This is a genomic window from Pseudomonas rustica, assembly GCF_049959085.1.
Classification (GTDB): domain Bacteria; phylum Pseudomonadota; class Gammaproteobacteria; order Pseudomonadales; family Pseudomonadaceae; genus Aquipseudomonas; species Aquipseudomonas rustica.
Genome location: NZ_CP188200.1, coordinates 3066909 through 3122386 on the forward strand (window position 1 = coordinate 3066909; position 55478 = coordinate 3122386).

A 55478-nucleotide genomic window follows, 5' to 3' on the forward strand; every position below is an offset into this window, starting at 1 on the left:
TTTTTCATCGAATACCACCTGTGCTGCCTCGGCATCCGCAGGAACCGACCGGTGATTGCCGAATTGTTTGATTCGAATCCACCGCTGACCTGATCAGCATTGACCCTTGAAACCGCCTACCTCATTGCCGAGGGACGGCCCACGCTTACCCGAAAACGGAGATTTGACCATGCAGTACAAAAACCCGACTCACCTGCAAGCCGCGATCCTTGACTGGGCCGGCACCGTTGTCGATTTCGGCTCGTTCGCGCCGACGCAGATTTTTGTCGAGGCCTTTGCCGAGTTCGGCGTCGCGGTATCGCTGGAAGAAGCGCGCGGCCCGATGGGCATGGGCAAGTGGGATCACATCCGCACGTTGTGCAACCTGCCGCAGATCGCCGAGCGCTATCGCGCCGCGTTCGATCGTTTGCCGAGTGACGAAGATGTGACGGCGATCTACGAGCGTTTCATGCCGTTGCAGATCGAGAAAATCGCCCTGCATTCGGCGGTGATTCCCGGTGCGCTCGAAGCGATTGCGGCGTTGCGCGACAAGGGTTTGAAGATTGGTTCGTGCTCCGGGTATCCGGCGGTGGTAATGGCCAAGGTTGTCGAGCTGGCGCGAGAGAATGGTTATGTCGCTGACCATGTCGTCGCCACCGATGAAGTGCCCAATGGCCGGCCGTATCCGGCGCAGTCGTTGGCCAACGTGATTGCCTTGGGCATCGATGACGTGGCCGCGTGCGTCAAGGTTGATGACACCTGGCCGGGGATTCTCGAAGGGCGTAGCGCGGGGATGTGGACGGTGGCGTTGACCTGCTCGGGGAATGCACTGGGATTGACCTACGAACAGTTCAAAGCGTTGCCGTCGGATCGTCTCGCGGAAGAACATGAGCGCATCGGCAAGATGTTCGCGCCTTCGCGTCCGCATTACTTGATCGACACGATTGCCGATTTGCCTGAGGTCATTGAGGACATCAACGCGCGCCTGGCCCGAGGTGAAACCCCACAAGCCTGCTAATACACGCCCCTGACCTGCTGATCGTTCCCACGCTCTGCGTGGGAATGCAGCCCGTGACGCTCCGCGTCACTGGACGCAGAGCGTCCCTAGAGGCATTCCCACGCGGAGCATGGGAACGATCGGTGGCCTCGCTCAAATCGCAGGCAAAAAAAAGCTGCCAAAACTGGCAGCAGAAACTTCAAGAACACGCGATGTATTGACCCCAGCATAGACGCTGAATAATGACAGTGTCATGACAGCGACAAATTCACTGAACCGCCCCTGCCCCGTCATCAGGATGTCATCAACGCAACGGCAGAATCCTCGCAAACCGTCTTGAGCCTTCCGGCGGATATTCAGCAAGGATTCCCATGAAACCAGACGCCCCGCTGTTTGCCGCCATCGACCTGGGTTCGAATGCCTTTCGTTTGATGATCGGCCAGTCGCTGCGCAGTCGCAAAGGCTTGCTGATTCAGGAAGTGAAAACCCTGCGCGAACCGGTGCGCCTCGCCGAAGGTTTTGACGGCGGCGCGCTGGATGCGTTGGCACTGGATCGAGGCTGGCAGGCGTTGGCGCGATTCGGCAAGAAATTGCGCGGTTTCGAGGCCGGTCGGGTTCGCGCAGTGGCCACCAGTGCGGTTCGTGAGGCGGACAATGCGCAGTTGTTTCTGGCCAGTGCCGAGCGGCATCTGGGGTTTCCCATTGATGTGATTTCCGGACAAGAAGAAGCGCGACTGGTCTACGCCGGTGTGGCGCATGCCCTGCCGGGTGCTGAAGACATGCGTCTGGTGGTGGATATAGGCGGCGGTTCCACCGAGCTGATTCTCGGCCAGGGCTCGCAAGCGTTGCTGACTGAAAGCATCGCGATTGGCAGCGGCACGCTGAGTACGCGGTTCTTTCGCGGCGGCGAAATTTCTGCTGGTGCCCTGCAAGAAGCCGAACGTTTCGCCATCCTGCAATTTGAACGGGTTGCCCGGCGTTATCGGAGTCAGGGTTGGCAGCAGACCATCGGCTCGTCGGGTACCGCGCGCATGCTGGCCAAAGTGCTCAAGGCCAATCACCTCAATGACTTCGGTAAGGACGGCATCACCTACGCCGGCTTGTTGCGCCTGGCCCTGCTTCTGCTGAAAGTGAGCAATGTGCAACAGCTGCACCTCGCCGGCCTGCAACCGCACCGCCAAAGCATCCTGCCCGGCGGATTGGTATTGATGCTCGCGGCGTTCAAAGTATTCGGCATCTCGCAAATGGCCCCCTCCGAACCCGGCCTGCGCCTCGGCGTCCTGCACGGCCTGATGAGCAAGCACTGACCCCTTGTAGGAGCCGAGCTTGCTCGCGAAGAGGCCTTTACATTCAAAGCTGATGTTGAATGTGCTGACGCCTTCGCGAGCAAGCTCGGCTCCTACAGGTTTTGTGTACATCCAGCCTCAAAACCAGTGCCTGACAAATCGCTATCGCGAGCAGGCTCACTCCTACCGTGGCGGTGTTCGCCATTAGGCCGAGTGTCAGCTCGCCTGCTTTTGATCTTGATTCACAGGCCCCATCGGCAGGCTGAGTGGAGGGATATATCCGGGAGTGGGAGCGCAGCGACCGTTTGGCGCAGCCAAATGCATCGAGAGGAGGTGCAGCGAAGCAAACCGGAGGCGATGCGCCCGGATGGATCCCGGAGCGAAGGAACCCCGAGCCCCAGCGAGCGGGCCGAACGCTGGGGCAAGCCTTTTGGGTTACCTTTTCGGCGTTTGGAAAAGGTGACCCGCCGTAAGGGCGGAACCCTAAGCCGCCGTTACCCCAGGAATGGATATTTACGCAGTCAGAAAGAACCCCACCACCTGAAAAACAACCTTCGCGAGCAGGCTCACTCCCACAAGGATTTGTGCTAATCCGCGGTTCCGTGATCAACACCAATCCTTGTAGGAGCCGGGCTTGCCCGCGAAGAGGCCGGTACATTCAAAGCTGATGCTGAATGTGCTGACGCCTTCGCGAGCAAGCTCGGCTCCTACAGGTTTTGCTCTTTGTGCGTCAGGCCAATTCTTTGCGCAGTTGCCGGGCAGCGGTGACCATGTGCACCAGCGCCGCTTCGGTCTCTAGCCAGCCACGGGTTTTCAGGCCGCAGTCGGGGTTGACCCACAAGCGCTCCGCCGGGATACGCTTGGCCGCTTTACGCAACAGATTGGCCATTTCCGACGCATCCGGCACCCGTGGCGAGTGGATGTCGTAGACGCCCGGGCCGATTTCGTTCGGGTAGGCGAAAGCTTCGAAAGCCTCCAACAATTCCATGTCCGAGCGCGAAGTTTCGATGGTGATCACGTCGGCATCCATCGCCGCGATGGACTCGATCACATCGTTGAATTCGCTGTAGCACATGTGCGTGTGGATCTGCGTTTCATCGCGCACACCCGAGGCGCACAAACGGAATACTTCAGTCGCCCAATCCAGATAATGCTGCCACTGCGCCTGACGCAACGGCAGACCTTCACGGAACGCCGCTTCGTCGATCTGCACGATCTTGATGCCGGCGGCTTCCAGATCCACCACTTCATCACGGATCGCCAGCGCCAGTTGCCGCGCCTGCACTTCACGGGTGACATCCTCACGCGGGAACGACCACATCAGCATGGTCACCGGGCCAGTCAGCATGCCTTTCATGACCTTGCGGGTCAGGCCCTGGGCGTAGCGAATCCATTCAACGGTCATGGCTTTCGGACGGCTCAGATCACCAAAAATCACCGCCGGTTTCACACAACGCGAACCATAACTCTGCACCCAGCCAAAGCGGGTGAACACGTAGCCATCGAGTTGCTCGGCAAAGTACTCGACCATGTCGTTACGCTCGGCTTCACCGTGCACCAACACATCAAGGCCCAAACGCTCCTGAATCTCCACCGCGTGACGGATTTCGCTGTGCATCGCCTCGGTGTATTCGGCTTCGCTGAGCTTGCCTTGCTTGAACGACTGGCGAGCCAGACGAATCGATGCGGTTTGCGGGAACGAACCAATTGTCGTGGTCGGAAACAGCGGCAGATCTAGCCCGGCACGCTGCTTGGCGATACGCTGGGCAAACAACGATTGACGCTGACTGTCCTGGGCAGTGATCGCCGCCACACGCGCCTGAACCGCCGGTTTGTGAATGCGTGGCGATGCAGCACGCGCAGCCTGCACCGAACGGCTCTGGGTCAATGCCCGCAGCACGCGCGGCGCTTCCGGTTCATTAACCGCCTGAGCCAGAACAGCCACTTCCTCGCACTTCTGCACGGAGAAGGCGAGCCAGCTTTTCAGTTCGGCATCCAGCTTGTCTTCACGGCCCAGATCCACCGGGCTGTGCAACAGCGAGCAGGACGGCGCCACCCACAAGCGATCACCCAAACGCTCATGCGCATGCTGCAAAGTCGCGAGGGCATTTTCCAGATCGCAGCGCCAGACGTTACGGCCGTTGACTACACCCAGCGACAACACTTTATACGCCGGCAGACGATCAAGAATCGTCGGGTACTGTTCCGGCGCACGCACCAGATCAATGTGCAAACCGTCGACCGGCAGATTCGCCGCCAGACCAAGGTTTTCTTCCAGGCCACCAAAGTACGTGGCCAACAGTTTCTTCAGTGGATCGCGCTGGATCTGGTTGTAGGCGCGCTCGAATGCGTTCTTCCATTCCTGAGGTAGATCGAGCACCAGAATCGGCTCGTCAATCTGCACCCACTCCACACCCAGAGCAGCGAGGCGCGAGAAGATCTGCCCGTACAGCGGCAACAAACGATCGAGCAAATCGAGCTTGTCGAACTCAGCGCCTTTGGCCTTGCCCAGCCACAGATAGGTCAGCGGGCCGATGATCACCGGTTTGACGTTGTGCCCCAGCGCGCGGGCTTCTTCGACTTCTTCGAACAACTGTTCCCAACCCAACTGGAACTGTTGATCCGCGCTGAATTCCGGGACGAGATAGTGGTAGTTGGTGTCGAACCACTTGGTCATTTCCTGGGCGTGGGCACCGCCGCAGCAACTGTCGCTGACGCCACGCGCCATGCCGAACAGGGTGTGCAGACTGGCTTTGCCGTCGTGCGGACGGAAGCGCTCCGGGATCACACCGAACATCAGCGAGTGCGTTAGCACCTGGTCGTACCAGGCGAAATCGCCGACCGGCAACAGCTCGATACCGGCGTTTTTCTGCAGATCCCAATGGGCTTTGCGCAGTTCACGCCCGACGTCACGCAGGCCCGCTTCGTTCAGTTCTCCTTTCCAGAACGCCTCTTGCGCTTTTTTCAGTTCGCGGTCGCGACCGATGCGCGGAAATCCAAGGGAATGGGCCAGTGCCATAACAAACAACTCCAATGTCTTGTTGATGGCGGGCATTGTCGGCATCGGTCGCAAGTGAATCAAACTCAATATAATCCTGATCATCACAAGAAATCCTCATGATCCCTTGCTCCCCTGTAGGAGTTGCGGAACGCTGCGATCTTTTGATCTCGCCCTTCAAAAACCAACATCAAAAGATCGCAGCGTTCCGCAGTTCCTACGGGGATCGGGGTTGCGAGAGGTGCCAACCGGGCCTATGTTGCTTGCGAGCATCTTCTGCGCGAATGGAACGCGATCAATCACCAACACCGAGGTGAAGACATGTCAAAGGAATCCCGCCCTGCCGTACTTGGGCTGATTGGCAACACTCCGCTGGTGCAAGTGACCCGCTTTGATACCGGGCCCTGCACGCTGTTTCTCAAACTCGAATCGCAAAACCCCGGCGGCTCGATCAAGGATCGTATCGGCCTGGCGATGATCGACGCCGCCGAACGCGATGGCCGTCTGCAACTGGGTGGCACCATCGTCGAAGCGACGGCCGGAAACACCGGTCTGGGCCTGGCACTGGTGGGACGCGCCAAAGGCTATCGGGTGGTTTTGGTGGTGCCGGACAAAATGTCCACTGAGAAAGTCCTGCATTTGAAAGCCATGGGCGCCGAGGTGCACATCACCCGCTCCGATGTCGGCAAGGGTCATCCCGAGTATTACCAGGACGTCGCCGCACGCTTGGCGAAAGACATTCCCGGCGCGTTTTTCGCCGACCAGTTCAACAACCCCGCCAACCCGCTGGCCCACGAATGCAGCACCGCGCCGGAGATCTGGGCGCAGACCGAACATGATCTGGACGCGATTGTGGTCGGCGTTGGCTCGGCCGGCACGCTGACCGGTTTGACCCGATTCTTCAAACGCGTGCAACCGGATCTGGAAATGGTATTGGCCGATCCGGTCGGCTCGGTCATGGCGCAATACAGCCGCGACGGCAGCCTGCCGACGCCCGGTTCATGGGCGGTGGAAGGCATCGGCGAAGACTTCATTCCGTCGATCACCGACCTCTCCAGCGTGCGCCACGCCTACTCGATCAGCGACGAAGAAAGCTTCGATCATGCCCGTCAATTACTCAAGGCCGAGGGCATTCTCGGCGGCTCCTCCACCGGCACCCTCCTCGCCGCCGCGCTGCGTTATTGCCGCGAACAGACTGAGCCGAAGCGCGTAGTCAGTTTCGTCTGCGACACCGGCACGCGCTATCTGTCGAAGGTTTACAACGATCAATGGATGACCGATCAGGGCCTGCTCAAACGCAAAGGTTATGGCGACTTGCGCGACCTGGTTGCCCGTCGTTTTGAAGATGGCCGGGTGATCAGCGTCGGCCCCGACGACACCCTGCTGACCGCGTTCCAGCGCATGCGACTGGCCGACGTTTCGCAGTTGCCGGTGTTGATCGACGGCAAGCAATTGGTCGGTGTGATCGATGAGTCGGACATCCTGCTCGGCGTCCATGAAGACGCCGCGCACTTCCGCAAACCGGTGACCAGCGCCATGACCGACAAGCTGCAAACCCTCGCGCCGAACGCCGATCTGGCCGAGCTGGAAAGCGTGCTCAGCCGTGGCCTCGTCGCCATCATCGCTGACGCTTCGGGCTTCCATGGCCTGATCACCCGCGTCGACATGCTCAACCAATTACGGAGATCCCTCGCATGAGTCAGCACGACGATAAATCCCAAGGCTTCGCGACCCGGGTGATCCACGCCGGGCAGGAACCGGATCCGAGCACCGGCGCGCTGATGCCGCCGATCTACGCCAACTCCACCTACCTGCAAGACAGCCCCGGCGTGCACAAAGGTTTCGATTACGGCCGCTCGCACAACCCGACGCGGTTTGCGCTGGAGCGTTGCGTGGCGGATCTTGAAGGTGGCACGCGGGCGTTTGCGTTTGCTTCAGGATTGGCGACGATTTCGACGGTGCTGGAATTACTCGATGCCGGTTCGCACATTGTCTCCGGCAACGATCTGTACGGTGGAACGTTCCGTCTATTCGACAAGGTGCGTCAGCGCAGCGCCGGGCATCGTTTCAGCTTCGTTGATCTGGCGGATCTGTCGGCGTTCGAAGCGTCATTGCAGGACGACACGCGGATGGTCATGGTCGAGACGCCGACCAACCCGCTGCTGAGCCTGTCGGATCTGGCCGCGATTGCGCGTATCTGCCGCGCACGCGGGATCATTTGCGTGGCCGACAACACCTTCGCCAGCCCCTATATCCAGCGGCCGCTGGAGTTGGGTTTCGACATCGTGCTGCACTCGACCACCAAGTATTTGAACGGCCACTCCGATGTGATTGGTGGGATTGCCGTGGTTGGGCAAAACGCTGAACTGGCGGAGAAACTGGGTTTTCTGCAAAACGCTGTGGGGGCGATTGCCGGGCCGTTCGATGCGTTTCTGACCTTGCGCGGAGTGAAGACATTGGCGCTGCGCATGGAGCGTCATTGCAGCAATGCGCTGGAGCTGGCGCAGTGGCTGGAGCAGCAGCCGCAGGTTAAACGTGTCTACTATCCGGGGCTGCCGTCGCATCCGCAGCATGAGTTGGCCAAGCGGCAGATGCGTGGTTTTGGCGGGATGATTTCGGTTGATCTGAACAGTGATCTGGCCGGTGCGCGGCGGTTTTTGGAGAACGTGAAGATCTTTGCGTTGGCGGAAAGTCTGGGCGGCGTGGAGAGTTTGATCGAGCATCCGGCGATCATGACGCATGCGACGATTCCGGCTGAGACGCGGGCCAGACTCGGGATTGGTGACGGGTTGGTGCGGCTGTCGGTGGGGGTTGAGGATGTTGAGGATTTGCGGGGGGATTTGTTGCAGGCTTTGGCTGGGATGTAGTCTGGAGGCCTGGGGGGCTGCTTTGCAGCCCAACGGGGATGAATCCCCTCGCCACAAGGTACGTGGGAGTTTATAGAGAAAGACAAAGCCCGCACGGGGCGGGCTTTGGTGTTTGAGTAGGCGGCCAGTGCTGGTCTCTGGCTTACAAGGTTTATCGGGAGTCTCACAGTACTGGACCAAGGGTGAAAGTAACGGTCTCAGCTGCTTCACACGGCATAAGGGCTGGATCTCAGCGCGGAGATCTTTCTAACCGTGTACCCTTCGGAACGCGCCCCACGTCTCCTTGCTATCCGATTGCGCATCAGTCTGCGTCTTCGCCTACCTGTTTTAGCCTAGCAAAGCCTGCGCAAACCGGTTCAGTGTTTTTAGACGGATTTCTTTTTTGCGCGTGGCTGCAAGGAAGCGAAACGACTATCCCCTCACCCTTCGTCCTTCCGGCCAATGGCGGGCAAATGCCCATCTATACTGGTTCAGTTGCCTTTGCGGAGCCGTTCAAATCGTCGACACCCGTGCATCTCGATGGTGCGCCCGTGCCAATCGCCAATTAGCTAGACCCAAGCCAGTGAGCCGGACGCCTGTGATCGAATGGCAGGCATTGCTCAACTGCGTTGTGGCTGACGGGTCGTGGAGAAGATCATGAATCACAAGCTTTTGTCAGGCGTTATATTCGCAGTAGCGGCAACGATGGTCGCGCCCGGAGTCTGGGCCGGACAGCCGCAAGCGGTGGCGGCGGATGGGTCGGATCATGTTGGGGCGGGTGCGGTTGCTGCGGACGGTTCTGATCATGTCGGCGCGGGTGCTGTGGCTGCTGACGGCTCTGATCATGTCGGCGCGGGTGCTGTGGCTGCTGACGGCTCTGATCATGTCGGCGCGAATGCGGTGGCTGCTGACGGCGCAGATCACGTCGGCGCGGGTGCTGTGGCTGCTGACGGCTCTGATCATGTCGGCGCGGGTGCTGTGGCTGCTGACGGCTCTGATCATGTCGGCGCGGGTGCTGTGGCTGCTGACGGCTCTGATCATGTCGGCGCGGGTGCTGTGGCTGCTGACGGCTCTGATCATGTCGGCGCGGGTGCCGTGGCATCCGACGGCGCAGATCGCTTAAACGCCAACCGTCTCGCCTATTCTCGCGTTGGCGTGGGTTCTGATCGCGTTGCGTCGGCATTGATGACTGGCAGCTACTCCGACCAGTTCAACAGCCCCCAGTAACACAACAATCCTGTAGGAGCCGAGCTTGCTCGCGAAGGCGTTGGCACATTCAAAACCATCGTGACAGACACACCGCTTTCGCGAGCAAGCTCAGCTCCTACAATGATTTGTGGTGTGCCAGGGATTTTGTATACGACGCAAAACCCTGTAGGAGCCGAGCTTGCTCGCGAAGGCGTCGGTACATTCAAAATCATCATGGCAGACACACCGCTTTCGCGAGCAAGCTCGGCGCCTACAAGGATTCGTGCGTTCGGGCGTGAGGTGTCAGCTCACGGATCCACCTGTGCCATCAACTCCGGCACCGACTCCGGTCGTTTTGCATAACGCTGCGCCAACACCGCACAGACCATCAACTGAATCTGATGGAACAGCATCAGCGGCAGAATCAACACGCCAATCGTGCTGCCGGCAAACAACACTTGCGCCATTGGCACCCCGGTGGCCAGGCTCTTTTTCGAGCCGCAGAACAGGATGGTGATGCGGTCCTCCTGATTGAAGCCAAACGCCTTGCCCAACAGCGTCGAAGCCACCAGCACCAGCGCCAGCAAAATGCAGCAAACCACCACCAGTCCCAGCAACTCGATCAGCGGAATCTGATGCCAGATGCCTTCATTGACCGCCTCGCTGAACGCGCCGTACACCACCAGCAGAATCGAGCCCTGATCAACGAATTTCAACCAGCTCTTGTTGCGGCCGACCCACGCGCCGATCCAGCGGCGGGCAATCTGACCGGCAATAAACGGCAGGAGCAATTGCACGCTGATCTTGAGGATCGCATCCAGCGTCGAGCCGCCGTCACCGTGGACGTTGAGCAACAGCGTCACCAGCAATGGTGTGAGGAAAATGCCGAAGAGGCTCGATGCCGCCGCGCTGCAAATCGCCGCCGGAATATTGCCCCGCGCCAGCGAGGTGAAGGCAATCGCCGACTGCACCGTGGCCGGCAAGGCGCAGAGGTACAACATGCCCATGTACAGCTTGTCGCCGATCAGCGGTGAGAGCAGCGGTTTCAGCGCCAGACCCAATAGCGGGAACAGCGCGAAGGTCAGGCCGAACACCAACAGATGCAAACGCCAATGACCGGCGCCGGCGATGATTGATTCGCGAGAGAGCTTGGCGCCATGCAGGAAAAACAGCAGCGCAATGGCGATGTTGGTCAGCCAGCCAAAACCGACCGCGACCTGGCCGCTGGCCGGCAGAAAACTGGCGAGCAGCACAACACCGATCAGCGTCAGGGTGAAGTTATCGGGCAAAAATCTTGGGCGAGTCATGGTGTTTTTATCCGGGGGTTGCCAGTGCGTGCCGACGACTCTAACGTGACTGCAAATTACCGACTAACGCCGAAGAGCCTTGAGATGCCGCCTAAAGGACATGACAAAAGCATCCGCCGCAGCATTCCCGGGCTGCCCAGCCTGCCGCGTCCGCTGTATGGACGCACGGAATCACTGCCCAATCGCGCACTGACCCGGCGCCATAGTCACCCGTGGGTGCAGTTGTCGTACGCGATTCAAGGTGTGCTCGAAGTGCAGACCAGCGCCGGCCGCTTTGTCGCGCCACCGGAGCGCGCGGTGTGGATTCCGGCCGGTGTGCCGCATCGGGTATTCAGCTCGCCGCACACCGAAATGCGCAGCCTCTACATCGATTGCAGTGTGGCGGGCTGGGCGGTTGAGCATTGTCATGTGCTCGGCGTCAGTGATTTGCTTCGCGAACTGATCCGCGCGTTCAGTCAGGTGCCGGTGGAATACGACCAGAGCGGCCCGCACGGGCGCATGGCGCAGGTGATCCTCGATCAACTGGCCGATGCGCCGCAGATCGATCTGATGCTACCGCTGCCGCAGGACGCGCGCTTAAAACAAATCTACCAAAGCCTGGAGCAACACCCGGAGCAGCAGACCACGCTGAGTCACTGGAGCGAAAAATTTGGCATCACCGAAAAGACACTCACCCGCCTGTTCTTGCGCGACACCGGCCTGACCTTCCGCGCCTGGCGCCAACGCCTGCGCCTGCTCGGGGCACTGACGCCGCTGGAGAAAGGCGAGCGCGTCACCGATGTGGCGCTGGCCTGTGGTTATGATTCGACGTCAGCATTTATTGCGGCGTTTCGCTCACAGTTCGGGGAAACACCGGGGGAGTTCTTTCGTTGATCAGCGATCCGCCAACTCTTCCAGCAAATCAGCCGACGGCACGAAATACAGGCTCCCGGTAACTGCAGTGCTGAAATCCAGCAACTTGTCATAGTTACCCACTGGTTTGCCGACAAACATGTTCTCCAGCATCTGCTCCATCGGTTCAGGCGAACGCGCATAGCCAATAAAGAACGTACCAAACTCCCCCGCTCCCGGTCGGCCAAACGGCATGTTGTCGCGCAGGATCTTCACCTCCTCGCCCGCGGCGGTGGTGATCGTCGTCAGTGCACTGTGTGAATTGGAAGGTTTGACCGAGTCGTCCAGTTCGATGTCGGAGAGTTTCTTGCGGCCGATCACTTGCTCCTGCGCCTCAACGCTCAGCGAATTCCACGCCGTCATGTTGTGCAGGTATTTCTGCACCAGCACGTAGCTGCCGCCACTGAAGTCCGGATCTTCATCACCGACGATGGTGAAATTCACCGCTTTGCGCCCGACCGGGTTTTCCGTGCCGTCGACAAAACCGATGATGCTGCGCATGTCGAAATAACGGAAACCCTGCACCTCGTCGACCACGGTGACGGCATCGCCCAGCACGGCCATGATTTGCGTCGCCAGTTCAAAACACAGATCCATCTGATCGGCGCGAATGTGCAGCAGCAGATCGCCGGGAGTTGACGGCGCGTGTCGCCCTTCCCCGCCAAATTCGCGGAACGCGTGCAGGGACGCCGGTCGCGGGCCGCCGAATAAACGATCCCAGGCGTTCGAGGAAAAGCCGCAGATGCAGGTCAGATTGCCTGACGGCACACGCTTGCCGACCGAGCGCACCAGCCCGGCGACGTCGCCGCACCAGCCTTTCACGGTTGCGGCGGCGTCGGCGCCTTCATTGAGTGTCGCGACGATAAAAATCGCGCTGCGGGTGATCGGGCTGCACACGGCTTGCGGTTCGAGGATGTCGGTTTGCATGGCTGAAAGTGCCGCCCTGTAGGGGTAACACCAAAGGTGCGACCCGAAATTCGAGGATGAGTCGGACTGCCTTGTTGGCCCGACACTTCGTTTTTATCGAACTCTACCGCAGAAATAAACGATTTTTCTTTCGCGCAAACTCGTCGCTAGCATGGCCACGTCTGACGCTAATCGAATAAAAGACAGGGAGCGTGCCATGCCTTCAACCAATATCAATATCGGCGAACCGTGGATGTGGGGCGCCTTCGTCGTCTTCGTGCTGGCGATGCTCGCATTGGATCTCTTTGTGTTCGGTGGGCGCAAGGCGCACCGCGTCTCAGTGCGCGAAGCGTTGTCCTGGGTGATTGCCTGGTGCTTGTTGGCACTGAGTTTCGCCGCGCTGTTGTGGTGGTATTTGCACGGCGAATTCGGCGCTGATATCGCCCGGCAGAAGACCCTGGAATTTCTCACCGGTTATCTGATCGAGCAATCGCTGTCGATCGACAACATGTTCATCTTCGTGATGATTTTCACCTACTTCGCGGTGCCGCCGGAGTTGCAACGCCGCGTGCTGCTGTACGGCGTGCTCGGGGCGATTGTGATGCGCGCGGTGATGATTTTCGCCGGCGTGTGGCTGGTATCGCAGTTCGAATGGCTGCTGTACGCGTTCGGCGTGTTCCTGATCATCACCGGGATCAAGATGCTGGTATTTGCTGACCAGCAACCGGATCTCGACAAGAATCCGCTGCTGCGCTGGGTGCGTGGTCATATGCGCATCACCAGTGGCTTTCATGGCGAACGGTTTTTCGTTCTGCAAAACGGTGTGCGCTGGGCGACGCCGATGTTTCTGGTGCTGGTATTGATCGAGGCCAGTGATTTGATGTTCGCGGTCGACAGCATCCCGGCGATCTTCGCCGTAACGACTGACCCGTTCATTGTGTTCACCTCGAACATCTTCGCGATCATGGGCTTGCGCGCGCTGTACTTCCTGCTGGCGGACATGGCTGACCGCTTTCATTTGCTCAAGTACGGGCTGGCAATTGTGCTGGTGTTTATCGGCGGAAAAATGGTGCTGATGCCATGGTTTCACATGCCGGTGGAGTGGTCGCTGCTGGTGGTGGGCGGGGTGATTTTTGGTTCGGTGTTGCTGAGTCTGGTCATCACCCGAAAACAAAACCAAACCGAAGCCCTGTAGGAGCTGCCGCAGGCTGCGATCTTTTGACTTTGATTTTTAAAAACAAGATCAAAAGATCGCAGCCTGCGGTAGCTCCTACAGGGGAATTTCGTCTGGACGGAGACTATTTATCGGACTTGATGCTGGTCCAGACGCGGGTGCGTACGCGTTCGAGTTTCTGCGGCAATGGCTGGACGACGTAGAGGTTTTTCAGCGCCTCCGGGGTCGGTGTCAGGTTCGGGTTGTCGGTGATCTCTTTGTTGATCAGCGGGATCGAATCCTTGTTCGCATTCGGGTAGCCGAGGAAGTCACTGATGGGCGCGATGACTTTCGGATCGAGCAAGTTGTTGAGGAATTCGTGGGCCTCTTCGACGTTCTTCGCGCTCTTCGGAATCGCGAAAGTGTCGAACCAGATCGGCGCGCCTTCCTTCGGCAAGCGCCAGTCGACCACGACACCGTTTTTTGCCTCTTTGGCGCGGTTGCCAAACTGGTAGAAGCTACCCGAATAACCGATGGCCACGCAGATGTCGCCATTGGCGATGTCAGTCATGTACTTGGCCGAGTTGAAGTAGGTGACGTACGGACGAACCTTGAGCATCAGCTCTTTGGCTTTTTCATAGTCGGCAGGGTTTTGGCTGTTCGGGTCGAGCCCCAGATAGTGCAGGGCCAGCGGCAGAATTTCTGTCGGCGAATCGAGCATCGCAACGCCGCAGGATTTGAGTTTTTCCATGTTCTCCGGTTTGAACACCAGATCCCAACTGTCCACCGGCGCGTTGTCGCCCAGTGCAGCTTTGACCTTGGCCGGGTTGAAGCCGATCAGCACGGTACCGACCATGTAAGGCACGCCGTACTGGTTACCGGGGTCGTTCTTGCCCAGCAGTTTCAACAGCTCCGGATCCTGGTGGCTCCAGTTTGGCAATTTCGACTTGTCGAGTTTCTGGAACACGCCGGCCTTGATCTGCGTTTCGAGGAACTGGTTCGACGGCACGACGAGGTCGTAACCGGAGTTGCCGGTGAGCAGTTTGGCTTCCAGGGATTCGTTGGTGTCGAAGGTGTCCCAGATCACTTTGATACCGCTTTTTGCAGCGAAATCCTTGGGCACGGACGGCAGAATGTAATCCGCCCAGTTGTACACCCGCAGTTCGCGTTGCTCGGCCTGGACGGCGCTGGCCAACAGCGTCAGCCCACACACGGCGGCACCCAGAATGCGTTTCATCGTGACCATGGTTGTTTCCCCAAAATGCGGCGTGAGTTCGATGGTTTTTATGTTCTGTACACGGCAGCGGCTTTAAAGGTAGCCGAGGGTAAAAAAGGTCTAGCGTTTCGTTGTGGTTTTGATTCTTGCTGACAGCGTAGACGGATCACAGTGGGGGATGGGCCAAAAGGGGATCGATGTGGCCAATATGAATGACCACCGGGATGCGTGAGCATCCCGCAAGTCAATTGTGGTGAGGGGACATCACCAGAGAAATCGGTTAGGGGCGATAGCTCAGTTTTGCCACCCTGCTCTGCTGCGCCTGCCCACGTGTCGCCAGGCAGTAATACAACGGCACAGTGACCACCAGCCCGACCAGCCACGACAGATCCGCACCCTCCACCAGATTGGCGTACGGCCCGACATACAGCGAAGTATTGGCGAACGGCAGCTGCACAATGATGCCGATGAAGTACGCAACGATCGCGTGCAGATTGAAGCGTCCGTAAATCCCGCCGTCAGCGCGGAAGATCGAGGTGATGTCGTAGTTGCCGCGTTTGATCAGGTAGAAGTCGATCAGGTTGATCGACGCCCACGGCACCAGAACCAGCAACAGCGCCAGAATCAGCCCGATAAACTCGGAGATGAAATCCGCCGAAGCCCCCAGCGCCACCACGCAGCAACCCGCCAACACGACACTCGATAACACCACGCGCACCTTGATGCTCGGCGTCCATTGGCTGGCGAAGGTCTGAATCGAGGTGATGATCGACAGCACCGCGCCATACAGATTCAGGGCGTTATGGCTGATGATATTGAGCAAAAACAACACCATCAAAATCGGCCCCAGCCAGCCCGTCGACTGCTTGACCGCCGCCATCGCCTCGGTGCCTTCCGGAGTCGCCAACACCGCCACTGCGCCGAAGCTGAACGACAGAATTGTGCCCAGCGTCGCGCCCAGATACGTCGCCCAAAATGGCTTGGCGATGCCGATATCCGCCGGCAAATAACGCGAATAGTCGGACACGTACGGCGAGAAGCTGATCTGCCAGATGATCCCCAACGACACCGTCGCCAGCCAACCGGACAGGTTGAAGCTGCCGCGCGTGAGGAAATCCGCCGGCAAGTCATGGGCGAAGATGTAGATGAAGCCGGCGAGCAGCGCGCTGCCCATCACCCAGGTGCCAATACGGTTCAGCGTGTGAATGAAGTTGTAGCCGATCACGCCAATGGCCGTGGCCGCCAGCGCACCAATCAAAATGCTCAGCGGAACCGGCACCGACGGCGCAAGGCCGACGATGGATTTACCTGCCAGCACGATGTTGGAAATGAAGAAGCCGATGTAGATGATCGCCGCAAAAAACACGATCAACAGCGCGCCATAACGCCCGAACTGACCACGGCTCTGCACCATCTGCGGAATGCCCATGCGCGGGCCTTGCGCCGAGGCCAGCGCAATCACCACGCCGCCAATCATGTGCCCCAGCGCAATCGCCAGCAGGCCCCAGAGCAAATCGAGATGGAACACCTGAACCACCATGGCGCCGGTGACGATGGGCAGTGGCGCAATGTTGGTGCTGAACCAAAGAGTGAATAGGTCACGGGCCTTGCCGTGGCGTTCCGCGAGAGGGACGTAGTCGACCGTATGATTCTCGATCAACGGATCTTGCCTGGACATCTGGGGCATAGGAATGAACTCGAGTTTGTCTGTTCTTATCTTTGTATGAAGCCAAACCGGGGGGACTCTCTGGCCGCCCCTCAGATGCAGACCATATTATGGTATTCCAAACTTTTCACAAGACTGATCCGTAGTTCACAGCGCTAACTGATACGTCATCCTCCCTGAAACCGTGGCTCACAGGCCAGCCGCAAGCCCAATAAACGTTGAGTTTCCGACGAAAGCACCACGTTAATCGGTTCAGCTTAAAAGCCCTTGCAAAGTAAAATTACTGGTATACCATCAGACCAACAAATACATAAAAATCGCGTCACAACACCCGAGGACCGTCCAATGATCGATGCAGCCATCTACAAACAAGTCATGGGCTCGTTTCCGTCCGGCGTCACTGTCATCACCACGCTGGATGATGACGGGCAGATCGTCGGCCTGACCGCCAGCGCCTTCAGCTCGCTGTCGATGGATCCTGCGCTGGTGCTGTTCTGCCCCAACTACAGCTCCGACTCCTACCCTGTGCTGATCAAGAACAAACGCTTCGCGATTCATGTTCTGTCCGGCGGCCAGCAAAGCGAGGCCTACGCTTTCGCTCGTAAAGGCAAGGATAAGGCGCACGGCATCGAGTGGACGCTGAGCGAACTGGGTAACCCGATTCTGGCCAATGCGACGGCTGTCATCGAGTGTGAACTGTGGCGCGAATACGAAGGCGGCGATCACGCCATCATGGTCGGCGCGGTGAAGAACCTGATCGTCCCCGAGCAGCACAGCGGCCCGCTGGTGTACTGCCACGGCAAAATGGGCGCCCTGCCCGTCCTGGCCTGAATAGATCAATGCAGGAGCTGCCGCAGGCTGCGATCTTTTGTTTTTGCTTTAAAAACCAGATCAAAAGATCGCAGCCTTCGGCAGCTCCTACAGAGTTCAGCGTAAGCAGGCGAAGGCCTACAAGTTTTTGCCTCAACAACAAAAGATCCGAGGAAGCGTGATGAAATTTTCCCTGTTCGTACACATGGAGCGCTGGGACGAAAGCGTCAGCCACCGCCAACTGTTCGAAGACCTGACCGAACTCACCCTGATGGCCGAGGCCGGCGGTTTCAGCACCGTGTGGATCGGCGAACACCACGCGATGGAATACACCATCTCGCCAAGCCCGATGCCGCTGCTGGCCTACCTCGCGGCGAAAACCACAACCATCCACCTCGGCGCCGGCACCATCATCGCGCCGTTCTGGCACCCGTTGCGGGTGGCCGGTGAATGCGCTCTGCTCGACGTGATCAGCAACGGTCGCATGGAAGTCGGGCTGGCCCGTGGCGCCTATCAGGTTGAATTCGATCGCATGGTCGGCGGCATGCCTGCCTCAAGCGGCGGCCAGGCGCTGCGCGAAATGGTTCCGGTGGTGCGCGCCCTGTGGAAAGGCGATTACGCCCACGACGGTGACATCTGGAAATTCCCCACTTCGACCAGCGTACCGAAGCCGATTCAGCAGCCGAACCCGCCGATGTGGATCGCCGCCCGCGATCCGGATTCGCACAACTTCGCCGTGGCCAACGGCTGCAACGTGATGGTTACGCCGTTGATGAAAGGCGACGAAGAAGTTCTCGACCTGAAGAACAAATTCCAGACCGCACTGGACAACAACCCCGACGTACCGCGCCCACAATTGATGGTGTTGCGTCATACCCACGTACACACCGCAGACGATCCGGACGGCTGGAAAGTCGGCGCCAAAGCGATCTCGCGCTTCTACCGCACCTTCGACGCGTGGTTCGGCAACAAGCAAACCCCGGTCAACGGCTTCCTCGACCCAAGCCCGGAAGAGAAGTTTGCCGGGCGTCCTGAGTTCGAACTGGAAAGCCTGCACAAAACCGCAATGATCGGCACGCCGGAAGAGATTATTCCGCGCATCAAGTACTACCAGGAACTGGGCGTCGATGAGTTCAGCTTCTGGTGCGACAACAGCTTGCCGCATGCCGAGAAAAAGAAATCGCTGGAGCTGTTTATCAAGCACGTGGTGCCGGCGTTTCGCTGAGATAGTTTGAGCGATGTACCTGTGGCGAGGGAGCTTGCTCCCGCTGGGGTGCGCAGCGGCCCTCGCTTTTAACCATAAAAAGCAGGGGGCCTGCTGCGCAGTCCAGCGGAAGCAAGCTCCCTCGCCACAGTTGATTAATGTTCTAGCTAAGTCCCCGTCCAGCGCGTCACGAATGAACAGCAACTCAAAGATGCATCATCCAAATCCGGCGATTTCGCCCCCCCTTCAACCCAGCACCTGCATACAAGTAGCAGCAACACTTTGCGCCGATAGTGAAGGCTGCCATTTCGGCTTTCCAAACCATCGCTGACGCAAGGAGTTTGCATGAGCACATTCACCACGCAAGACGGCACCGAGATCTATTTCAAGGACTGGGGCAGCGGCAAACCCGTGCTGTTCAGCCATGGCTGGCCGCTGGATGCCGACATGTGGGAATACCAGATGGAATACCTGAGTAGCCGTGGCTACCGCACCATCGCGTTCGATCGCCGTGGTTTCGGCCGCTCCGATCAGCCGTGGACAGGTTACGACTACGACACTTTCGCCGATGACATCGCGCAATTGATCAACCATCTGGATCTGCGTGAAGTGACGCTGGTGGGCTTTTCCATGGGCGGTGGCGACGTCAGCCGCTATATCGCCCGTCATGGCAGCGAGCGCGCTGCTGGCCTTGTGTTGCTGGGTGCGGTCACGCCGTTATTTGGCAAGAAAGCTGATTTCCCTGAGGGCGTCGACACGTCGGTATTCGACGGCATCAAAGCTGGCCTGCTGAAGGATCGTGCGCAGTTCATCGCCGATTTTGCTGCGCCGTTCTACGGCACCAATCAGGGCCAGAAAGTCTCTGACGGCGTACTCACGCAGACCCTGAATGTGGCTCTGCTGGCGTCGCTCAAGGGCACCGTGGATTGCGTCACTGCGTTCTCGGAAACCGACTTCCGTCCGGACATGGCCAAGATCGATGTGCCAACGCTGGTGATTCATGGCGACGGCGATCAGATCGTACCGTTTGAAACCACGGGTAAGCAGGCTGCTGCGCAGATCAAGGGTGCTGAGTTGAAGGTGTATGCCGGTGCACCGCATGGTTTTGCGGTGACGCATGCGCAAGCACTGAATGAAGATTTGCTGGCGTTCCTCAACCGATAACCCCTCTAAGATTCCCATTACCCTGTGGCGAGGGGATTCATCCCCGTTGGACTGCGCAGCAGTCCCTTTTTTTGAAATCAAAAGAAGGGCCGCTTCGCGACCCAACGGGGATAAATCCCCTCACCACAAGGATTGCACTCTGGTGGAAGATTTTTGTGTGTAGTTGCAGGTTCGTCCACTGCTAGAACCCCCGTATTCAAAGGCCTTCACCCCCCTGCATCAGAATTTTATCTTCACATCCCAGCTTAATAATATTTTACCGATACCCCCCCTCTCCCTAGTCTGACCTCAAGCCAAACGGACAAGCCAACAGCGCCCGAATCCAACTGCCTTGCTAGGAAGGATGTAGAGATGACCACTGAAATAATAAAAACAGACACGCTGATCGTGGGTGCCGGCCAGGCAGGCGTCGCCATGAGCGAGCACCTGAGCAAACTCGGTGTGCCGCACCTGGTGCTGGAGCGCAACCGCATTGCCGAGCGCTGGCGCACCGGGCGTTGGGATTCGCTGGTCGCCAATGGCCCGGCGTGGCACGACCGCTTCCCGGGTCTGGAATTCGATGACGTCGATCCCGACGGTTTCGCCCCGAAAGAACGCGTGGCCGATTACTTCGAAGCCTATGCGAAGAAATTCAATGCGCCGATCCGCACCGGCGTTGAAGTCAAAAGCGTGGTGCGCAATGTCGGTCGTCCGGGTTTCACCGTGGAAACCTCCGAAGGCGTGATCGAAGCCAGCCGTGTGGTCGCGGCTACCGGCCCGTTTCAGAAACCGGTAATCCCGGCGATTGCCCCGCGAGACGAACGTCTGCTGCAGATCCACTCCGCTGACTATCGCAACCCGCAGCAACTGCCGGAAGGCGCAGTGCTGGTGGTCGGTGCCGGTTCTTCCGGCGTACAGATTGCTGATGAGTTGCAGCGTTCCGGCAAGCAGGTGTTCCTGTCCGTCGGCGCCCACGACCGCCCGCCTCGCGCTTACCGCAACCGTGATTTCTGCTGGTGGCTGGGCGTGCTCGGCGAGTGGGATCAAGCGGCGATGAAACCTGGCCGCGAGCACGTGACCATCGCGGTAAGCGGCGCGCACGGCGGGCGCACCATCGATTTCCGTGGTCTGGCCCATCGCGGCATGACCCTGGTCGGGGTGACCGAGTCGTTCAACAACGGTGTGGTGACCTTCAAACAGGATCTGGTCGGCAACCTCAATCGCGGTGACGAAAACTACCTGGCGCTGCTGGATGCCGCCGACGCCTACATCGAGCGTAACGGCCTCGATCTGCCGGAAGAACCGGAGGCTCGCGAAACGTTTCCAGAGCCTGAGTGCGTGAAAAACCCGCTGGCCGATCTGGATCTGGCCAAGGCTGGCATCACCTCGATCATCTGGGCGACAGGTTTTGCCGTGGATTATTCCTGGCTGCAAGTCGCGGCGTTCGATGACAAAGGCAAGCCTGTGCATCAGCGCGGTGTGTCGAGCGAACCGGGGGTTTATTTCCTCGGTTTGCCGTGGCAGTCGCGTCGCGGTTCGTCGTTCATCTGGGGTGTTTGGCACGACGCCAAACACGTCGCCGATCACATCGCGACCCAGCGCAAATATCTGGACTATCGCGACGCCGAGCAGCGTGAAGCCGAACTGCACTCGCCGACATACAGCAAAATCGCCGACACCGTCGACGCCTGATTTTTCTCTTTCGATCCGGCGCCGATTGCGCCGGGCAACCCTGATTCTGGAGCTGTAAATGAGCACGCCAACCCACACTCGCATCCGTATGTTCAACACTAAAGACACTTACCCGAACCAATCGCTGGACAACGACCTGTGCCAGGCCGTGCGTGCCGGCAACACCGTGTATGTCCGTGGTCAGGTCGGCACTGATTTCGATGGCAATCTGGTCGGTCTGGGCGACCCGCGTGCGCAGGCTGAACAAGCGATGCGCAACGTCAAGCAGTTGCTGGAAGAAGCTGGCAGCGACATGAGCCACATCGTCAAAACCACCACCTACCTGATCGACCCGCGTTATCGCGAAGCGGTGTATGGCGAGGTGGGCAAGTGGCTCAAAGGCGTGTTCCCGATTTCGACCGGTCTGGTGGTGTCGGCACTGGGGCAGCCGCAGTGGTTGATGGAGATTGATGTGATTGCGGTGATTCCTGAGTAAGGCATAACACCGAGTTATGGCCTTCGCGGGCAAGCCTTGCTCCTACAGAAGCAAATCTTTGTAGGAGCAGAGCTTGCTCGCGAAGAGGCCCTAAAGGACAACCATTTCCTCAAAAGGATTAAAACCATGACCTTTTCAATCGCAGCCCGCTGCGCCGAAACCGGCCAGTTCGGTGTCGCCATCAGTTCCTCCAGCATCGCCGTCGGCGCACGCTGCCCGTGGCTGCTGCCGGGCGTTGGCGCGGTGTCGAGCCAGAACATCACCCTGCCCTCGCTCGGCCCGGAAGTGCTCGCGCTGATGGAGCAAGGCCTGTCGCCGGACGAAGCACTGGACAAAGTCCTCACGCGCAACGGCTACAGCCAGTACCGCCAGATCACCGCGATCAACCACCTCGGCCAGACTGCACACTTCAGCGGTTCGCAGACCCTCGGCGTGCACAACGCGGTCTCCGGCGAACAGTGCGTCGCTGCCGGCAACATGCTCGCCGGGCACTCAGTCATCGAAGCGATGGTCGGCGCTTTCGAAGACGGCGAAGGCCAACTCGCCGACCGTCTGCTCAAAGCCCTGCACGCCGCGCAAGCCCTCGGTGGCGAAGCCGGCCCGGTGCATTCGGCTGCGGTTGTAGTGGTCGGTGAACAGACCTGGCCGATCGTCAATCTGCGCGTGGACTGGGCCGATGAAGACCCGATCGGTCAGTTGCAAAAACTTTGGGACGCCTATCAGCCGCAGCTTCAAGACTACATCGACCGCGCCCTCGATCCCGCCAAAGCCCCGGGTTACGGCGTCGCCGGTGATGATCGATGAACAGCGTCGAGTTGCTCAGAGCGCTGGTGGCGTTCGACACCACCAGCCGTGAATCCAACTTGCAACTGATCGAATTCGTTCGTGATTACCTCGAAGGTTTCGATGTGCCCTGCGCGTTGATCTACAACGAAGAGCGCAGCAAAGCCAATCTGTTCGCCACGATCGGCCCGGTGGATCAACCGGGCATCGTGTTGTCCGGGCACACCGATGTGGTGCCGGTCGACGGCCAGCCGTGGACGCTTCCTCCATTCGAACTGACGGAGCGCGACGGCAAAGTGTTCGGCCGTGGCACGGCGGACATGAAGGGCTACATCGCCTGCGTGCTCGCCTTGGTGCCGGCGCTGGTGCAGGCTTCGTTGCGCATCCCGGTGCACATCGCGTTGTCGTATGACGAAGAAGTCGGCTGCCTCGGCGTGCGTTCTTTGCTCAAGGTTTTGCAGCAGCGCCCAGTCAAACCGCTGCTGTGCATCATCGGCGAGCCAACCGAACTGAAACCGGTGCTCGGCCACAAAGGCAAACTGGCGATGCGCTGCGATGTGCAGGGCCATCCGTGCCATTCGGCGTATGCCCCGCTTGGGGTGAATGCCATCGAGTACGCCGCCGAACTGATCGGCGAACTCGGGCGCCTCGGCCAGCAGTTGAAAGCGCCAGAGCATCACGATGCGCGTTTTGATCCGCCTTACAGCACGGTGCAGACCGGCGTCATCAGCGGCGGTAAAGCGTTGAACATCGTGCCCGCCGATTGCCGTTTCGATTTCGAAATCCGCGCCCTGCCCTCGCAGGATCCGGCGCTGGTCGCCGAGGCGCTGAAAAGCTATGCCGAACGCGAAGTGCTGCCGCGTATGCGTGCGGTCAGTGCGCAAAGTGAAATTCGTTTCAGCGAGTTGTCGGCCTATCCGGGGCTGGTCACCGATGCGCAGAGCCAGGCTGCCGAATTGATTGCGGCGTTCTGCGGCTCAACGGAATTCGGCACGGTGGCATTCGGCACTGAAGGTGGTTTGTTTGATGCAGTGGGCATTCCAACCGTAGTCTGCGGCCCCGGCAGCATGGACCAGGGGCACAAACCCGATGAGTTCGTCAGCCTCGATCAGTTGCAGGCTTGCGATGACATGCTCCAGCGCCTGCTGGTGTTTATCCGCGTTTGAAACCCGGCTCGACTGCACTCACGCGTACAGTCGGGCCAATTCCTCACGGCAATGGTCGACGAACAACTGCACCGGTTTGGTCAGTTGCACGCGCCGCAACCACGCTGCCGACAATCCCGAACCGGTCACCGTTTCCGCCAACGGCACACACACGACTTGCTGGCCGTCGTAGGTGTAGTCGCTGAACGGTTTGGTCACCAGAATCGAAAAACCAAAACCATTGCCGACCATGCCGCGCACCATCTCGATCGACGGTGAGCTGAAGACGATGTTCGGCGTCAGTCCGCGCTCCTCGAAGATGCTCACGAAGTAGGTGCGGCTCGGCACTACGTCGAGCAGGATCATCGGTTCCAGCACCAGATCATGCAGCGAAACCTTGGCCTGTTGCGCGAAGCGATGGTTGGCCGGGAGCAGCGCATAAGGCTGCTGAGGCGGCATCAGTGGCGTGGTTTCGATGGTGCTGTCGAGGTCGTGCTCGAACATCATCGCCACGTCGATGCTGCCAGCGGTGAGGGCTTGCACCAGCTCCTGTTGTTCGCCGTCGCGAATGCGGATTTCCACGCCGGGCCAGCGCGCCTTGAAACCGGCGATCAGGCGCGGCAGGTACAGCGGCGCGACGGTTTCGAAACAGCCGATATCGATCTGTCCGGAGACCACGTCGTTGTCGGCCAGGGCGTTCTGTTCGAACTCGTGGGCAACGCGCAACAGCTCCAGCGCCTTGCGATAGAAGCGCGAACCGCTCGGCGTCAGCGAGACGCCCTGGGCGTGATGGCGGATGAACAACTGCACACCGAAGCTTTCTTCCAGATGTTTGATCGCGGTGGAGACCGATGGCTGCGCGATGTAGAGCTTGCGCGAGGCTTCGGCGACGCTGCCGCAATCGGCGGTGGTGACGAAGTATTTGAGCTGGCGCAGGTTGTAGGCGGCCATGGGAATCTCCAGAAAATCAAAGGATCGCTGTGGCGAGGGGATTTATCCCCGATGGGGCGCGAAGCGGCCCCTGTTTTTAAAGTCAAAAGAGGGGCCGCTGCGCAGCCCATCGGGGATAAATCCCCTCACCACAGGACCCTCATTGCAGATAAATCTCTGCTTGCAGGTAAATCCCATCATCACAAAGGGTCACTGACTACTGGAGGTGAACATACCGGAGCACCGCCTCCCCCAGAGCATATTTTTTTTAACGTCTGTAGCAACAAACTTACTAATTTATCTATCCCGACGCTTTACCCATGATCGCTTCAACAAGAATTGCGCCGCCCGTGCCGGCGCTTGCCGAAGTACGTCCACGTACTCATCCTTGCCTTGGAGTTCGTCATGGCTACCCCCGCAGCATCCTCCGCTCCGCTGATTGAAAAACACACGATAGGATACGTGCCCCCCGAAGATCGCCACGGAAAGGTCAGGGATCTGTTCACGCTCTGGTTCGGCGGCAACATCGCGCCGTTGCCCATCGTCACCGGTGCGCTGGGCGTGCAGTTGTTTCATTTGAATCTGGTCTGGGGCATCGTCGCGATCCTCGTCGGCCATCTGGTCGGCGGCGTGCTGATGGCGCTGCACTCGGCGCAAGGCCCGCAAATGGGCATTCCGCAGATGATCCAGAGCCGCGCGCAGTTCGGCTCCCTCGGTGCGCTGCTGGTGGTGTTGATTGCCGGCGTCATGTACATCGGTTTCTTCGCCTCCAACATCGTCCTGGCCGGCAAGTCGTTGCACGGCGTGGTTGATAGCGTTCCGGTGCCGGTCGGCATTGTCATCGGCGCCGTGGGATCGGGGATCATCGGCATCATCGGCTACCGCTTTATCCACGTGCTCAACCGCATCGGCACCTGGGTGTTGGGGATCGGCATCGTCGTCGGATTCGGCTACATCTTTACCCATATTCAGACCGATGATTTCCTCACCCGTGGCAGCTTCAACCTCTCCGGATGGCTGGCCACCGTGTCGTTGGCGGCGTTGTGGCAGATCGCGTTTGCGCCATACGTGTCCGACTATTCGCGTTACTTGCCGGCCGACGTCAAAGTCTCGTCGACCTTCTGGACGACCTATCTGGGTTCGGCGCTCGGTTCGAGCCTGGCGTTCATTTTCGGCGCCGTTGCCGTGCTTGCCACACCGGTTGGCATGGACACCATGGACGCCGTGAAAATGGCCACCGGCTCGATCGGCCCGCTGATGTTGGTGCTGTTCCTGCTCAGCGTGATCAGCCACAACGCTCTTAACCTCTACGGCGCGGTGCTGTCGCTGATCACCCTGGTGCAGACCTTCGCCTACCGCTGGATCCCGACCGCCAAGAGCCGCGCAGTGATCTCGATCATCGTGTTGCTGGCCTGCTGCTTCGCCGCCGTCGGCGCCTCCAAGGACTTTATCGGCCACTTCGTCGACATGGTGCTGGTGCTGTTGGTGGTGCTGGTGCCGTGGACAGCGATCAACCTGATCGACTTCTACGCGATCCACAAAGGCCAGTACGACATCCAGTCGATCTTCCAGGTCGATGGCGGCATCTACGGTCGCTACAACCCGCAGGCCTTGCTGGCCTACGCGATCGGCATCGCCGTGCAGATCCCGTTCATGAACACGCCACTGTACGTCGGCCCGGTGTCGGCACACATCAACGGCGCGGATCTGTCGTGGCTGGTGGGCTTGCTGGTGACGTCGCCGCTGTACTTCTGGCTGGCGAATCGGGATACGTCCTATCGTCGACGGATGATGGGCGGGAAGTTGGCGAGCAGTCTGTGAAAAATTGATCTGGTGAAACAGGAAGGCCCGCCAGAATGCGGGCCTTCTTCTTTTCGGTGTGGTATTTCTCTACCTCCGATCACTTCGAGGAAAAGGACATCCAATGCTGCGAATACTCGGTAAGGCCTCATCGATCAACGTGCGCAAAGTGCTGTGGACGTGTGCTGAGTTGAACATCCCTTTCGAGCGTGAAGACTGGGGCTCGGGGTTTCAGCCAACGAATACACCGGAGTTTCTCGCACTAAATCCATGCGCCATGGTGCCAGTGATTCAGGACGGGGATTTCACGTTGTGGGAATCGAATACGATCATTCGTTATCTGGCCTCGCGCTATGGCGGCGCGCAGCTATATCCAACTGAGCCGATGGCCCGGGCGCGGGTCGATCAGTGGATTGACTGGCAGGCTTCGGAACTGAATCGCTCGTGGTCGTATCCGCTGATGTCGCTGGTGCGCAAGTCACCTGATTATCAGGACGGCACTGCGCTGGCGGTCGGGATCGAGCAATGGTCGAAGAACATGGAGATTCTGAATCGACAGCTGGAATCTACCGGTGCTTACGTCAGCGGCAACGAGTTTTCACTGGCGGACATCCCGATCGGACTCTCGGTTAACCGCTGGTTCGAAACACCGCTCAAGCATCCGCACTTGCCCGCCGTCAGCGCCTATTACGAACGCCTGAACCAACGCGAGGGCTATCGCCTATACGGCCGCAACGGCACGCCATAACGCAAAAAACCGCTGATCCCGGAATCAGCGGTTTTTTATTTGCCTGAAAAACTATCAGGCCGGAACACCCAGAATGATGTGCGAAGCCTTGATCACCGCCGTAGCGCTGACGCCTTTCGCCAGGCCCAGCTCGGCAACGGCGTCGCGGGTAACGATCGAGTAGACCTTCGAACCGCCAGCCAGCTCGATCACCACTTCAGCGTTGACCGCACCGTCCGTTACGCTCAGCACTGTGCCTTCCAGGCAATTGCGCGCCGACAGGCGAATGTCGCTGGATTCAGTCATCAGCATCACCCACGGCGCCTTGATCAGCGCAACGGCTTCCTTGCCGACGGCGATGCCAAGGTTCTTGATGCTTTCCATGGTCACGACGGCAACCAACTGCTCACCGCCAGCCAGGGTCAGTACCACTTCGGCGTTGACGGCGCCGGCCTGAACATTGCTGACGTTGCCCTTGAATACGTTGCGTGCGCTGACTTTCATGATGGATGTCCTGTTTATTGACTTTGGAGTTAGGAAACGGCGTGCATCATCGAAGTTGGCGCTATATAAAAACAACTACAGCGCTGCGCTCTGTTGTCACGCCTGCACGTAAATCCATGCATCGACTCCAGACTTTAGCAGCACGCTGACGCGTTTGTAGTCCGCCACTTCGTATTCATCAGCTGCCGCCAGCTCCTGCGCGGTGATCTGGAAAACCGTGCCGGCAATCTCATCGGCCGCATTGCTACTTTCCTGCACGATCGGATGGTGGGTCTTGCCGCTGGTGGCGAGCACCGCAGGATCGGTGATCTCGACCATTTCCTGCTTATAGCCCGGCAGACTGTCCGGGCGCCCTTGCAGCTCGCGGCCGAAGTTGGAGAGTTGCACGGCGCGATCCTGCAAAGTGCCGTAGGAAAAAAGCAAAACATTAGGTGTAGTCATGAGGCTTTCCTAAATGAGCAAATCTTCGTAAAAAGCGCCGAACGGCCGCGTCGGATGGGCGATCTGGATTTCCAGAATCCAAACGCCGGCGTTCGGCGCCTGCTCGAAATCGCCCAGATCGCCGCCACGGTGAATCGCATGCGGGAAATCGCTGACCCGGTGCCCTTTAATGTTCAGGTTCAGTACCCAACCCATCGCTTCGGCCTGTTCAGTCGCATAGCGGTAAAGCTCAACGCCGGAAACACCCTTGCGCCAGAACGCTTCGACCCGGTCGAACAATTCCTTGGCAGCCGCCGCGCAGGCAATCATTTGCGAGTCGGAACCGGTGGTGTAGGTCGCACCCGCATCGCCTTCGTGGCCTTGCCAGACCACGCCCATGTCGATAAAGAAAATGTCGTCCTCACCGAGCACCGGATCGCCGTCGGAGCGCTGTTTGAAGGTCTTCAGCGTGTTGGCACCGAAGCGAATCAGCAGCGGATGCCAGATCCGGTCCATGCCCAATTCGGCGAGGATTTCCTTGCCTCGCGCCGTCGCTTCGGATTCAAGCATGCCCGGTTTGATCACCTCGGCAATGGCGTCGACGGCTTTCCAGGTCAATTGCTGGGCGTGGCGCATCGTTTCCAGCACAAAACGTTCGCCGACCGCTTCTTTACCGCTTAATGCTGTGGTCATTTCCTTGTCCTCATGGCCGCGCTGTATAGTTTTTTATATTGCGAAACACCGATAAAGATACAGCCATGACACAAGGTGTCAATTACTCTTCTGCGCGCACTACCCCGCGTTCTTCAAGCAGCCGCACAAACATGCTCAAGCTGCGCGACACCGTGCCCCGGCGCCACACCAGCCACGTAGTCAGATAGCGAAAATCCTTTGCCAGCGGCCAGACGCTGACGGTCGCGCTGCCAGGCATGCTCTGCAACATCTTGCGTGGCATCAGCGCCAGACCGGCACCGGCGCTGACGCAGGCGAGCATGCCGTGATAGGACTCCATTTCGAAGATTTTTCCGGGCACAGCGGCGTCGGTGCTGAACCACTTTTCAAAGTGATGACGATAGGAGCAATTGGAGCGGAAGGCGTAAATATTCTCGCCATTCACATCCGCTGCACGCTTTACCGGGGCGTGATTGAGTGGCGCGATGATGACCATTTCTTCTTCGAAGGCCGGTACGCCTTCCAGCGTCGGATGCAGCACCGGGCCGTCGACGAATGCTGCCGCGAGACGCCCGGAGAGCACGCCGTCGATCATCGTCCCCGAGGGCCCGGTGGACAGGTCCAGATCAACTTTCGGATGAAGTTGGTTATACGCCGCGAGCAGTTCGGGGATGCGCACCGCTGCTGTACTTTCCAGTGAACCCAAAGGAAACGCGCCCTGCGGTTCTTCGCCCGCCACGGTGGCGCGGGCCTCTTGCACCAGGTCGAGAATGCGCCGCGCGTATTCGAGAAAACTCCATCCGGCCGGCGACAGGCGCAGACGACTTTTCTCGCGAATGAACAGATCGACACCCAGATCCTGCTCAAGCTGCTTGATCCGCGTGGTCAGGTTCGACGGCACGCGGTGGATCTGCGCGGCGGCGGCGCTGATGCTGCCGTGTTCGGCAACGGCTTTGAAGATTTCCAGCTGCACCAGATCCACAGTCATTCTCCAATCGTGAAAGAAACGATCTTTATTATTCAGTTTCCAGAAAACAAACACCACCCTACTCTAGGCTCATCCGACGAACATGCAGGACGAGACCATGAGCCAGATTTCCAGCCAGACCCACGCCATCTCGATCAACCCCGCCACCGGCGAGCAGATCGGCCACTACGCCTTTGAATCCGCCGCCGCACTCGACGCCGCGCTGACCCGCGCGGCTTACGGCTTCGGCAAATGGAAACGCAAGCCACTGAAGGATCGCTCGCGTTTGCTGACCGCCCTCGCCGGCGCGCTGCGTGACACCGCTGAAGCCATGGCGACCATGATCACTCAGGAAATGGGCAAGCCGATCGCTCAGGCCCGTGGCGAAATCGAGAAATGCGCCAAGCTGTGCGAGTGGTACGCCGAAAACGGCCCGGCCATGCTCGACGCGGAGCCGACTCAGGTTGAAGGCGGCAAGGCACGCATCGAGTACCGTCCGCTCGGCCCGATCCTTGCTGTGATGCCGTGGAACTTCCCGATCTGGCAAGTGCTGCGCGGTGCCGTTCCTGCGCTGATCGCCGGCAACACTTACGTGCTCAAGCATGCGCCGAACGTGATGGGCAGCGCTTATCTGCTGCGCGACGCCTTCACCCGTGCCGGTTTGGCTGACGGCGTGTTTGAAGTGATCAACGTCACCCCGGAAGGCGTTTCGACCGCCATTGCCGACCCGCGCATTGCTGCGGTGACCCTGACCGGCAGCGTGCGTGCCGGCATGGCCATCGGCGCTCAGGCCGGTGCTGCGCTGAAGAAATGCGTGCTTGAATTGGGCGGCTCCGACCCGTTCATCGTGCTCAACGATGCTGATATCGACGAAGCCGTGCAGGCAGCAGTCATCGGCCGCTATCAGAACTCCGGCCAGGTCTGCGCAGCGGCCAAGCGTCTGATCATCGAAGAAGGCGTGGTTGAAGAGTTCACCCGCAAATTCGTCGAAGCCACGCGCAAGCTGAAAGTGGGCGACCCATTGGCCGCCGACACTTACATCGGCCCGATGGCGCGTTTCGATCTGCGTGATGAACTCGATCAGCAAGTGCGCGACACCCTTGAAGAAGGCGCGACGCTGTTGCTCGGTGGCGGCAAAACCGCAGGCGCCGGCAACTACTACGAGCCCACCGTGCTGGCCGATGTCACCGACCGCATGACCTCGTTCAAACAGGAACTGTTCGGCCCGGTCGCCTCGATCATTACCGCCCGCGATTGCGCCCATGCAGTAGCGCTGGCCAACGACAGCGAATTCGGCCTGACCGCAACGATCTACACTGCCAACGTGCAACTGGCCCAGCAACTGACCAGCGAACTGGAAACCGGCGGCGTGTTCATCAACGGCTATTCCGCCAGCGACCCGCGCGTGACCTTCGGCGGCGTGAAGAAAAGCGGTTTCGGCCGCGAGCTGTCGCACTTCGGCGTCCGCGAATTCTGCAACGCGCAAACCGTGTGGCTGGATCGTAAATAATTCCCAAGCCCCGCCACCTCCCCCTGTAGGAGCTGCCGAAGGCTGCGATCTTTTGACCTTGCTCTAAAAAAGCCAGATCAAAAGATCGCAGCCTTCGGCAGCTCCTACACATGCGTCTATAATGCCCGAGTCTTCCTGCCCCTGCGGCCTGCTGTCGAGCGTTGTCCATGGTCAACCCCGAAACCCTGATCATCTGCGAGCATTGCGACTGTGTGTATGAAAAAGTCGCGCTCGCCAAACACCAGAAAACCCTCTGCGTACGTTGCGGCGGTGTGCTGCAGCGCTTCAATGGTCTGAGCGTTGAGCAGCGTCTGGCGCTGACCTTCACCGCCGCAATGCTGTGGTTGTTCGCCAATTTCTACCCGGTCATGAGCATCAGCCTGCAAGGCCTGAAAAACAGCGCGACGCTGTGGGATTCGGTGCTCGCGCTGAGTCAGGGCCCCATCACATTTATTGCGATGGTCGCGGCGATTGCCATCATCATCGCCCCGGCGTTTCAACTGGTGCTGCTGGTCTGGGTGCTCAGTTACGCGATGCGCTCGCAACGTGCGCCGGGCTTCAAAGTCTGCATGCGCTGGCTGGAAACGCTGCGCCCGTGGAGCATGCTCGAAGTCTGCCTGCTGGGCGCAATGGTCGCGGTGTTCAAACTCGCCGGATTGCTTGACGTGTTGCCCGGCATCGGCCTGTTCGCACTCGCCGCGCTGAGCCTGATGATGATCCGTATTGCCGGCCGCGACATTCGCGATCTCTGGGACATTCTATGAAGCGACCACCGACTGCCACCGAACTCAATCTGTGCCTGTGCCACAGTTGCGGGCTGGCGTGTGACATGACCGACGAGCCGCACGAGTGCCCGCGTTGCGACGCACCATTGCATCGGCGCAAAACCAATTCAATGGCGCGCACCTGGGCGTACATGCTCGCCGCATTGGCGTTCTATGTCCCGGCCAATTTGCTGCCGGTGATGAACACCACCATGCTCGGCAACGGCGCCGACAGCACGATCATGAGCGGCGTGCTGGAGTTCTGGGAGGCCGGTGCCTGGGACATCGCGCTGATCATTTTCATCGCCAGTATTGCCGTGCCGGGGATCAAATTCGTCGCCCTGACTTTGCTCCTTGTCACCGTGCAACGCGACAGCGACTGGGCGCGCAAGGAACGTTCGAAGCTGTACCGTTTCGTCGAGCTGATCGGCTATTGGTCGATGCTCGACGTTTTGGTCGTCGCGCTGGTCGCCGCGCTGGTGAAGTTTCAGGCGCTCGGTGACATCGAACCACGACCGGGCATTCTGTTTTTCGGCCTGGTCGTGGTCTTCACCATGCTCGCGGCGATGAGTTTCGACCCGCGCATGATCTGGCGTAACGCCCCGGACGACGCAGACCTCAACCGCGCAGAACCTGCAACAACACCTGCAACGGATGGCGCAGTGCCCGATCCGACTGGCGCTTGACTTGGCTGCGGCACGAATAGCCGGTGGCCAGCGCCTCGCCCTGCTCCACCGGCGCCTCGACCTGACGCGCCCATGATTGCTCGTAAATCACCGCCGACGTTTCGCGGTTGCGCGCTTCGTGACCGTAAGTGCCGGACATCCCGCAGCAGCCGGTGGCCTGCGTCGCCAGTTGCAATCCCGCCCGCTCAAACAATTGCTCCCACTGACGGGTGGCGGCCGGGGCGTTGGTTTTCTCGGTGCAATGCGCGAGCAAGCGGAACGCTTCGCCACGTTTCTTTTGCTCGGGCATGACCTTGAGCAACCATTCCTGCATCAGCGCCACTTCCGGGCAGTTCTGCATGCCGGGCACCTTCAGGTATTCCTGGCGATAGACCAGAGTCATCGCCGGATCAAGTCCCACCAGCGGCACGCCGATTTGCGCCAACTCACCGAGCTGGCGGGCATTGCGCAATGCCGCGCGATTAAACGCCGACAAGAAACCCTGCACGTGCAGCGGCTTGCCGTTGGCACTGAACGGCGCGAGGTAAACCTGATAACCGAGACGCGAGATCAACTCGACCAGATCCGCCAACAACGGCGCCTCGAAGTAGCGCGTAAACGCGTCTTGCACCAACACCACACTGCGTTCACGTTGTGCCTGAGTCAGCGCTGACAGGTTGTCCACCGTCGCCGGCAACACCTGCCAACGGCGCATCGCCGCATGGAAGTCAAAACGACTGAGCAGTGGCACATCGACCATGCCTCCGACACGCTCCAGCAAGCCGCGCACCCACGCAGCGCCCATCAAACCGTTGTACAACGCCGGAATCCGCGCCATGTACGGAATGCTGTACTCCAGCGAAGCAATCAGATAATCCCGCGCCGGGCGCAGATAACGGCTGTGATACAGCTCGAGAAACCGCGAGCGAAACTCCGGCACATTGACCTTCACCGGGCACTGTCCCGCGCAGGATTTGCACGCCAGACAACCGGCCATGGCGTCGTAGACCTCGTGGGAGAAATCCTCGGATTGCGCACGGGTGTTGCGCCAGCGCTGCCACAGCGTGCTGAAAAATGCCGGTTTGCGAATCGCGTCAGAGAGCACATCGACACCGGCCTCGCCCTGCAAACGCAGCCACTCACGCACCAGTGAAGCGCGGCCCTTGGGCGACTGCGAACGCTCGCGGGTGGCTTTCCACGAAGGGCACATCGCGTCATCGGGGTCGAAGTTGTAGCAGGCGCCGTTGCCGTTGCAATGCATGGCCGCGCCGTAGCTTTGCCAGACTTTCTCGTCGATCTGCCGATCGAGTTCACCGCGCAGGGTGACTTCGTCGATTTTCAGCAACGCCGCGCCGCTGTTGGCCGGGGTGGCGATCTTGCCGGGGTTGAACTGGTTGAACGGATCGAACGCCGCTTTCAGGGCTTGCAGCGCCGGGTACAACTCGCCGAAAAACGCCGGGGCGTATTCCGAGCGCAGACCTTTGCCGTGTTCGCCCCACAGCAGACCGCCGTAACGCTGGGTCAACGCCGCGACGCCATCGGACACCGGGCGCACCAGCGCCGCTTGCTTCGAATCCTTCATGTCGAGAATCGGCCGCACGTGCAGTACGCCGGCGTCGACGTGGCCGAACATGCCGTACTGCAAACCATGGCTGTCGAGCAGGTCGCGCAACTCGGCGATGTACTCGGCCAGGTGTTGCGGCGGCACAGCGGTGTCTTCGACAAACGGCTGCGGCCGCGCTTCACCGGCGACGTTGCCGAGCAGGCCGACCGCGCGTTTGCGCATGCCGTAAACCTTATTGATTGCGGCCTGACCGACCGCCAGCGTGTGGCCCAAGCGCACCACAGTCTGGTCGCTGGTCAAGTGTTCGATGAAGCTTTCAACTCGCTGCTGCAGGTCTTCGGGATCGTCGCCGCAGAACTCGACGAGGTTGATCCCCAGCGTCGGCCGCTCAGCGCTTTCAGGAAAGTATTCAGCGACGCCGTGCCAGACGATGTCCTGCATCGCCAGCAGCAGAACTTTCGAGTCGACCGTTTCGATCGACAACGGCTTGAGCGCCATCAGTGCACGGGCATCGCGCAGCGCGTCCATGAACCCGGCGTAGCGGATGTTGACCAGCATCGTGTGCTTGGGAATCGGCAGCACATTGAGGCGCGCCTCAACGACAAAACCCAGCGAGCCTTCAGCACCGCAGAGCACGCTGTTGAGGTTGAAACGGTTGCCCGCCTCACGCAGGTGCGCCAAGTCATAACCGGTCAGGCAGCGGTTGAGATCGGGAAAGCGTTCCCGGATCAGATCGCCCTGTTCATCTATGATCTGCCGCGCACAGCGATAGACTTCACCGACGCGATCTTCGCGGGCACACAGCGCTGCAAGCTCGCTTTCTTCCAGCGGCTGGCCGTGCAAACGTTCGCCGCCACGCAGGATCATGTCGAGTTCGAGCACATGATCGCGGGTCTTGCCGTAGGTGCAACTGCCCTGGCCGCTGGCGTCGGTGTTGATCATGCCGCCGACGGTGGCGCGGTTGGAGGTCGACAATTCCGGCGCGAAAAACAGCCCGGCGGATTTCAGCGCGGCGTTGAGTTGATCCTTGACCACGCCGGCTTGCACACGCACCCAGCGCTGCTCAACGTTGATTTCAAGAATGCGGTTCATGTGCCGCGACAGGTCGACAACGATACCGTCGGTCAGCGATTGGCCGTTGGTGCCGGTGCCGCCGCCACGCGGGGTGATTACCACTTGCTGATACGCCGGTTCGGCAATCAGTCGTGCCACCCGCGCCACATCCTCGGCATCCATCGGAAACACCGCCGCTTGCGGCAGACGCTGATAGATCGAGTTATCGGTCGCCAACACCACGCGATTGGCGTAATCGGCGCTGATTTTCCCACGAAAGCCGCTGGCCTTCAGGGCTTTGAGGAACTGCTGATAATCAGTGGTCAGGGCTTTGGCGGGGGACAGCTGGGCAATCATCGGTCAGGTTATCTCGGTCAAAATCAGGCTATGTGGCGGTGAACAGTTGTACGCAACGAATGATTGCGTCAGGCTCCGCCATCTAATGGTGCCCATGTTCATTGCTGACCGACGCTGGGACAACCGTAAATTCGACCCGCTATTGATGACTTTTACGAATGAATCCGCGCACGCTCACCCCTTCCATGTCGTTATTGCTGGCCTTTGAGGCAGCAGCGCGCCACGAAAGCTACACCCGCGCCGCCCATGAGCTGTCGCTGACACAGAGTGCGGTCAGCCGTCAGGTGCAGATTCTTGAGAAGATGCTCGGCATGCGCCTGTTCAGCCGTGAGGGCCGCAAAGTGGTGCTGACCGATGTCGGGCGCATGTATCAGCGTGAACTCTCGGAGGCACTCGGACAGATTCGCAGCGCGACGTTGCAGGCGATGGCGTTCGGTTCGGGCATTCACAGTTTGCGCCTGGCGACGTTGCCGACGTTTGGCTCGAAATGGCTGTTGCCGCGCCTCAAGGATTTCTACACCGCGCATCCGGGGATGACCGTGCATTTGCATTCGCGCATCGAAGCGATCGACTTTGATACCAGCGAAATCGACGCCGCGATTTGTGTGGGTGGCGGGGAGTGGCCGGGCTTGACCGCCCTGCCCCTGCATACCGAAGAACTGGTCGTTATTGCGAGCGCGCAGTTATCGAAGGCCGAGCGCGATGACGCCGAAGCGCACATCGCGGGGCAACTGCTGCTCAATGTCAGCAGTAATGCGCAGGCGTGGACGGAATGGTTCAGCCATCACAGCCTGCCGCACCGCAGCATGCGCATCGGGCCGAGTTTTGAAATGACCTCGCATTTGATTCAGGCGGTGCGAGCGAATATTGGCGTAGGGCTGGTGCCGCGGATTCTGGTGGAAGAGGAACTGTTGAAGGGTGAATTGCTGCAGCTGGGTGAGCCAATTACCAGTCGGCGCAGCTATTACCTGGTGTATCCGCCGCGTAATGAGACGTTGCCGTCGTTGAAGGCGTTTCGGGATTGGTTGGTGGAGACACTTTAAGCGTGATGTGTTGTCAGTGAGTCCGCCTTCGCGAGCAAGCTCAGCTCCCACAAGAGGTAAGCGGCGCTCACAATTTCATTGTAGGAGCCGAGCTTGCTCGCGAAGAGGTCAGTCCGGACAACCTACAATTCGCGGCATGACCGCTATTGACCAGTCGAATGTCACCCCTTCAGCGGCGGCGGGCCACTGGGTGCTTTAGGCAATGCATTCGCCACCGGCTTGCCATCCTTTGTATAACGACGCGCCACCCACTCTGGCATTGGTTGCGGTGCTCTGGCTGTCATAGCGAACTCTCCAATTTCGGGCCGAACTCGACCCACTTGACCTTGCCGGAATCTATCAGCAAATACTCGGCGCCAAAAGGCACCTCTGTTCCATCGGCGTCCAGCCAACAGGGGTTTTGCATCACAAACTGGCCACTATTGGATTCCGGCGGCCACTCCACCGGCCAGCCAAAAACGCGCCTTTCATCGGTCAGGTGCAGGGTGACAAGGCGATGGTGCTGGGCAAAAATGCTGAACCATTCGCTGGGGTAGGAAGTTTGTTTCGTGACGTTTCTACTGCGCAGCCAACTGTGCAATTGGTCATTGGTTGCCAGATAACAGGAAAGCAACCCCAAGGTTATCGACACGACAAAAGCCCACACCGTCTCAGCCCTCGCATCCCATTGCCCTACAGAAAATCCCTTCGCGCCAACCCATAAACAGACAGATCCAACCCCCAACACAGCCCCTTGAATCACAAAAGTAAAAATCAGCGCCTGCACAATCTGTCCGAACGTATCCGGACGCTTGAACGCCGTCAGCGAGTAGAAAATCCACGCTGACAGGAATCCGGGAATCAGATACTGCAACAACGGAATAACTTCTTTGACCAGATCATCCATGATCCGAGGCTCCTTGAAAGACATGCAGGCCCATTCATAGCCCCGCGATCCAAAGCCTAGTCGACGCAGAAAATACGCCCGCCCCCAACTGTCACATCTCGTTGCGCGCTTTTGCGGCAGGCAAAAAAATCCCGCTATTGTAAGCGGGATTTTTTACAGGCTCAGAATTACGCAACCACAGGAATCATCGGATCCGCCGCCGCCAGCGCACTCACACGATCAGCCGCTGGCGGATAAATCCACTGGGTGTTGATCTGCGTCTTCAGGGTTTTGCCTTCCTGTTTGACCAGTTTCACCTGACGATCCCAGCCTTCGGTGTACACCGCGCCCCAAGCGCCGAGATCCAGACAGGTCACGTATTTCGGCTGGCTATACGGCGTTGGGTCGATACCGAGAATCTGCGCAGCGACATTGTTGCCAGCATGACGACCCAATGAAATAGCGTGCTGGCAGGTCATCAGCGCGAAATTACCGAGGTGGTCGGTGGCGGCGTAGGCGACATCGCCGGTGGCAAAAATATCGTCCTGACCGATGACTTTCAGGTTCGCATCAACGTGCAGGCGACCTTGTTTATCGCGTTCGGCAGGGATCTGCTCGGTCAACGAACTGGCGCGCACGCCGGTCGTCCAGACCACGGTTTTTGCCGCGATGTGTTGACCGTCCGACAGCGTCACGCCATTGGCATCGACCGACTGCACCGAGACACCCAGACGCCATTCAACGCCCAGCTCTTCACTCGCCTCAAGGATGGAATGGCTGATTTCTTCACCCATTGCGGCGCCGATCTTCTGCCCGCGATCAACGATGATCACGTTGATATCGGTTTCCTCGCCGAGAATCTCGCGTAGACGCCCTGGCATTTCAGTCGCGGTTTCAATGCCGGTGAATCCACCGCCCGCAACCACCACGGTATTGCGCGCCTTGCTCGACGGTTGGTCTTTGAGGGATTTTAGATGGGTTTCCAGGCGCATGGCCGCTTCGATCTGGTCAACGTCAAACGCATGCTGAGCAACACCCGGCGTGGCCGATTGTGCCAGACCGCTGCCGGAAGCCAGCACCAGTTTGTCGAAGTGGAAGACTTGTTGCTGCCCGGCCGTATCGGTGTAGCCAACGGTTTTCGCTGCGACATCGATGGTGTTCGCGGCGCCTTTGATGAAGTGAACGCCGACTGCTTCGAACAGTTCACCCAGCGGTGCCGCCAGTTGATGAGCGTTCGGCTCATAGAAACGCGGACGCACACGCAGCTCGGCTTGTGGGGCCAGAACGCTGATTTCAACATCATCACGTCCATGCAGATCGACCAGACGTGTCGCGCTCAATGCCGACCACATACCACCAAAACCTGCGCCGATAACCAGAATCTGCTGCTTCATTGTGTTTCTCCAGAAAAAGCCAAGCCGTTGAAAGAGGTGAAACGAATTTCGCCGGAGGCCCGTCGTCGCCACTCCGATAGCGCCGACTGTATTGGTCGGATATAAAACCAACAAGTCAGATTATTCGATGGTTTTGATCGAATAAACTGATCAAGCAAGATGATAAGGATCCGCCAAAAATAGCCATTCTGGCTGATTTCAAGCACATAAAGAACAAAATCAGTCTACGCAGACAGATTGCCGAGCCTCCCTCAGGCTGATAATATTTACGACAACTTAAGTCGGAGATAAAAATGTCTCTTTACAGCGCAGGCGTCGAATACGGCATTCATTGCCTGGCATTTTTGGTGGGCAATGGTGGTGACTCTCGCGAGGCCAGCGTGCGCGACCTCGCCGAGTTGCAAGGCGTGCCAGTCGAATATCTGGCGAAGATTTTTACCAAACTGGCCAAAGGCAAATTGGTGGTGGCAAGTGAAGGCGTGCGTGGCGGGTTCAGCCTGGCGCGACCGGCGGATGAAATCACCCTGCTCGACATCGTCAACGCCATCGATGGACGCAAGAATATTTTCGAATGCCGCGACATCCGGGGGCGTTGCGCCCTGTTTGAAGGCGATCCGCCGGAGTGGGCCATCGAAGGCACCTGCTCGATTCACGGCGCGATGATGACCGCGCAAAAGCGCATGGAAGAGGCACTTGCCCAGCAAACCATTCTCGATATCGCGAGAAAAGTCGGGCGCAAGGCCCCGGCGGAATTCGGCCAGCAAGTGGAAGACTGGATTCAGGATCGCCGAGAGAAGAAAGGCAATGTCGGCACCATCACGCTGACCGACATTACTGACTGACCAAGCGCCCAATAAAAAAGCAGAAACCGAGGTTTCTGCTTTTTTTTCATCCGGGAACGCCGTTACAGGCAGTCACGCACCGATTTGCGCAACGAGCCGGACTTGGCCCAGGGCGGCCCCTGATACAGCGAGACGCGGCTACCGTCCTTGTATTTGACGATATCGAGAATCTCGTCAGCCGTGATGATGCTCGGCGCGGTGATGCGATAACCGTTGGAAATCGACGTTTGCGATGTTTTGGAAACGTCCTGCTGCCACAGCGGCAAAATGCACGCGGCGTAGTCTTTGGGCGTTTTTTCGCTGGTCTTGCTGAGATTGGGTTCACCCGGAACCAGTGACGCCGGCAAGGAGCAACCTGCCAATACCGCCAACGTCAAACTTCCGATCCATATCCGCATGGGTGCTTCTCTAATCTGAAAAAAAGCGAATGTAACGTGTAACTGGTTACACATCCATCGTGGCATTGCGCCGTTGATGCGCTTTCGACAATTTTTCACAACCGCTCAGCTTAATGACAGCATCGCTCCGCCCCACCGGCGAAAATACGACTACTCTTTTTTACCGAGAATGTTCTGGAGGTGATCATGCGGCTCAATGAATACGAACACGAACTTCAACGCGACCTGCAAGCCGTCGCATCGGATCTCAGATGGTCAGCGGTCGACCTCAAACGCATTGCCGAACAATTGCGCAAATCGGGCAACGAGGCAGACGCGCAAACGGTGCTGCGCTCTTGCGAAGTGCTGCAAAGCGACGAAGAGCGGCTGCAACTCTATGCCAAGGAAGTGAAGGCACGCGCAATCAGCCGAACCAAAGTCCACTGACACTTGCTCCCGCTGGGTCGCGAAGCGGCCCTCGCTCTTTATCCTAAAAGGGCCTTCTGCGCAGTCCAGCGGGAGCAAACTCCCTCGCCACAATTCAACTAACGTTGTGACTTTGCGCTTTCACCGAGCGTTTTCTGTAGCCAGGAAGTGCTGCGGCATACGCCAGCGCCTCCTCTCTGCTGGCAAATGACGCCAGTCGGTCACCTTGCGTGCAAACCCGCCAAGGGCCGTTGTTCACGCTGAGTACGTCATAGCCGTTCATGTGCATCTTGTTCAACATGGGCATGCTCATGGCTACCTCCTTTTGCAACAGGGTTATTCAGCTTCACGCTTTTAACCTTACACCCTGATTTACTGGAGTGGCCGACCGCCCGGCAGCCAATGATCAGGCACTTTCGATGCAGAACAATACTCAACATCCACAGGGAACCTTTAAACAAAGGCCCGGCTCGAATATTGCAGTTTTATTTCATTATTGTGACAACCGGTAAACAGGTAACAGATGAAAGTACGCGCCACCGTCATTTGCGAGCAGGATCGCCATATCCTCCTGGTACGCAAGCCCAGATGTTGCTGGACATTGCCCGGCGGCAAAGTCGAGCCTGGGGAAACCAAAGCCGCTGCGGCTGTGCGCGAATTGCATGAAGAAACCGGGCTGGAAGCCGAAGATGTTCTGTACTTGATGGAGTTACAGAGCGGCCGCACGCAACATCACGTCTACGAGGCCTCGGTACTGAACATTGAGGAAGTGCGTCCACAGAATGAAATCAGCGATTGCATGTGGCATCCGCTGAATGCAGTGCACAACCTGAAAACCAGCGATGCGACGTTGCGCATCGTTCAGGCGTTTCAGCGGCGCTTATGACGGCTTAACCGGCGAATGCCCGGCGCCCGGCGCTGATTTCCGTGCGCAATTCACCGATGAAGTTGGAAATGTCACGGATGGTGACGAGGTGTTCCGGGGAAACGCCATTGAGCTGCAACTTGATGTCGCCGCTGGCCGGCTCACTCACCTTGATCTGTAGCAGTCCCTGCGTCGCAATGCAGTTGCATGTGAACCCCGGAAACCCGGATTCGACAATGCGGCAAATGTCCGTAATGGCAAGCATGGGGCACGCCTCGCAGGCGATGAGTCGGTCGACCCGTAGAGCATAGATGAGCGTTTTGAAATCCGCCGCCCCGAAAAATGCCAACTCCCTCACATTTTTCGGGCAACTTTAATCAGCATCACGATCCCAGATCCAGTTCCAGATCCCCGGCAAATGCACCGGCTGAGAACTTTGCTGAACCGTGCGTGCCAGCGCGGCTTTTTCCAGTGCTGCGTGATCGACATAAAACGGCTGATCCGCCAGGGGCACGCCCGTCGTCGCCGCACTGTCGAGCAGGATCTGCAGATATTCGCGCGTATGCCGAGCGGTGTAGCGGTTCAGATCATGGAAAGTCACCACCACCGGAATCACACCGTCCACCACCGGAAACTCTCCGTGCGCAATCTGCTCACGGACTTCCGACAACTGCCGCAGCATGTTCGCACGACGCCTCGGGCTGGCATTGAAGCCCCAGATCTTGCCGTCATTGGCGCTTAAATCGGTCAACAACACGTGCAAGCCATGCTGCTGATACGCGGCGAAAGTACGTTTGTCGTAATTCCAGAATGGCGGACGCAGCAGTTTCGGCGGCGCACCGGTAATCGCGGCAATGTCTGCCGTGCCATTGCTCAACGATTCTTCAAGTTCTTGTGGGCTCAGTGAACGGTGATTGGTGTGCCAGTGGGTGGCAGTGTGGAACGCGAGAATATGACCTTCATCGTGTTCGCGACGCATGATGCCGCGACCGATCTCACTGTTACCGGCCCTCGGTGCGCGGGTCTGCACGAAAAATACCGCTTTGATGCCCGGCTGAATCGGGTTGTCCTTGAGGCTATCGAGCACTGTCGCCGACGGATTCCAGAAACTTGAAGCACTGGGGCCATCATCGAAGGTCAGCAAAAAACGCACCGGCGCCTGCGCTTTCAGCTGTGTTTCGGTTTGCGCGGTCAATTCGATGGGCGCGGCAATGCAGCCAGCCAGCCCGAAAGCGATGGCCGCTGCACAGAATATTTTGAATAGCGATGTCATGTTTTGCCTTGAGCCCGACCGCTGCCGTCATGTTGTCGATTGGCAAAACTCCCTCGCCCCTATCCATCCCTGCGCTCCGATCCGCGAGCCGAGGTTGGATAAGGTACACAGGGTTTGGTTCCGGCGCTTGCTCAGTGCGCCAACGCTTGCTGAAACGAGGCGTCGATAATGCCGGCGGTGGCCAGTGGCGTCGGCAGTGCCTTGACCTTGAACAGGAAGTCCGCAGTGCTTTGCAGATCCGTCGCTGCCTGCTGATCAACCGGGCCGACCGTCATGTGCGCCTGGCGCAACCAGTGCCGCGAAACCTGTTGATCGAGATTGGCCTTCTTCGCCCAGAGGTCGGCGTACTCATCGGTATGACTGTCGACCCACGCCCGCGCCAGTTTCAAACGTCCAAGGAAATCGGCGATGGCTTCACGTTTACTGTCGATCGACGGTGTCGACGCGGCGATGGCACTGAGCCCCGGCATCAGGTTTTTCGCGGTCAGGATCGGTCGCGCGCCGGAGAACACGATCTGTTGGGAAATGTACGGTTCCCACACCGGGAACGCGTCGATGCTGCCCTGCGGCAACGCGGCGGCTGCATCGATCGGCATCAATTTGACGAAGTCGACGTAGTTCTCCGGTAGACCGCCCTGCTCCAGCGCGCGCAAGGTCAACTGCTGACTCCAGGCACCGGGCCAATAGGCGACTTTTTTACCCTTCAGATCAGCGATGGTTTTCACCGGGGAATCCTTCGGCACCAGCAACGCAATGGTGTCGGGGTTTTGCCGCGACACGCCGATCAGCTTCACCGGCGCCTGCTTGGCTGCCAGAAACAGAAAGCCTGAATCACCTAAAAAGCCCAGATCCAGCGAGCCGGTTTGCAGGGCTTCGGCCAGTGGCGCGGCGGCCTGGAAATGTTTCCAGTCGACCGTATACGGCGCGTCTTTCAACACGCCGGACGCTTCAATAGAGGCGCGGATGTTGTAGTAATTCTGATCGCCAATATGCAGGACAACTGGCTCGGCCGCGTAGGAAAGTGGTGACGCAAACAGTGCCGCAGTCAGCGCACTGCGTAGGAATCGGGAAAGCTTCATGGCGAGTCCTGCAAATGGGATTTGCATAGACCATAACGCTCTTAATATTTAGTTTTGAAATTCGATTAATGCATAAGCTCATCACTGTCGTTTCCAACTGTTCGCGGCGCAACAGTGGCTCGGCATGCTGTTCACCAGGCAACAGTTAAAAACGAGCAAACCAGCGGGAAACCCAATAAATACGGGCTAAAACGGATATGGCACAGAGCCTGCAATATTCCATTGATGCAGGAAGCATTCGCTAAAAATATCTTTTTGGACATAAGAAATCTGTGCCTTTGCCGGAGCGTTCCCCCATGAAACCGTTCTTCCCGTTCTTTCGAATCAAAACGCTGCTGGCTGCGAGCGCCCTTCTCCTGAGCCTGCAACCGATCGCCCACGCCGCCGAGACCGCGCCGGCCGAAGTGCACCTCGACTACGCTTATTACTCGCCAGTCAGCCTAGTGCTTAAACATTTCGGCTTCCTCGAAAAAGCCCTGCCGCAAACCAAAGTCAGTTGGGTGCTCAGCCAAGGCAGCAACCGTTCACTGGAATACCTCAACAGTGGCGGCGTCGATTTCGCTTCCAGCGCCAGCCTCGCCGCCGTGCTGAGCCGCGCCAATGGCAGCCCGATCAAATCCGTTTACGTGTACAGCCGTGCCGAATGGACAGCGTTGGTGGTGCGCAAAGATTCGCCGTACCAGACCGTTGCCGACCTCAAGGGCAAGAAAATCGCCGCCACCAAAGGCACCGATCCTTACCTGTTTACCCTGCGCAGCCTGCAACAGGCCGGGCTGAAAAAAGACGACGTTGAACTGGTGCACCTGCAACATCCGGACGGTCGCACTGCGCTGGAAAAAGGTGACGTCGACGCCTGGGCCGGCCTCGATCCGCACATGGCCGCCAGCCAGGTTCAGGCCGGCTCGCGCTTGCTCTATCGCAACCCTGCCTTTAATAGCTATGGCGTGGTCAGCGTCACCGAGCAGTACGCCAATGAGCATCCGCAAACCATCGACACCGTGATCAAAGCCTACGAGCAGGCGCGCGAATGGGCGCTGAAAAATCCTGATGAATTCGCCGCCCTCCTCGCCAAAGAATCCGGCCTGCCGCTGGACGTGGCCAAACTGCAACTGTCGCGCACCGACCTGAGCAGCCCGCAACTGACCGCCAACGACGTCAGCGCCTCCAAGGCTGCCGCGCCGATTCTGGTATCGGAAGAACTGGTGCGCCGTGGCGTCAATGTCGATCAAGTCATCGATCAATTGCTCGACAGCGGTGTGCAGCAAGCCGTCGCCCGCCAGTAACTGAACAGACTCACCACGAATCCGCGCCCGGCGCGGATTTGTCGTGAGCGGAGCTCTGATCATGACCAGTCACAGCAAAGACCTGCCCGCGCCACTTGCTCTGTCGCGACAGCCGAAATCCGTTTTCAACCTGGCATGGCAGCGCCGTCTGAAAGGCCTCGCGTTGCCGTTGCTGATCATCGTCGTGCTGGAAATTATCGTACGCATCGGCTGGCTGCCGTCCTACCAGATGCCGGCGCCCAGTGAGATCGCCGTGACGCTTACCGACCTTGCCGAAGGTGCGCTGTGGAAACACATCGGCGCCAGCCTGATTCGTGTGCTGCTGGGTTTCGCCATTGGTGCGAGCCTGGCGCTGGTGTTCGCGGCGTGGGTCGGTTTGAGCCGCGAAGCCGAGGCGTATCTGGAACCGATGTTCGCCGCGTTGCGTTCGATTCCGAGTCTGGCCTGGGTGCCGCTTTTGCTGCTTTGGCTGGGCATCGACGAGACCTCGAAAATCGTCCTGATCGCCATCGGCGCGTTCTTCCCGGTCTACGTCAACGTAGTCGCGGCGATCCGCAATATCGACCGCAAACTGGTGGAAGTCGGGCGCATCTACGGTTTCAGTCGCTTGCAACTGGTGCGGCGGATTCTGTTGCCCGCCGCCCTGCCCGGCCTGTTCACCGGGCTGCGCAGCGGCATGAGTCTGGCGTGGATGTTTCTTGTCGCTGCCGAACTGATCGCCGCAACCAAAGGCCTGGGTTATTTGCTCAGTGACGGCCGCGAAACCTCGCGTCCCGATATCGTGCTGGCGGCGATCATCGTGCTGGCCTTGCTTGGCAAACTCAGCGATGGCTTGCTCGCAGCGCTCGAACGTCGCTGCCTGAACTGGCGCGACACGTTCACCGGTCAGGGCGCCAAGGATTGAATGACCGTTAGCATCTAAGCTGAAAGCGTCCAACCGGAGGTTCAGCCATGTGCGGAAGACTCTCGCAGTACCGGGGTATCCATGACTTTGTCGCGGTGCTGAGCATTCCCGACGCATTGATCAATCATGTCGGCGATGCTCCACTGGCGCATTACAACGCGGCGCCGACCACGTCGCTGGCGATTCTTCATCAACACGAACAGCAGATTTACGCCGATAGCCTGCGCTGGGGCTGGCGTCCGCATTGGGCCAAGGATCGCGCCGCGCCGATCAATGCGCGGGTCGAGAAAGTCGCCCATGGGCCGTTCTTCCGGGCCATCTGGAAACAGCGCCTGATCGTGCCGGTCGACAACTGGTTTGAGTGGGTCGATGCCGAGGACAAAACCCGACAACCCTGGCTGATTCGTCGGGCAGATCATGGGCCGGTTTTCTGTGCTGCCATCGGGCAATTTCCTACACCAGAAAAACCAGCGCGGGACGACGATGGTTTCGTGATCATCACCGCCGACAGTGCTGGCGGGATGATCGATATTCATGATCGCCGCCCCGTGGTATTCCGCGCTGATTTAGTGCGCGAATGGCTGGATCCGGCAACACCGGCTGAACGCGCCGAGCAAATGCTGCTGTTCGAAGGGGCAAGCAGTGAAGCGTTCGAATGGCACAAAGTCGGCAAAGCGGTGGGTAACGTACGCAATCAGGGGCCCAGCTTGATCATTCCGCAGCCCTAAACATCTACCCGAGCCATGCGTCTATCAATGTAGGAGCTGCCGAAGGCTGCGATCTTTTGATGTTTATTGTAAAAAACAAGATCAAAAGATCGCAGCCTTCGGCAGCTCCTACAGGTGATTCCATATCTTTACAAAGGCTGTTTCACGCTTGAGACAGGCTCTGTAAAACAGTCGTTTGAGCGAACTAACCGCTTGTCTGACATTTCGATCGTCATACATACATTTTCCAGCGCTAAAGCTAGCATGCGCGCCGCCTTCCGATTGGTATACCAATTGACCAAAGAGTCAATAAATCAGGAATCCACTAAAACATTTACAAGCCTTGCAGAGAAATAAGTTGCGCGACGATTTTGCAATCAAACAGGTCGGTGGCCTGGAGTGTGTCTATCTGTCGATGACGGAACGCTTTGAACTCGACTGTTTTATCGGCCACTACATCAAGACCCGAAACCTGCGTGATGTCCCGAATATTGATCGCATCCTGCGCACCACCCTCGAAGGGTATCCCGGCCACCCGCCGGTGATGGTCAACGAGCTCAATGCCTGGATCGACCGAACCTTGGGCTATCGGGCCTCACACCCCGATTTCACGCAGTTGGAAGATCTGTAAAACCACGAAAAAGCCCCTTGAATCAAGGGGCTTTTTTTTGGATCAAAATTTGCGATCAGGATCCGACAAGTCCCTGCCTTCATCGCGTTTCCACGTTTGTTCCTTGTGTTTCTCGCGCTCGATCTCTTCTTCGGTCGGTTCGTCTGTGTCTTCTTCATCCCGTTGTGGATGTTCTTGCTCAGTCGCCATGCCCACCTCCTGTCACAAGTAAACGGTCATCCTTACAGCGTAGAACAGATTCGCTCAGGCAACTTACAACCACCAACGCAACAAAAAGAAGAACGCCATGCTTAACAACATGCTGAGCAACGTGTTGCGTGTGGCTAGAACAAGGCCAATAGCCACCAATGAACTAAGCAGGTAAGGATTGTCCCACTGCAGATTCAATTGTTTGTCCGGCATGAATACGATTGGCCCGCAGATCGCGGTGAGCATTCCCGGTACGGCAAAACCGAGAAACTGCCGCGCGTTGCTGCTCAGGCGCACCGGCAAACGCGGCTCGAGAAATACGTAACGGTTGAGGAACACCAGAATCCCCATGCCGAAAATCACTGCCCAAACCATCATGTGCGCTCCCGATACAGCTTGTTGCAGATAAATCCTGCGGTCATTCCCGCCAGCCCCGACAACACCAGCGCCGAGCCCCACTGCCAATAACTGAACAGCACCGAACAGAACAGCGACACTGCCACGCACACCACCGTCGGCACGTTGCGCACCACCGGTGTGATCAGGGCGATGAAAGTGGCGGCAATCGAGAAGTCCAGGCCCAAATGTTCAAGCCCCGGAATGCTGCTGCCGAGGACGATGCCGGCCAGCGTGAACAGGTTCCATGCGATATAGAACGTCAGGCCCACACCCAGCGCATACCAGCGATTGAACTGCTGGCGATCGTGTTGACTGGTCAAGGCAAACAGCTCATCGGTGAGCAAAAAACCCAGGCCGATCCGCCAGCGTCCCGGTAACGGCGAAATCACCGAACGCATGCTCATTCCGTAGAGCAAATGCTGTGAGGTCAGCAAAACCGTGGTCAGCAGAATCGAGAAAATCCCCGCGCCGCCCTTGAGCATGCCAATCGCCACCAGTTGCGCGGCACCGGCAAACACAATGCTCGACAAGCCCTGCCCTTGCAGCGGCGTGAGATTGGCTTCGATCGCCATGGAGCCGGCCAGCAGCCCCCAAGGCGCCGTTGCCAGTGATAACGGCATGATCGCCACAGCGCCGCGAAGAAACGCACTGCGCGGTAAAAGTGAGTCAGACATAACGCCCTTCAACCAGAGAAACGGCCGAAGACTGTGCCAGCAAACGCTGCTTTTTGGCTTGAACAATCTTGCGCACTTGTGGGAAATCGGCCCGAGTCAGCCGTTCATCGGCCAACTGCTTGCAACGCCTCAATGCTAGCAACATGCTGGCGCTGGATTTTACCGTTGAAGACTCTTCCGAGACCGTGCCCGCCATGACCGCCATCGACAGCGACGTGTACAAGACCCTGCTGGAATCGACCAAAGCCATTCCGTGGCGAATCGACTGGGCAACCATGACCTTCAGCTACATCGGCCCACAGATCGAAACCTTGCTTGGCTGGCAGCAGAACAGTTGGGTCGGGGTCAACGACTGGGTCGAACGCATGCACCCGGACGATCGCGATTACGTGGTGGAATTCTGTGTTTCGCAGTCACGCGCCGGCGTCGATCATGAAGCCGATTACCGTGCGCTGACCAGCACTGGCGAGTACGTGTGGATCCGCGATGTCGTGCACGTGGTGCGCAAGGACGGGGAAGTCGAGGCGCTGGTGGGGTTCATGTTCGACATCAGCGAGCGCAAAAAAACCGAAGAACACCTGATCCGCCTGCAAAAGCAGCTGGAAGAATATTCGTTTCAGGACGGGCTCACCGGGATTGCCAATCGGCGCATGTTCGACACCGTGCTTGAGCGCGAGTGGGCCAGCGCGCAACGCAGCGGTTTGCCGCTGTCGTTGCTGATCCTCGATATCGATTATTTCAAGCAGTACAACGACCATTACGGCCACATCAAGGGCGACGAATGCCTGCGTCAGGTCGCGAAGACGTTATCGCTGGCGGCCAATCGGCCACGGGACTTTATTGCGCGGATTGGCGGCGAAGAATTCGTCTGGCTGCTGCCGGAAACCGATGCGGAGTCGGCACGACTGGTGGCGCACAAATGCCTGCACCTGATCCGCCAGCAGCAGATCGCTCATGAGCATTCGGCGGTGTCGCCGCTGGTCACCTTGAGTCTCGGGGTTGGCACCACGCAAGTCGCCGTCGGCAGCGATCCGCTGCACTTCGTCGAACAGGTCGACAAGTTGCTGTATCAGGCCAAACACAACGGACGGATGCGCGCCGAGTTCGCCGATTTTCGCACTGACGTGTAAGCACCCGAGCGGCGTAAGATAGCGCATTCGCAAACACGTCAGGGAGACGACATGCTCTACCGAATCGCAGCCGACGGGCTGGTGCTATTTCATTTGTGCTTTATTTTGTTCGTGCTGTTTGGCGGGTTGCTCGTGCTCAAGTGGCCACGAGTGATGTGGCTGCATTTGCCAGCGGCGGCCTGGGGCGTGGCGGTCGAGGTATTGCACCTGACCTGCCCGCTGACCTACTGGGAAAACCTGATGCGCCACGCTGCCGGGCAGACCGAATACGCCGGCGGTTTTATCGAGCATTACGTCTGGCCGATTATCTACCCCGCAGGGCTCACTCCACAGATTCAACTGGCGCTGGGCAGCGTGGTGCTGGCAGTCAATCTGCTGGTCTACGGTCGCCTGTTCCGCGCATGGAAACTGCGCAGCAAGCACGCGCTTTAACGCGACGCTTGCTTCAGGTTTTCCAGCCAGGCCGGATCCAGCCGCGTCTGCTCGGTATCGAGCCCCAGCGTGTGCATCCGCTCTTTATGCGTTTCGACTTCCCGCCACAGTTGCCCATGATCGCTGGAATTGCCGTCCAGTTCATGCATCTGCATCAGCCCCAAATGATAGAAGCGCAATACTTTCATCGCCGTCGGATCGTTCTTCTCCACCGCCGCTGTCACTTGATGCATCACATTGGTGATGCTCATCAGGCTGCGCTTGAGCCGCCAGCTGTACACCGCCGGGGCCATCCAGCTCTGATTCCAGAAGCGCCCGCGTAACAGTGCCGCCGTCAGCAGAAATGCCAGAAACACCCCGCCGACGTTGAATCGCAGGTTATCGCCACCGGGCTCGCCGAACAGTGCCACTGCTACGCTGGAAAACAACATCGCCAGCACCAGGAACAGCACGGCAATGATGATCGTGCTGCGCCGGGTCTGCTGGCGAAAGGTGGCGGCGTCCATCGGCTGAATCTCGAACATCACAAATGACTTCCTTGAGCGACAAAAGGGGCAAACAAAAAAACTCGCCGGCGCATTATCGCCTCCACGAGGGATTTAGCTATGCTGGGGCTCCTTTTCATCTTTTCAGCGTCCAACGGGGACATGGCGGTACAGCGCAGATCGTGCCATCTTCATTCATGGATACACACTATTCGGATGCCATCGCCTAGTCTTGAGATGACATCGTTTTAAGGATCATTGCATGACCCAACGACACGTAATCAATGCCTCGGTCAGCCCGAAGGGCAGCCTGGAAACCCTTTCTCAACGTGAAGTTCAGCAACTGAGCGAAGCCGGATCCGGCAGCACCTATACCCTCTTCCGCCAGTGCGCCCTGGCCATCCTCAACACCGGCGCCCATGTTGATAACGCCAAGACCATCCTCGAAGCCTACAAGGACTTCGAAATCCGCATTCACCAACAGGATCGCGGCGTACGCCTGGAGCTGCTGAACGCTCCGGCCGACGCCTTCGTCGACGGCGAGATGATCGCCAGCACCCGTGAAATGCTCTTCAGCGCCCTGCGCGACATCGTCTACACCGAAAACGAACTCGACAGCCAACGCATCGACCTGACCACCTCGCAAGGCATCAGCGACTACGTTTTCCACTTGCTGCGCAACGCGCGCACCCTGCGCCCGGGCGTCGAGCCGAAGATCGTGGTGTGTTGGGGCGGCCACTCGATCAACACCGAAGAATACAAATACACCAAGAAAGTCGGCCACGAACTGGGCCTGCGCAGCCTCGATATCTGCACCGGTTGCGGCCCCGGCGTGATGAAGGGCCCGATGAAAGGCGCGACCATCGCCCACGCCAAACAGCGTATTCATGGCGGTCGTTACCTTGGTTTGACCGAGCCCGGCATCATCGCCGCCGAAGCGCCAAATCCGATCGTTAACGAACTGGTGATCCTGCCGGACATCGAAAAACGTCTGGAAGCGTTCGTCCGTGTTGGCCATGGCATCATCATCTTCCCGGGCGGCGCTGGTACGGCGGAAGAATTCCTCTACCTGCTCGGCATTCTGATGCACCCGGACAACCAAGGCCTGCCGTTCCCGGTGATTCTCACCGGGCCGAAACACGCCGCACCGTATCTGGAGCAGCTCGACGCCTTCGTTATCGCAACCCTTGGCGAAGCGGCCAAGCAGCACTACGAAATCATCATCGACGACCCGGCCGAAGTCGCGCGGCAGATGACTCAGGGCTTGAAAGCGGTGAAGCAGTTCCGTCGCGAGCGAAACGACGCGTTCCACTTCAACTGGCTGCTGAAGATTGACGAGGGCTTCCAGCGTCCGTTCGATCCGACCCACGAAAACATGGCGAATCTGAAACTGCACCGCGACCAGCCACCGCATGAACTGGCGGCGAACCTGCGTCGGGCGTTTTCGGGGATTGTGGCGGGGAACGTCAAGGACAAGGGCATTCGTTTGATCGAAGAACACGGGCCGTATCAGATCCGTGGTGACGCGGCGATCATGCAACCGCTCGACGCGCTGCTCAAAGCCTTCGTCGCCCAGCACCGGATGAAACTGCCGGGCGGCGCGGCGTATGTGCCGTGTTATCGAGTGGTGGCATAACCCTTTGGGTCACCGCCTGACACTGTAGGAGTGAGCCTGCTCGCGATATCGGTCGTTCATTCAACAAGGTTTTTGAAGCGGACGGCCCCTTCGCGAGCAAGCCCGCTCCCACATTTTGAAATGCATTCCAAATTGTGGGAGCGGGCTTGCTCGCGAAGAGGTCAGCGCAAACACCCTCAACCCAACAGCCGTATCGCCAAAGCCTTCGCCTGCAACGCCACATCCGTCACCGCCGTACTCTCCCACCACATCCCCCGCAACGGCGGGCCCATCGCAAACAGTCGACTGGCCACACGCCCTTCGGCATCGACAACCGCACCGTCCACCGCCGCCGCAATCCCCAACGCCAACGGCCCCGGCTGCACCAATCCACGCGCGAGCAATTGCTTTGGCAACGGACGCGCCACGCGCCGCCAGTCGTATTCGATGCCACTGGAGTTGATCAACGCTGCACCGTGAACCACGGAGGTCTCAACCTCGCCACGGCGTCGGATGCGAATATTCACGCCACCATCAGTTGTCGGCTCTAGCCCTTTAAACGATGCAGCCTGAATACGCAGCCGCCCTTCACTGTGCAACCGCGCCAGCAATTCAGCACTCAAGGGCGGCGAACGATGATGATGGCTTTCCCACCATGGCCGCACATGCCGTACGAATTGTCGCCGCTGCACGTCAGTCGCCTGACTCCACAACCGTCCGATATGTGCCCGAACAGTATCAAGCGGTGCCTGCCAGTCGATGCCTTGCGCGATCGCCTCACGACAATGGCGGCGCAACTCGCGCAGCAACTGCCGTGGTGTTCGAATGCTGTGATCCTCGGCGAGAAAATCCACCCACGCTGGCGGTTGCCGGCGTACGTGCGGCAGCAAGCCATGGCGGGAAAACACTTCAATAGGGCCGCGATGCCCGGCCTGCTCCAGCGAAACCACCGCATCGACCATGGTCAGGCCGGAGCCAATGATCAGCACGGTGGATTGCTGATCGAGCTGGCGCATGGCCGCGACGTCCCAAGGATCGAGAGCGGCAGCGTTTAGGCCGCTGGATTCGGTTTGCGGCGTGCGCGCGGCGGGAAACATGCCGGTGGCTATGACTGCGAATGAACCTTGCAGGTTCTGCCCAGTGCTCAAAGTGAGCTGCACGCAATCTTCGCGCACCTGCAGATCAACAGCTTCTGAGCGTACATGCTCGACGACCGAACCATATCGAGCGCCGACCGCCCGGGCTTCGGCCAGACGTTGCTGCACGTAGACCCCAAATAATCCGCGCGGCGGGAACAGCTCGCTGGTTGGCACATGCTGCTCGGCAGACTCAGGCCAACCGCCCGCCGCGATGTGCTCGGTCAGCCATTGTGTGAGGTCGTCAGGGTTGTCTGGATCAACGCTCATTCGTGCAGCGTTGCCGTTGAGCGTATGGCCCAATTCGACCGCGCTGTAGGCCTCACCTCGACCGAGTTCGGCGCGGGGTTCGATGATCAGGATCTTGCGTTGGCCGGGTAGCCGCAGCAATTGGACTGCCAGCATCGTACCGCTGAGGCCACCGCCGATGATCAGGATGTCTGCGCTGTATTCCATTCAAATCACCACATTGCGCACAAACCGCGCCGGCACATCCCCGTCATTGCGATAGGTATGCGGCTGATTACTCGCAAACATAAAAAACTCCCCGGTACCAATATGCTGCGGCACGTCGCCGAGCATCAGCGTCAGGCACCCTTCGAACACATAAATCTGCTCACTCCAGCCTTCGGCATCCGGTTGCGACGGATACACCTCGCCCGGCGCCAGGCACCATTCCCACTGCTCGACTTCACGGGTGGCGGTGGCTTTGGACAGCAGCACGGCTTTACTGCCCGGCAGCGTGCCGGCCCACGCCAGTTCGTTGATGCGGCTCGGATCGCGAGCATCCGGCGCTTGAATCAGATCGCTGAACGCCACTTCCAGCGCGGCGGCGACGCGGTCGAGGGTGGTCAGGCTGACGTTCTTTTCCCCGGCCTCGATCGCTACCAGCATCCGTCGACTGACTCCGGATTTCTCGGCCAGCGCCGTCTGGCTCATGTCAGCCGCGTGCCGCAGGCGTCGAACGTTCTGGCTGACGTGTTGAAGGACGGACGTTCTTGGGGCGGAATCTTTGGGCACTATATTGCTCACTCGGTGAGGTTGGGCAGTATACTGCGCAACGTTGGGCGCATTGTGCGTCCTGCCTTTTATAGTGCGCAAGGTCATGACGTCGTTGAACAGCTCCCCCACTTCCCTCCGTTTCTCCAGATTCAGCAAGGCCGAGTGCGTGCTGGTGCTGATTACCATGATCTGGGGCGGCACCTTTTTGCTCGTGCAGCACGCGATGACGGTCAGCGGCCCGATGTTCTTCGTCGGTCTGCGATTTGCCGCAGCGGCGTGCATCGTTGCGTTGTTCTCGTGGCGGCATCTGCGCGACTTGACCCTGTTTGAACTCAAGGCCGGCGCCTTTATTGGCGTGGCGATCATGCTCGGTTACGGATTGCAGACGGTCGGGCTACAAACGATCCCGAGCAGCCAGTCGGCGTTCATTACCGCGTTGTACGTGCCGTTCGTGCCGCTGCTGCAATGGCTGGTGCTGGGGCGGCGGCCGGGGTTGATGCCGAGCATTGGCATCATGCTGGCGTTCACCGGCTTGATGTTGTTGTCGGGGCCGTCGGGGGCTTCGTTGAATTTCAGTCCGGGTGAAATTGCCACGCTGATCAGCGCCATCGCGATTGCCGCCGAGATTATTTTGATTAGCACTTACGCGGGGCAGGTGGATGTGCGCCGGGTGACGGTTGTGCAGTTGGCGACGACGTCGGTGCTGTCGTTCCTGCTGGTGGTGCCCACGGGCGAATTGATTCCGGACTTTTCCTGGACGTTGCTGGTGACCGCGTTGGGTCTGGGCGCTGCGAGTGCGGCAATTCAGGTGGCGATGAACTGGGCGCAGAAGAGCGTTTCGCCGACTCGGGCGACGTTGATCTATGCCGGTGAGCCGGTGTGGGCCGGGATTGTCGGGCGAATTGCTGGCGAGCGGTTGCCGACGATTGCGCTGGTCGGGGCTGGTTTGATTGTCGCGGCGGTGATTGTCAGTGAGTTGAAGAGCAAGGGTAAAGTCGCTGCTGAAGAGGATGATCGCGAATTGGAGCGTGAAAACGGTCTCTGAGAGCAAGGTCAAATGATCGCAGCCTTCGGCAGCTCCTACATTGGAATGATCCCCTGTAGGAGCT

56 protein-coding genes (1 of these 56 only partly in view) are annotated in these 55478 nt (G+C 58.8%); 32 read left to right on the top strand and 24 right to left on the bottom strand.

Annotated elements, in window-relative coordinates:
- The 3 genes from ACP3TY_RS13985 to ACP3TY_RS13995 all read left to right on the top strand — a co-directional run.
- On the top strand, positions 1-93 hold the 3' end of the coding sequence (locus ACP3TY_RS13985) for a LysR substrate-binding domain-containing protein (protein ID WP_053121214.1). The gene continues 777 nt to the left of window position 1, outside the view; the window shows 93 of its 870 coding nt (coding positions 778-870); its start codon lies off the left edge, out of view; the stop codon is at positions 91-93.
- 76 nt (positions 94-169) lie between these two features.
- A complete protein-coding gene (phnX, locus tag ACP3TY_RS13990; RefSeq protein WP_426620353.1) occupies positions 170-997 on the top strand; it encodes a phosphonoacetaldehyde hydrolase in 828 nt (275 codons plus the stop codon).
- 350 nt (positions 998-1347) lie between these two features.
- Positions 1348-2283, top strand: coding sequence for a Ppx/GppA family phosphatase (locus ACP3TY_RS13995; protein ID WP_053121217.1), 936 nt, complete (start codon positions 1348-1350; stop codon positions 2281-2283).
- A 709-nt stretch (positions 2284-2992) separates the two neighbouring features.
- Here ACP3TY_RS13995 and metE read toward each other — a convergent pair.
- Positions 2993-5281: a 5-methyltetrahydropteroyltriglutamate--homocysteine S-methyltransferase gene (gene metE / locus ACP3TY_RS14000; protein ID WP_426620486.1), complete on the bottom strand. Its 2289-nt coding sequence runs from the start codon at positions 5279-5281 to the stop codon at positions 2993-2995.
- A gap of 300 nt (positions 5282-5581) precedes the next feature.
- Between metE and ACP3TY_RS14005 the strand changes: the two genes are divergently transcribed.
- From ACP3TY_RS14005 to ACP3TY_RS14015, 3 genes are all read left to right on the top strand, one after another.
- Positions 5582-6958: a pyridoxal-phosphate dependent enzyme gene (locus tag ACP3TY_RS14005; RefSeq protein ID WP_426620355.1), complete on the top strand. Its 1377-nt coding sequence runs from the start codon at positions 5582-5584 to the stop codon at positions 6956-6958.
- Positions 6955-8127: a cystathionine gamma-synthase gene (locus ACP3TY_RS14010; protein ID WP_426620356.1), complete on the top strand. Its 1173-nt coding sequence runs from the start codon at positions 6955-6957 to the stop codon at positions 8125-8127. Before ACP3TY_RS14005 ends, ACP3TY_RS14010 begins: the two co-directional genes overlap by 4 nt.
- Positions 8128-8890: 763 nt before the next feature.
- The gene (locus tag ACP3TY_RS14015) at positions 8891-9229 is read left to right on the top strand and encodes a hypothetical protein (RefSeq protein WP_426620357.1); all 339 of its coding nucleotides are present in this window, start codon (positions 8891-8893) and stop codon (positions 9227-9229) included.
- A 373-nt stretch (positions 9230-9602) separates the two neighbouring features.
- Here ACP3TY_RS14015 and ACP3TY_RS14020 read toward each other — a convergent pair whose 3' ends face one another.
- A complete protein-coding gene (locus ACP3TY_RS14020; protein ID WP_426620358.1) occupies positions 9603-10601 on the bottom strand; it encodes a bile acid:sodium symporter family protein in 999 nt (332 codons plus the stop codon).
- 84 nt (positions 10602-10685) lie between these two features.
- Between ACP3TY_RS14020 and ACP3TY_RS14025 the strand changes: the two genes are divergently transcribed.
- Positions 10686-11474 carry an AraC family transcriptional regulator gene (locus ACP3TY_RS14025; RefSeq protein ID WP_426620359.1) on the top strand — a complete coding sequence of 263 codons (789 nt, stop codon included), beginning with the start codon at positions 10686-10688 and terminating at the stop codon, positions 11472-11474.
- Here the strand turns inward: ACP3TY_RS14025 and ACP3TY_RS14030 are convergent, their stop codons facing one another.
- Positions 11475-12419 (bottom strand): Dyp-type peroxidase, encoded by a 945-nt coding sequence (locus ACP3TY_RS14030; RefSeq protein WP_426620361.1) that lies wholly within the window; start codon positions 12417-12419, stop codon positions 11475-11477.
- Between the two features lie 196 nt (positions 12420-12615).
- Here ACP3TY_RS14030 and ACP3TY_RS14035 point away from each other — a divergent pair, with 196 nt between their 5' ends.
- Entirely contained in the window at positions 12616-13593 is a 978-nt protein-coding gene (locus ACP3TY_RS14035; RefSeq protein WP_400644595.1) for a TerC family protein, read from the top strand.
- Positions 13594-13696: 103 nt separating this feature from the next.
- Here ACP3TY_RS14035 and ACP3TY_RS14040 read toward each other — a convergent pair whose 3' ends face one another.
- Complete coding sequence (locus ACP3TY_RS14040) at positions 13697-14797, bottom strand: polyamine ABC transporter substrate-binding protein (RefSeq protein WP_053121234.1); 1101 nt, start codon at positions 14795-14797, stop codon at positions 13697-13699.
- A 250-nt stretch (positions 14798-15047) separates the two neighbouring features.
- The gene (locus ACP3TY_RS14045) at positions 15048-16454 is read right to left on the bottom strand and encodes a purine-cytosine permease family protein (RefSeq protein WP_426620362.1); all 1407 of its coding nucleotides are present in this window, start codon (positions 16452-16454) and stop codon (positions 15048-15050) included.
- Positions 16455-16778: 324 nt separating this feature from the next.
- Between ACP3TY_RS14045 and ACP3TY_RS14050 the strand changes: the two genes are divergently transcribed.
- The 7 genes from ACP3TY_RS14050 to argE all read left to right on the top strand — a co-directional run bounded on the left by ACP3TY_RS14050 (position 16779) and on the right by argE (position 23706).
- On the top strand, positions 16779-17264 hold the full coding sequence (locus tag ACP3TY_RS14050; protein ID WP_053121239.1) for a flavin reductase family protein: 486 nt from the start codon (positions 16779-16781) through the stop codon (positions 17262-17264).
- A 160-nt stretch (positions 17265-17424) separates the two neighbouring features.
- The gene (locus tag ACP3TY_RS14055; protein WP_426620363.1) at positions 17425-18468 is read left to right on the top strand and encodes an LLM class flavin-dependent oxidoreductase; all 1044 of its coding nucleotides are present in this window, start codon (positions 17425-17427) and stop codon (positions 18466-18468) included.
- Between the two features lie 324 nt (positions 18469-18792).
- Positions 18793-19611: an alpha/beta fold hydrolase gene (locus ACP3TY_RS14060; RefSeq protein WP_426620364.1), complete on the top strand. Its 819-nt coding sequence runs from the start codon at positions 18793-18795 to the stop codon at positions 19609-19611.
- Positions 19612-19962: 351 nt separating this feature from the next.
- Positions 19963-21282 carry a flavin-containing monooxygenase gene (locus ACP3TY_RS14065; RefSeq protein ID WP_426620366.1) on the top strand — a complete coding sequence of 440 codons (1320 nt, stop codon included), beginning with the start codon at positions 19963-19965 and terminating at the stop codon, positions 21280-21282.
- 58 nt (positions 21283-21340) lie between these two features.
- A complete protein-coding gene (locus tag ACP3TY_RS14070) occupies positions 21341-21757 on the top strand; it encodes a RidA family protein (RefSeq protein ID WP_159814050.1) in 417 nt (138 codons plus the stop codon).
- Between the two features lie 126 nt (positions 21758-21883).
- Positions 21884-22561: a DUF1028 domain-containing protein gene (locus ACP3TY_RS14075; protein WP_426620367.1), complete on the top strand. Its 678-nt coding sequence runs from the start codon at positions 21884-21886 to the stop codon at positions 22559-22561.
- Entirely contained in the window at positions 22558-23706 is a 1149-nt protein-coding gene (gene argE, locus ACP3TY_RS14080; protein WP_426620368.1) for an acetylornithine deacetylase, read from the top strand. The genes ACP3TY_RS14075 and argE overlap by 4 nt, the downstream gene beginning before the upstream one ends.
- A gap of 18 nt (positions 23707-23724) precedes the next feature.
- On the opposite strand, the gene ACP3TY_RS14085 is transcribed toward argE, so the two are convergent.
- Positions 23725-24636 (bottom strand): LysR family transcriptional regulator, encoded by a 912-nt coding sequence (locus ACP3TY_RS14085; protein WP_053121255.1) that lies wholly within the window; start codon positions 24634-24636, stop codon positions 23725-23727.
- A 384-nt stretch (positions 24637-25020) separates the two neighbouring features.
- Here ACP3TY_RS14085 and ACP3TY_RS14090 point away from each other — a divergent pair, with 384 nt between their 5' ends.
- Positions 25021-26436 carry a purine-cytosine permease family protein gene (locus tag ACP3TY_RS14090; RefSeq protein ID WP_282357007.1) on the top strand — a complete coding sequence of 472 codons (1416 nt, stop codon included), beginning with the start codon at positions 25021-25023 and terminating at the stop codon, positions 26434-26436.
- Positions 26437-26539: 103 nt separating this feature from the next.
- On the top strand, positions 26540-27163 hold the full coding sequence (locus tag ACP3TY_RS14095) for a glutathione S-transferase family protein (protein WP_426620371.1): 624 nt from the start codon (positions 26540-26542) through the stop codon (positions 27161-27163).
- A 54-nt stretch (positions 27164-27217) separates the two neighbouring features.
- Here ACP3TY_RS14095 and ACP3TY_RS14100 read toward each other — a convergent pair whose 3' ends face one another.
- The 4 genes from ACP3TY_RS14100 to ptrR form a co-directional block, all read right to left on the bottom strand.
- Complete coding sequence (locus ACP3TY_RS14100; protein WP_053121261.1) at positions 27218-27646, bottom strand: TOBE domain-containing protein; 429 nt, start codon at positions 27644-27646, stop codon at positions 27218-27220.
- A 96-nt stretch (positions 27647-27742) separates the two neighbouring features.
- Positions 27743-28087, bottom strand: coding sequence for a gamma-glutamylcyclotransferase family protein (locus tag ACP3TY_RS14105; protein WP_426620372.1), 345 nt, complete (start codon positions 28085-28087; stop codon positions 27743-27745).
- A gap of 9 nt (positions 28088-28096) precedes the next feature.
- Positions 28097-28759 carry a M24 family metallopeptidase gene (locus tag ACP3TY_RS14110; RefSeq protein ID WP_008086100.1) on the bottom strand — a complete coding sequence of 221 codons (663 nt, stop codon included), beginning with the start codon at positions 28757-28759 and terminating at the stop codon, positions 28097-28099.
- An 82-nt stretch (positions 28760-28841) separates the two neighbouring features.
- On the bottom strand, positions 28842-29720 hold the full coding sequence (gene ptrR / locus ACP3TY_RS14115; protein WP_008086098.1) for a putrescine utilization regulator PtrR: 879 nt from the start codon (positions 29718-29720) through the stop codon (positions 28842-28844).
- Positions 29721-29823: 103 nt separating this feature from the next.
- Between ptrR and ACP3TY_RS14120 the strand changes: the two genes are divergently transcribed.
- The 3 genes from ACP3TY_RS14120 (at position 29824) to ACP3TY_RS14130 (ending at position 32665) form a co-directional block, all read left to right on the top strand.
- On the top strand, positions 29824-31215 hold the full coding sequence (locus tag ACP3TY_RS14120) for an aldehyde dehydrogenase family protein (protein ID WP_426620374.1): 1392 nt from the start codon (positions 29824-29826) through the stop codon (positions 31213-31215).
- A 167-nt stretch (positions 31216-31382) separates the two neighbouring features.
- Positions 31383-31979, top strand: a complete 597-nt coding sequence (locus ACP3TY_RS14125) for a paraquat-inducible protein A (protein WP_053121267.1) — start codon at positions 31383-31385, stop codon at positions 31977-31979.
- Positions 31976-32665: a paraquat-inducible protein A gene (locus ACP3TY_RS14130; protein ID WP_159814077.1), complete on the top strand. Its 690-nt coding sequence runs from the start codon at positions 31976-31978 to the stop codon at positions 32663-32665. Before ACP3TY_RS14125 ends, ACP3TY_RS14130 begins: the two co-directional genes overlap by 4 nt.
- Here ACP3TY_RS14130 and ydiJ read toward each other — a convergent pair.
- Complete coding sequence (ydiJ, locus tag ACP3TY_RS14135) at positions 32598-35618, bottom strand: D-2-hydroxyglutarate dehydrogenase YdiJ (protein WP_426620375.1); 3021 nt, start codon at positions 35616-35618, stop codon at positions 32598-32600. The genes ACP3TY_RS14130 and ydiJ overlap by 68 nt on opposite strands.
- A 158-nt stretch (positions 35619-35776) precedes the next feature.
- On the opposite strand from ydiJ, the gene ACP3TY_RS14140 reads away from it, so the two are divergent.
- A complete protein-coding gene (locus ACP3TY_RS14140; RefSeq protein ID WP_053121272.1) occupies positions 35777-36661 on the top strand; it encodes a LysR substrate-binding domain-containing protein in 885 nt (294 codons plus the stop codon).
- A gap of 280 nt (positions 36662-36941) precedes the next feature.
- Here ACP3TY_RS14140 and ACP3TY_RS14145 read toward each other — a convergent pair whose 3' ends face one another.
- Complete coding sequence (locus tag ACP3TY_RS14145) at positions 36942-37547, bottom strand: DUF6338 family protein (RefSeq protein ID WP_053121274.1); 606 nt, start codon at positions 37545-37547, stop codon at positions 36942-36944.
- A gap of 167 nt (positions 37548-37714) precedes the next feature.
- Entirely contained in the window at positions 37715-38920 is a 1206-nt protein-coding gene (locus ACP3TY_RS14150; RefSeq protein ID WP_426620376.1) for an NAD(P)/FAD-dependent oxidoreductase, read from the bottom strand.
- A gap of 293 nt (positions 38921-39213) precedes the next feature.
- Here ACP3TY_RS14150 and ACP3TY_RS14155 point away from each other — a divergent pair, with 293 nt between their 5' ends.
- The gene (locus ACP3TY_RS14155) at positions 39214-39762 is read left to right on the top strand and encodes an RrF2 family transcriptional regulator (protein ID WP_426620377.1); all 549 of its coding nucleotides are present in this window, start codon (positions 39214-39216) and stop codon (positions 39760-39762) included.
- A 62-nt stretch (positions 39763-39824) separates the two neighbouring features.
- Here ACP3TY_RS14155 and ACP3TY_RS14160 read toward each other — a convergent pair whose 3' ends face one another.
- Positions 39825-40160, bottom strand: a complete 336-nt coding sequence (locus ACP3TY_RS14160; RefSeq protein ID WP_053121280.1) for a hypothetical protein — start codon at positions 40158-40160, stop codon at positions 39825-39827.
- A 186-nt stretch (positions 40161-40346) separates the two neighbouring features.
- On the opposite strand from ACP3TY_RS14160, the gene ACP3TY_RS14165 reads away from it, so the two are divergent.
- Complete coding sequence (locus ACP3TY_RS14165) at positions 40347-40586, top strand: hypothetical protein (protein ID WP_053121283.1); 240 nt, start codon at positions 40347-40349, stop codon at positions 40584-40586.
- Positions 40587-40680: 94 nt separating this feature from the next.
- On the opposite strand, the gene ACP3TY_RS14170 is transcribed toward ACP3TY_RS14165, so the two are convergent.
- Positions 40681-40878 carry a hypothetical protein gene (locus ACP3TY_RS14170; protein ID WP_053121284.1) on the bottom strand — a complete coding sequence of 66 codons (198 nt, stop codon included), beginning with the start codon at positions 40876-40878 and terminating at the stop codon, positions 40681-40683.
- A 210-nt stretch (positions 40879-41088) separates the two neighbouring features.
- Here ACP3TY_RS14170 and ACP3TY_RS14175 point away from each other — a divergent pair, with 210 nt between their 5' ends.
- Positions 41089-41451 (top strand): NUDIX hydrolase, encoded by a 363-nt coding sequence (locus ACP3TY_RS14175; RefSeq protein WP_159814091.1) that lies wholly within the window; start codon positions 41089-41091, stop codon positions 41449-41451.
- Positions 41452-41455: 4 nt separating this feature from the next.
- Here ACP3TY_RS14175 and ACP3TY_RS14180 read toward each other — a convergent pair whose 3' ends face one another.
- From ACP3TY_RS14180 to ACP3TY_RS14190, 3 genes are all read right to left on the bottom strand, one after another.
- Positions 41456-41695: a DUF1652 domain-containing protein gene (locus ACP3TY_RS14180; RefSeq protein WP_053121289.1), complete on the bottom strand. Its 240-nt coding sequence runs from the start codon at positions 41693-41695 to the stop codon at positions 41456-41458.
- 108 nt (positions 41696-41803) lie between these two features.
- Positions 41804-42703 (bottom strand): polysaccharide deacetylase family protein, encoded by a 900-nt coding sequence (locus ACP3TY_RS14185; protein WP_426620379.1) that lies wholly within the window; start codon positions 42701-42703, stop codon positions 41804-41806.
- Between the two features lie 131 nt (positions 42704-42834).
- Positions 42835-43782 carry an ABC transporter substrate-binding protein gene (locus tag ACP3TY_RS14190; protein WP_212551312.1) on the bottom strand — a complete coding sequence of 316 codons (948 nt, stop codon included), beginning with the start codon at positions 43780-43782 and terminating at the stop codon, positions 42835-42837.
- A 296-nt stretch (positions 43783-44078) separates the two neighbouring features.
- Here ACP3TY_RS14190 and ACP3TY_RS14195 point away from each other — a divergent pair, with 296 nt between their 5' ends.
- The 4 genes from ACP3TY_RS14195 (at position 44079) to ACP3TY_RS14210 (ending at position 47307) form a co-directional block, all read left to right on the top strand.
- A complete protein-coding gene (locus ACP3TY_RS14195; RefSeq protein ID WP_426620380.1) occupies positions 44079-45065 on the top strand; it encodes an aliphatic sulfonate ABC transporter substrate-binding protein in 987 nt (328 codons plus the stop codon).
- Between the two features lie 61 nt (positions 45066-45126).
- A complete protein-coding gene (locus ACP3TY_RS14200) occupies positions 45127-45969 on the top strand; it encodes an ABC transporter permease (protein ID WP_426620381.1) in 843 nt (280 codons plus the stop codon).
- 47 nt (positions 45970-46016) lie between these two features.
- The gene (locus ACP3TY_RS14205; protein WP_426620383.1) at positions 46017-46697 is read left to right on the top strand and encodes an SOS response-associated peptidase; all 681 of its coding nucleotides are present in this window, start codon (positions 46017-46019) and stop codon (positions 46695-46697) included.
- Positions 46698-47034: 337 nt separating this feature from the next.
- A complete protein-coding gene (locus tag ACP3TY_RS14210; protein ID WP_053121300.1) occupies positions 47035-47307 on the top strand; it encodes a hypothetical protein in 273 nt (90 codons plus the stop codon).
- Between the two features lie 42 nt (positions 47308-47349).
- Here ACP3TY_RS14210 and ACP3TY_RS14215 read toward each other — a convergent pair whose 3' ends face one another.
- From ACP3TY_RS14215 to ACP3TY_RS14225, 3 genes are all read right to left on the bottom strand, one after another.
- A complete protein-coding gene (locus tag ACP3TY_RS14215) occupies positions 47350-47496 on the bottom strand; it encodes a hypothetical protein (RefSeq protein ID WP_172680121.1) in 147 nt (48 codons plus the stop codon).
- A 63-nt stretch (positions 47497-47559) separates the two neighbouring features.
- Positions 47560-47871 carry an AzlD domain-containing protein gene (locus ACP3TY_RS14220; RefSeq protein WP_172680124.1) on the bottom strand — a complete coding sequence of 104 codons (312 nt, stop codon included), beginning with the start codon at positions 47869-47871 and terminating at the stop codon, positions 47560-47562.
- Positions 47871-48569: an AzlC family ABC transporter permease gene (locus ACP3TY_RS14225; RefSeq protein WP_159814107.1), complete on the bottom strand. Its 699-nt coding sequence runs from the start codon at positions 48567-48569 to the stop codon at positions 47871-47873. The genes ACP3TY_RS14220 and ACP3TY_RS14225 overlap by 1 nt, the downstream gene beginning before the upstream one ends.
- A 194-nt stretch (positions 48570-48763) precedes the next feature.
- On the opposite strand from ACP3TY_RS14225, the gene ACP3TY_RS14230 reads away from it, so the two are divergent.
- The gene (locus ACP3TY_RS14230) at positions 48764-49699 is read left to right on the top strand and encodes a diguanylate cyclase domain-containing protein (RefSeq protein ID WP_426620487.1); all 936 of its coding nucleotides are present in this window, start codon (positions 48764-48766) and stop codon (positions 49697-49699) included.
- A 51-nt stretch (positions 49700-49750) separates the two neighbouring features.
- A complete protein-coding gene (locus ACP3TY_RS14235) occupies positions 49751-50131 on the top strand; it encodes a DUF2784 domain-containing protein (RefSeq protein WP_053121305.1) in 381 nt (126 codons plus the stop codon).
- Here the strand turns inward: ACP3TY_RS14235 and ACP3TY_RS14240 are convergent.
- Positions 50128-50655: a DUF3087 family protein gene (locus ACP3TY_RS14240; protein ID WP_426620384.1), complete on the bottom strand. Its 528-nt coding sequence runs from the start codon at positions 50653-50655 to the stop codon at positions 50128-50130. The genes ACP3TY_RS14235 and ACP3TY_RS14240 overlap by 4 nt on opposite strands.
- A gap of 223 nt (positions 50656-50878) precedes the next feature.
- Between ACP3TY_RS14240 and ppnN the strand changes: the two genes are divergently transcribed.
- Positions 50879-52252, top strand: coding sequence for a nucleotide 5'-monophosphate nucleosidase PpnN (gene ppnN / locus ACP3TY_RS14245; RefSeq protein ID WP_053121310.1), 1374 nt, complete (start codon positions 50879-50881; stop codon positions 52250-52252).
- Positions 52253-52428: 176 nt separating this feature from the next.
- Here ppnN and ACP3TY_RS14250 read toward each other — a convergent pair whose 3' ends face one another.
- Both ACP3TY_RS14250 and ACP3TY_RS14255 read right to left on the bottom strand, forming a co-directional pair.
- Complete coding sequence (locus ACP3TY_RS14250; protein ID WP_426620385.1) at positions 52429-53823, bottom strand: FAD/NAD(P)-binding protein; 1395 nt, start codon at positions 53821-53823, stop codon at positions 52429-52431.
- Positions 53824-54387: a helix-turn-helix domain-containing protein gene (locus ACP3TY_RS14255; RefSeq protein ID WP_159814118.1), complete on the bottom strand. Its 564-nt coding sequence runs from the start codon at positions 54385-54387 to the stop codon at positions 53824-53826. It abuts the gene before it with no gap.
- A gap of 85 nt (positions 54388-54472) precedes the next feature.
- On the opposite strand from ACP3TY_RS14255, the gene ACP3TY_RS14260 reads away from it, so the two are divergent.
- The gene (locus tag ACP3TY_RS14260) at positions 54473-55414 is read left to right on the top strand and encodes a DMT family transporter (RefSeq protein WP_426620387.1); all 942 of its coding nucleotides are present in this window, start codon (positions 54473-54475) and stop codon (positions 55412-55414) included.
- Positions 55415-55478 lie beyond the last annotated feature (64 nt).

What these genes read in the sequence shown, in the direction of transcription:
- phnX (WP_426620353.1), top strand. Translation starts at nt 170, where the DNA reads ATGCAGTACAAAAACCCGACTCACCTGCAAGCCGCGATCCTTGACTGG.
- ACP3TY_RS13995 (WP_053121217.1), top strand. Translation starts at nt 1,348, where the DNA reads ATGAAACCAGACGCCCCGCTGTTTGCCGCCATCGACCTGGGTTCGAAT.
- metE (WP_426620486.1), bottom strand. Translation starts at nt 5,281, where the DNA reads ATGGCACTGGCCCATTCCCTTGGATTTCCGCGCATCGGTCGCGACCGC.
- ACP3TY_RS14005 (WP_426620355.1), top strand. Translation starts at nt 5,582, where the DNA reads ATGTCAAAGGAATCCCGCCCTGCCGTACTTGGGCTGATTGGCAACACT.
- ACP3TY_RS14010 (WP_426620356.1), top strand. Translation starts at nt 6,955, where the DNA reads ATGAGTCAGCACGACGATAAATCCCAAGGCTTCGCGACCCGGGTGATC.
- ACP3TY_RS14020 (WP_426620358.1), bottom strand. Translation starts at nt 10,601, where the DNA reads ATGACTCGCCCAAGATTTTTGCCCGATAACTTCACCCTGACGCTGATC.
- ACP3TY_RS14025 (WP_426620359.1), top strand. Translation starts at nt 10,686, where the DNA reads ATGCCGCCTAAAGGACATGACAAAAGCATCCGCCGCAGCATTCCCGGG.
- ACP3TY_RS14030 (WP_426620361.1), bottom strand. Translation starts at nt 12,419, where the DNA reads ATGCAAACCGACATCCTCGAACCGCAAGCCGTGTGCAGCCCGATCACC.
- ACP3TY_RS14035 (WP_400644595.1), top strand. Translation starts at nt 12,616, where the DNA reads ATGCCTTCAACCAATATCAATATCGGCGAACCGTGGATGTGGGGCGCC.
- ACP3TY_RS14040 (WP_053121234.1), bottom strand. Translation starts at nt 14,797, where the DNA reads ATGGTCACGATGAAACGCATTCTGGGTGCCGCCGTGTGTGGGCTGACG.
- ACP3TY_RS14045 (WP_426620362.1), bottom strand. Translation starts at nt 16,454, where the DNA reads ATGCCCCAGATGTCCAGGCAAGATCCGTTGATCGAGAATCATACGGTC.
- ACP3TY_RS14050 (WP_053121239.1), top strand. Translation starts at nt 16,779, where the DNA reads ATGATCGATGCAGCCATCTACAAACAAGTCATGGGCTCGTTTCCGTCC.
- ACP3TY_RS14055 (WP_426620363.1), top strand. Translation starts at nt 17,425, where the DNA reads ATGAAATTTTCCCTGTTCGTACACATGGAGCGCTGGGACGAAAGCGTC.
- ACP3TY_RS14060 (WP_426620364.1), top strand. Translation starts at nt 18,793, where the DNA reads ATGAGCACATTCACCACGCAAGACGGCACCGAGATCTATTTCAAGGAC.
- ACP3TY_RS14065 (WP_426620366.1), top strand. Translation starts at nt 19,963, where the DNA reads ATGACCACTGAAATAATAAAAACAGACACGCTGATCGTGGGTGCCGGC.
- ACP3TY_RS14070 (WP_159814050.1), top strand. Translation starts at nt 21,341, where the DNA reads ATGAGCACGCCAACCCACACTCGCATCCGTATGTTCAACACTAAAGAC.
- ACP3TY_RS14075 (WP_426620367.1), top strand. Translation starts at nt 21,884, where the DNA reads ATGACCTTTTCAATCGCAGCCCGCTGCGCCGAAACCGGCCAGTTCGGT.
- argE (WP_426620368.1), top strand. Translation starts at nt 22,558, where the DNA reads ATGAACAGCGTCGAGTTGCTCAGAGCGCTGGTGGCGTTCGACACCACC.
- ACP3TY_RS14085 (WP_053121255.1), bottom strand. Translation starts at nt 24,636, where the DNA reads ATGGCCGCCTACAACCTGCGCCAGCTCAAATACTTCGTCACCACCGCC.
- ACP3TY_RS14090 (WP_282357007.1), top strand. Translation starts at nt 25,021, where the DNA reads ATGGCTACCCCCGCAGCATCCTCCGCTCCGCTGATTGAAAAACACACG.
- ACP3TY_RS14095 (WP_426620371.1), top strand. Translation starts at nt 26,540, where the DNA reads ATGCTGCGAATACTCGGTAAGGCCTCATCGATCAACGTGCGCAAAGTG.
- ACP3TY_RS14100 (WP_053121261.1), bottom strand. Translation starts at nt 27,646, where the DNA reads ATGAAAGTCAGCGCACGCAACGTATTCAAGGGCAACGTCAGCAATGTT.
- ACP3TY_RS14105 (WP_426620372.1), bottom strand. Translation starts at nt 28,087, where the DNA reads ATGACTACACCTAATGTTTTGCTTTTTTCCTACGGCACTTTGCAGGAT.
- ACP3TY_RS14110 (WP_008086100.1), bottom strand. Translation starts at nt 28,759, where the DNA reads ATGACCACAGCATTAAGCGGTAAAGAAGCGGTCGGCGAACGTTTTGTG.
- ACP3TY_RS14120 (WP_426620374.1), top strand. Translation starts at nt 29,824, where the DNA reads ATGAGCCAGATTTCCAGCCAGACCCACGCCATCTCGATCAACCCCGCC.
- ACP3TY_RS14125 (WP_053121267.1), top strand. Translation starts at nt 31,383, where the DNA reads ATGGTCAACCCCGAAACCCTGATCATCTGCGAGCATTGCGACTGTGTG.
- ACP3TY_RS14130 (WP_159814077.1), top strand. Translation starts at nt 31,976, where the DNA reads ATGAAGCGACCACCGACTGCCACCGAACTCAATCTGTGCCTGTGCCAC.
- ydiJ (WP_426620375.1), bottom strand. Translation starts at nt 35,618, where the DNA reads ATGATTGCCCAGCTGTCCCCCGCCAAAGCCCTGACCACTGATTATCAG.
- ACP3TY_RS14140 (WP_053121272.1), top strand. Translation starts at nt 35,777, where the DNA reads ATGAATCCGCGCACGCTCACCCCTTCCATGTCGTTATTGCTGGCCTTT.
- ACP3TY_RS14145 (WP_053121274.1), bottom strand. Translation starts at nt 37,547, where the DNA reads ATGGATGATCTGGTCAAAGAAGTTATTCCGTTGTTGCAGTATCTGATT.
- ACP3TY_RS14150 (WP_426620376.1), bottom strand. Translation starts at nt 38,920, where the DNA reads ATGAAGCAGCAGATTCTGGTTATCGGCGCAGGTTTTGGTGGTATGTGG.
- ACP3TY_RS14155 (WP_426620377.1), top strand. Translation starts at nt 39,214, where the DNA reads ATGTCTCTTTACAGCGCAGGCGTCGAATACGGCATTCATTGCCTGGCA.
- ACP3TY_RS14160 (WP_053121280.1), bottom strand. Translation starts at nt 40,160, where the DNA reads ATGCGGATATGGATCGGAAGTTTGACGTTGGCGGTATTGGCAGGTTGC.
- ACP3TY_RS14165 (WP_053121283.1), top strand. Translation starts at nt 40,347, where the DNA reads ATGCGGCTCAATGAATACGAACACGAACTTCAACGCGACCTGCAAGCC.
- ACP3TY_RS14170 (WP_053121284.1), bottom strand. Translation starts at nt 40,878, where the DNA reads ATGAGCATGCCCATGTTGAACAAGATGCACATGAACGGCTATGACGTA.
- ACP3TY_RS14175 (WP_159814091.1), top strand. Translation starts at nt 41,089, where the DNA reads ATGAAAGTACGCGCCACCGTCATTTGCGAGCAGGATCGCCATATCCTC.
- ACP3TY_RS14180 (WP_053121289.1), bottom strand. Translation starts at nt 41,695, where the DNA reads ATGCTTGCCATTACGGACATTTGCCGCATTGTCGAATCCGGGTTTCCG.
- ACP3TY_RS14185 (WP_426620379.1), bottom strand. Translation starts at nt 42,703, where the DNA reads ATGACATCGCTATTCAAAATATTCTGTGCAGCGGCCATCGCTTTCGGG.
- ACP3TY_RS14190 (WP_212551312.1), bottom strand. Translation starts at nt 43,782, where the DNA reads ATGAAGCTTTCCCGATTCCTACGCAGTGCGCTGACTGCGGCACTGTTT.
- ACP3TY_RS14195 (WP_426620380.1), top strand. Translation starts at nt 44,079, where the DNA reads ATGAAACCGTTCTTCCCGTTCTTTCGAATCAAAACGCTGCTGGCTGCG.
- ACP3TY_RS14200 (WP_426620381.1), top strand. Translation starts at nt 45,127, where the DNA reads ATGACCAGTCACAGCAAAGACCTGCCCGCGCCACTTGCTCTGTCGCGA.
- ACP3TY_RS14205 (WP_426620383.1), top strand. Translation starts at nt 46,017, where the DNA reads ATGTGCGGAAGACTCTCGCAGTACCGGGGTATCCATGACTTTGTCGCG.
- ACP3TY_RS14215 (WP_172680121.1), bottom strand. Translation starts at nt 47,496, where the DNA reads ATGGCGACTGAGCAAGAACATCCACAACGGGATGAAGAAGACACAGAC.
- ACP3TY_RS14220 (WP_172680124.1), bottom strand. Translation starts at nt 47,871, where the DNA reads ATGGTTTGGGCAGTGATTTTCGGCATGGGGATTCTGGTGTTCCTCAAC.
- ACP3TY_RS14225 (WP_159814107.1), bottom strand. Translation starts at nt 48,569, where the DNA reads ATGTCTGACTCACTTTTACCGCGCAGTGCGTTTCTTCGCGGCGCTGTG.
- ACP3TY_RS14230 (WP_426620487.1), top strand. Translation starts at nt 48,764, where the DNA reads ATGACCGCCATCGACAGCGACGTGTACAAGACCCTGCTGGAATCGACC.
- ACP3TY_RS14235 (WP_053121305.1), top strand. Translation starts at nt 49,751, where the DNA reads ATGCTCTACCGAATCGCAGCCGACGGGCTGGTGCTATTTCATTTGTGC.
- ACP3TY_RS14240 (WP_426620384.1), bottom strand. Translation starts at nt 50,655, where the DNA reads ATGTTCGAGATTCAGCCGATGGACGCCGCCACCTTTCGCCAGCAGACC.
- ppnN (WP_053121310.1), top strand. Translation starts at nt 50,879, where the DNA reads ATGACCCAACGACACGTAATCAATGCCTCGGTCAGCCCGAAGGGCAGC.
- ACP3TY_RS14250 (WP_426620385.1), bottom strand. Translation starts at nt 53,823, where the DNA reads ATGGAATACAGCGCAGACATCCTGATCATCGGCGGTGGCCTCAGCGGT.
- ACP3TY_RS14260 (WP_426620387.1), top strand. Translation starts at nt 54,473, where the DNA reads ATGACGTCGTTGAACAGCTCCCCCACTTCCCTCCGTTTCTCCAGATTC.